This is a genomic window from Rhodococcus sp. NPDC049939, assembly GCF_040656415.1.
Taxonomy (GTDB): domain Bacteria; phylum Actinomycetota; class Actinomycetes; order Mycobacteriales; family Mycobacteriaceae; genus Rhodococcus_F.
The window spans coordinates 242678-299688 of the sequence record NZ_JBFAMC010000002.1; the positions used below are offsets into that span (position 1 = coordinate 242678).

56 protein-coding genes (1 of these 56 cut by a window edge) are annotated in these 57011 nt (G+C 63.6%); 31 read left to right on the forward strand and 25 right to left on the reverse strand.

The features are described from left to right. Window positions 1–352 carry the 5' portion of a GNAT family N-acetyltransferase gene (locus tag AB0I57_RS10475; RefSeq protein WP_358333948.1) on the reverse strand. The gene continues 206 nt to the left of window position 1, outside the view, so the window shows 352 of its 558 coding nt (coding positions 1–352); its start codon is at window positions 350–352; the stop codon falls past the left edge of the window. A gap of 131 nt (window positions 353–483) precedes the next feature. On the opposite strand from AB0I57_RS10475, the gene AB0I57_RS10480 reads away from it, so the two are divergent. After that, a complete protein-coding gene (locus tag AB0I57_RS10480) occupies window positions 484–1143 on the forward strand; it encodes a helix-turn-helix domain-containing protein (protein WP_358333951.1) in 660 nt (219 codons plus the stop codon). Then, window positions 1140–1802, forward strand: coding sequence for an enoyl-CoA hydratase-related protein (locus AB0I57_RS10485; protein WP_358333954.1), 663 nt, complete (start codon window positions 1140–1142; stop codon window positions 1800–1802). The genes AB0I57_RS10480 and AB0I57_RS10485 overlap by 4 nt, the downstream gene beginning before the upstream one ends. Before the next feature lie 9 nt (window positions 1803–1811). Here the strand turns inward: AB0I57_RS10485 and AB0I57_RS10490 are convergent, their stop codons facing one another. After that, complete coding sequence (locus AB0I57_RS10490) at window positions 1812–2834, reverse strand: LacI family DNA-binding transcriptional regulator (RefSeq protein ID WP_358333957.1); 1023 nt, start codon at window positions 2832–2834, stop codon at window positions 1812–1814. Window positions 2835–3044: 210 nt separating this feature from the next. Here AB0I57_RS10490 and AB0I57_RS10495 point away from each other — a divergent pair, with 210 nt between their 5' ends. The 3 genes from AB0I57_RS10495 to AB0I57_RS10505 all read left to right on the forward strand — a co-directional run bounded on the left by AB0I57_RS10495 (window position 3045) and on the right by AB0I57_RS10505 (window position 6521). Continuing rightward, window positions 3045–3983, forward strand: coding sequence for a dihydrodipicolinate synthase family protein (locus AB0I57_RS10495; RefSeq protein ID WP_358333960.1), 939 nt, complete (start codon window positions 3045–3047; stop codon window positions 3981–3983). 429 nt (window positions 3984–4412) lie between these two features. Next, complete coding sequence (locus AB0I57_RS10500) at window positions 4413–5588, forward strand: Nramp family divalent metal transporter (protein WP_358334874.1); 1176 nt, start codon at window positions 4413–4415, stop codon at window positions 5586–5588. Between the two features lie 273 nt (window positions 5589–5861). Next, window positions 5862–6521, forward strand: a complete 660-nt coding sequence (locus tag AB0I57_RS10505; protein ID WP_358333966.1) for a ScbR family autoregulator-binding transcription factor — start codon at window positions 5862–5864, stop codon at window positions 6519–6521. Between the two features lie 99 nt (window positions 6522–6620). Here the strand turns inward: AB0I57_RS10505 and AB0I57_RS10510 are convergent, their stop codons facing one another. Beyond that, window positions 6621–7049 (reverse strand): PPOX class F420-dependent oxidoreductase, encoded by a 429-nt coding sequence (locus AB0I57_RS10510; RefSeq protein WP_358333969.1) that lies wholly within the window; start codon window positions 7047–7049, stop codon window positions 6621–6623. A 165-nt stretch (window positions 7050–7214) separates the two neighbouring features. Between AB0I57_RS10510 and AB0I57_RS10515 the strand changes: the two genes are divergently transcribed. From AB0I57_RS10515 to AB0I57_RS10545, 7 genes are all read left to right on the forward strand, one after another. Then, a complete protein-coding gene (locus AB0I57_RS10515) occupies window positions 7215–8768 on the forward strand; it encodes a succinic semialdehyde dehydrogenase (protein ID WP_358333972.1) in 1554 nt (517 codons plus the stop codon). Between the two features lie 134 nt (window positions 8769–8902). Continuing rightward, the gene (locus AB0I57_RS10520; RefSeq protein ID WP_358333975.1) at window positions 8903–9703 is read left to right on the forward strand and encodes a crotonase/enoyl-CoA hydratase family protein; all 801 of its coding nucleotides are present in this window, start codon (window positions 8903–8905) and stop codon (window positions 9701–9703) included. Window positions 9704–9889: 186 nt separating this feature from the next. Further along, entirely contained in the window at window positions 9890–10507 is a 618-nt protein-coding gene (locus tag AB0I57_RS10525) for a TetR/AcrR family transcriptional regulator (RefSeq protein WP_358333977.1), read from the forward strand. A 121-nt stretch (window positions 10508–10628) separates the two neighbouring features. After that, on the forward strand, window positions 10629–11867 hold the full coding sequence (locus AB0I57_RS10530; RefSeq protein ID WP_358333980.1) for an acetyl-CoA acetyltransferase: 1239 nt from the start codon (window positions 10629–10631) through the stop codon (window positions 11865–11867). A 12-nt stretch (window positions 11868–11879) separates the two neighbouring features. Next, on the forward strand, window positions 11880–13397 hold the full coding sequence (locus AB0I57_RS10535) for a carotenoid oxygenase family protein (RefSeq protein ID WP_358333983.1): 1518 nt from the start codon (window positions 11880–11882) through the stop codon (window positions 13395–13397). Beyond that, window positions 13394–14410 (forward strand): winged helix-turn-helix transcriptional regulator, encoded by a 1017-nt coding sequence (locus AB0I57_RS10540; protein ID WP_358333986.1) that lies wholly within the window; start codon window positions 13394–13396, stop codon window positions 14408–14410. The genes AB0I57_RS10535 and AB0I57_RS10540 overlap by 4 nt, the downstream gene beginning before the upstream one ends. Before the next feature lie 337 nt (window positions 14411–14747). Further along, window positions 14748–15650, forward strand: coding sequence for an NADP-dependent oxidoreductase (locus AB0I57_RS10545; protein WP_358334877.1), 903 nt, complete (start codon window positions 14748–14750; stop codon window positions 15648–15650). Window positions 15651–15665: 15 nt separating this feature from the next. Here the strand turns inward: AB0I57_RS10545 and AB0I57_RS10550 are convergent, their stop codons facing one another. The 4 genes from AB0I57_RS10550 to AB0I57_RS10565 all read right to left on the reverse strand — a co-directional run bounded on the left by AB0I57_RS10550 (window position 15666) and on the right by AB0I57_RS10565 (window position 18731). Beyond that, the gene (locus AB0I57_RS10550; protein ID WP_358333989.1) at window positions 15666–16646 is read right to left on the reverse strand and encodes a CopD family protein; all 981 of its coding nucleotides are present in this window, start codon (window positions 16644–16646) and stop codon (window positions 15666–15668) included. Beyond that, entirely contained in the window at window positions 16610–17164 is a 555-nt protein-coding gene (locus tag AB0I57_RS10555) for a copper resistance CopC family protein (protein ID WP_358333992.1), read from the reverse strand. The genes AB0I57_RS10550 and AB0I57_RS10555 overlap by 37 nt, the downstream gene beginning before the upstream one ends. Window positions 17165–17546: 382 nt before the next feature. Further along, window positions 17547–18065, reverse strand: coding sequence for a hypothetical protein (locus tag AB0I57_RS10560; protein WP_358333995.1), 519 nt, complete (start codon window positions 18063–18065; stop codon window positions 17547–17549). A gap of 12 nt (window positions 18066–18077) precedes the next feature. Further along, entirely contained in the window at window positions 18078–18731 is a 654-nt protein-coding gene (locus AB0I57_RS10565; protein WP_358333998.1) for a DUF6474 family protein, read from the reverse strand. A gap of 162 nt (window positions 18732–18893) precedes the next feature. Here AB0I57_RS10565 and AB0I57_RS10570 point away from each other — a divergent pair, with 162 nt between their 5' ends. Together AB0I57_RS10570 and AB0I57_RS10575 are read left to right on the forward strand one after the other, a co-directional pair. Continuing rightward, entirely contained in the window at window positions 18894–20450 is a 1557-nt protein-coding gene (locus AB0I57_RS10570; protein ID WP_358334880.1) for a TM0106 family RecB-like putative nuclease, read from the forward strand. A 12-nt stretch (window positions 20451–20462) separates the two neighbouring features. Beyond that, window positions 20463–21215 carry a YoaK family protein gene (locus AB0I57_RS10575; protein WP_358334001.1) on the forward strand — a complete coding sequence of 251 codons (753 nt, stop codon included), beginning with the start codon at window positions 20463–20465 and terminating at the stop codon, window positions 21213–21215. Here the strand turns inward: AB0I57_RS10575 and AB0I57_RS10580 are convergent. From AB0I57_RS10580 to AB0I57_RS10595, 4 genes are all read right to left on the reverse strand, one after another. Then, a complete protein-coding gene (locus AB0I57_RS10580; protein WP_358334004.1) occupies window positions 21163–21792 on the reverse strand; it encodes a class I SAM-dependent methyltransferase in 630 nt (209 codons plus the stop codon). The genes AB0I57_RS10575 and AB0I57_RS10580 overlap by 53 nt on opposite strands. Before the next feature lie 84 nt (window positions 21793–21876). Further along, complete coding sequence (locus AB0I57_RS10585; protein ID WP_358334008.1) at window positions 21877–22644, reverse strand: SDR family NAD(P)-dependent oxidoreductase; 768 nt, start codon at window positions 22642–22644, stop codon at window positions 21877–21879. 118 nt (window positions 22645–22762) lie between these two features. Then, on the reverse strand, window positions 22763–23782 hold the full coding sequence (locus AB0I57_RS10590; RefSeq protein WP_358334011.1) for a hypothetical protein: 1020 nt from the start codon (window positions 23780–23782) through the stop codon (window positions 22763–22765). A 106-nt stretch (window positions 23783–23888) separates the two neighbouring features. Next, a complete protein-coding gene (locus AB0I57_RS10595; RefSeq protein ID WP_358334014.1) occupies window positions 23889–24470 on the reverse strand; it encodes a dihydrofolate reductase family protein in 582 nt (193 codons plus the stop codon). Window positions 24471–24542: 72 nt separating this feature from the next. On the opposite strand from AB0I57_RS10595, the gene AB0I57_RS10600 reads away from it, so the two are divergent. Together AB0I57_RS10600 and AB0I57_RS10605 are read left to right on the forward strand one after the other, a co-directional pair. Further along, window positions 24543–25115, forward strand: a complete 573-nt coding sequence (locus AB0I57_RS10600) for a TetR family transcriptional regulator (RefSeq protein ID WP_358334017.1) — start codon at window positions 24543–24545, stop codon at window positions 25113–25115. A gap of 265 nt (window positions 25116–25380) precedes the next feature. After that, a complete protein-coding gene (locus tag AB0I57_RS10605; RefSeq protein ID WP_358334020.1) occupies window positions 25381–26625 on the forward strand; it encodes an MFS transporter in 1245 nt (414 codons plus the stop codon). A 51-nt stretch (window positions 26626–26676) separates the two neighbouring features. Here AB0I57_RS10605 and AB0I57_RS10610 read toward each other — a convergent pair whose 3' ends face one another. Both AB0I57_RS10610 and AB0I57_RS10615 read right to left on the reverse strand, forming a co-directional pair. Continuing rightward, window positions 26677–28068 (reverse strand): aspartate aminotransferase family protein, encoded by a 1392-nt coding sequence (locus tag AB0I57_RS10610; RefSeq protein WP_358334023.1) that lies wholly within the window; start codon window positions 28066–28068, stop codon window positions 26677–26679. Window positions 28069–28087: 19 nt separating this feature from the next. Next, on the reverse strand, window positions 28088–29605 hold the full coding sequence (locus AB0I57_RS10615) for a CoA-acylating methylmalonate-semialdehyde dehydrogenase (RefSeq protein WP_358334026.1): 1518 nt from the start codon (window positions 29603–29605) through the stop codon (window positions 28088–28090). A 131-nt stretch (window positions 29606–29736) separates the two neighbouring features. Here AB0I57_RS10615 and AB0I57_RS10620 point away from each other — a divergent pair, with 131 nt between their 5' ends. After that, entirely contained in the window at window positions 29737–31353 is a 1617-nt protein-coding gene (locus tag AB0I57_RS10620; RefSeq protein WP_358334029.1) for a PucR family transcriptional regulator, read from the forward strand. A gap of 96 nt (window positions 31354–31449) precedes the next feature. Continuing rightward, window positions 31450–31797, forward strand: coding sequence for a hypothetical protein (locus AB0I57_RS10625; protein ID WP_358334032.1), 348 nt, complete (start codon window positions 31450–31452; stop codon window positions 31795–31797). 84 nt (window positions 31798–31881) lie between these two features. Here the strand turns inward: AB0I57_RS10625 and AB0I57_RS10630 are convergent, their stop codons facing one another. Then, window positions 31882–32586, reverse strand: a complete 705-nt coding sequence (locus AB0I57_RS10630) for a TMEM165/GDT1 family protein (RefSeq protein ID WP_358334035.1) — start codon at window positions 32584–32586, stop codon at window positions 31882–31884. Between the two features lie 281 nt (window positions 32587–32867). Next, entirely contained in the window at window positions 32868–33395 is a 528-nt protein-coding gene (locus AB0I57_RS10635) for a peptidase (protein WP_358334038.1), read from the reverse strand. Window positions 33396–33612: 217 nt separating this feature from the next. Here AB0I57_RS10635 and AB0I57_RS10640 point away from each other — a divergent pair, with 217 nt between their 5' ends. Next, the gene (locus AB0I57_RS10640) at window positions 33613–34959 is read left to right on the forward strand and encodes a hypothetical protein (protein WP_358334041.1); all 1347 of its coding nucleotides are present in this window, start codon (window positions 33613–33615) and stop codon (window positions 34957–34959) included. Between the two features lie 3 nt (window positions 34960–34962). Here AB0I57_RS10640 and AB0I57_RS10645 read toward each other — a convergent pair whose 3' ends face one another. From AB0I57_RS10645 to AB0I57_RS10655, 3 genes are all read right to left on the reverse strand, one after another. Then, window positions 34963–36399: an amidase gene (locus tag AB0I57_RS10645; RefSeq protein ID WP_358334044.1), complete on the reverse strand. Its 1437-nt coding sequence runs from the start codon at window positions 36397–36399 to the stop codon at window positions 34963–34965. Between the two features lie 119 nt (window positions 36400–36518). Continuing rightward, window positions 36519–37142, reverse strand: a complete 624-nt coding sequence (locus AB0I57_RS10650; RefSeq protein WP_358334047.1) for a superoxide dismutase — start codon at window positions 37140–37142, stop codon at window positions 36519–36521. 203 nt (window positions 37143–37345) lie between these two features. Continuing rightward, window positions 37346–37861: an SRPBCC family protein gene (locus AB0I57_RS10655; protein WP_358334050.1), complete on the reverse strand. Its 516-nt coding sequence runs from the start codon at window positions 37859–37861 to the stop codon at window positions 37346–37348. A gap of 86 nt (window positions 37862–37947) precedes the next feature. Here AB0I57_RS10655 and AB0I57_RS10660 point away from each other — a divergent pair, with 86 nt between their 5' ends. From AB0I57_RS10660 to AB0I57_RS10675, 4 genes are all read left to right on the forward strand, one after another. Then, window positions 37948–38733: a helix-turn-helix transcriptional regulator gene (locus AB0I57_RS10660; RefSeq protein WP_358334053.1), complete on the forward strand. Its 786-nt coding sequence runs from the start codon at window positions 37948–37950 to the stop codon at window positions 38731–38733. Window positions 38734–39109: 376 nt separating this feature from the next. Further along, a complete protein-coding gene (locus AB0I57_RS10665; RefSeq protein ID WP_358334056.1) occupies window positions 39110–40423 on the forward strand; it encodes an acyltransferase in 1314 nt (437 codons plus the stop codon). Then, entirely contained in the window at window positions 40383–41054 is a 672-nt protein-coding gene (gene msrA, locus AB0I57_RS10670) for a peptide-methionine (S)-S-oxide reductase MsrA (protein ID WP_358334059.1), read from the forward strand. Before AB0I57_RS10665 ends, msrA begins: the two co-directional genes overlap by 41 nt. A gap of 443 nt (window positions 41055–41497) precedes the next feature. Then, a complete protein-coding gene (locus AB0I57_RS10675) occupies window positions 41498–41992 on the forward strand; it encodes a hypothetical protein (protein ID WP_358334062.1) in 495 nt (164 codons plus the stop codon). A gap of 13 nt (window positions 41993–42005) precedes the next feature. Here AB0I57_RS10675 and AB0I57_RS10680 read toward each other — a convergent pair whose 3' ends face one another. Further along, a complete protein-coding gene (locus AB0I57_RS10680; protein ID WP_358334065.1) occupies window positions 42006–42932 on the reverse strand; it encodes an LLM class F420-dependent oxidoreductase in 927 nt (308 codons plus the stop codon). Window positions 42933–42973: 41 nt separating this feature from the next. Between AB0I57_RS10680 and AB0I57_RS10685 the strand changes: the two genes are divergently transcribed. Next, on the forward strand, window positions 42974–43840 hold the full coding sequence (locus AB0I57_RS10685; protein ID WP_358334068.1) for a S49 family peptidase: 867 nt from the start codon (window positions 42974–42976) through the stop codon (window positions 43838–43840). Here the strand turns inward: AB0I57_RS10685 and AB0I57_RS10690 are convergent, their stop codons facing one another. Beyond that, window positions 43841–45646, reverse strand: a complete 1806-nt coding sequence (locus tag AB0I57_RS10690) for a hypothetical protein (RefSeq protein ID WP_358334071.1) — start codon at window positions 45644–45646, stop codon at window positions 43841–43843. Between the two features lie 731 nt (window positions 45647–46377). On the opposite strand from AB0I57_RS10690, the gene AB0I57_RS10695 reads away from it, so the two are divergent. The 3 genes from AB0I57_RS10695 (at window position 46378) to AB0I57_RS10705 (ending at window position 48861) form a co-directional block, all read left to right on the forward strand. After that, window positions 46378–47034 carry a DUF4328 domain-containing protein gene (locus tag AB0I57_RS10695; protein ID WP_358334074.1) on the forward strand — a complete coding sequence of 219 codons (657 nt, stop codon included), beginning with the start codon at window positions 46378–46380 and terminating at the stop codon, window positions 47032–47034. Further along, a complete protein-coding gene (locus AB0I57_RS10700; RefSeq protein WP_358334077.1) occupies window positions 47031–47795 on the forward strand; it encodes a glycerophosphodiester phosphodiesterase family protein in 765 nt (254 codons plus the stop codon). Before AB0I57_RS10695 ends, AB0I57_RS10700 begins: the two co-directional genes overlap by 4 nt. 151 nt (window positions 47796–47946) lie before the next feature. Beyond that, entirely contained in the window at window positions 47947–48861 is a 915-nt protein-coding gene (locus AB0I57_RS10705; RefSeq protein ID WP_358334080.1) for a DUF5926 family protein, read from the forward strand. Window positions 48862–48917: 56 nt separating this feature from the next. On the opposite strand, the gene AB0I57_RS10710 is transcribed toward AB0I57_RS10705, so the two are convergent. Both AB0I57_RS10710 and AB0I57_RS10715 read right to left on the reverse strand, forming a co-directional pair. Continuing rightward, a complete protein-coding gene (locus AB0I57_RS10710; RefSeq protein WP_358334082.1) occupies window positions 48918–49463 on the reverse strand; it encodes a ferritin in 546 nt (181 codons plus the stop codon). A gap of 138 nt (window positions 49464–49601) precedes the next feature. Continuing rightward, window positions 49602–50417, reverse strand: a complete 816-nt coding sequence (locus tag AB0I57_RS10715) for a M15 family metallopeptidase (RefSeq protein WP_358334085.1) — start codon at window positions 50415–50417, stop codon at window positions 49602–49604. 633 nt (window positions 50418–51050) lie between these two features. Here AB0I57_RS10715 and AB0I57_RS10720 point away from each other — a divergent pair. Next, on the forward strand, window positions 51051–51428 hold the full coding sequence (locus AB0I57_RS10720) for a hypothetical protein (protein ID WP_358334087.1): 378 nt from the start codon (window positions 51051–51053) through the stop codon (window positions 51426–51428). Window positions 51429–51484: 56 nt separating this feature from the next. On the opposite strand, the gene AB0I57_RS10725 is transcribed toward AB0I57_RS10720, so the two are convergent. The 3 genes from AB0I57_RS10725 to AB0I57_RS10735 form a co-directional block, all read right to left on the reverse strand. After that, complete coding sequence (locus tag AB0I57_RS10725) at window positions 51485–52669, reverse strand: LCP family protein (RefSeq protein WP_358334883.1); 1185 nt, start codon at window positions 52667–52669, stop codon at window positions 51485–51487. 258 nt (window positions 52670–52927) lie between these two features. Then, window positions 52928–53743, reverse strand: coding sequence for a CPBP family intramembrane glutamic endopeptidase (locus tag AB0I57_RS10730; protein ID WP_358334090.1), 816 nt, complete (start codon window positions 53741–53743; stop codon window positions 52928–52930). Between the two features lie 10 nt (window positions 53744–53753). Next, window positions 53754–54539, reverse strand: coding sequence for a DUF2470 domain-containing protein (locus tag AB0I57_RS10735; protein WP_358334093.1), 786 nt, complete (start codon window positions 54537–54539; stop codon window positions 53754–53756). A gap of 92 nt (window positions 54540–54631) precedes the next feature. Here AB0I57_RS10735 and AB0I57_RS10740 point away from each other — a divergent pair, with 92 nt between their 5' ends. From AB0I57_RS10740 to AB0I57_RS10750, 3 genes are read left to right on the forward strand one after another with little or no spacing between them, the layout of a single operon-like run. After that, window positions 54632–55333: a hypothetical protein gene (locus AB0I57_RS10740; RefSeq protein WP_358334096.1), complete on the forward strand. Its 702-nt coding sequence runs from the start codon at window positions 54632–54634 to the stop codon at window positions 55331–55333. Between the two features lie 54 nt (window positions 55334–55387). Then, on the forward strand, window positions 55388–56305 hold the full coding sequence (gene pheA, locus AB0I57_RS10745; RefSeq protein WP_358334099.1) for a prephenate dehydratase: 918 nt from the start codon (window positions 55388–55390) through the stop codon (window positions 56303–56305). Next, window positions 56302–56973 (forward strand): histidine phosphatase family protein, encoded by a 672-nt coding sequence (locus AB0I57_RS10750; protein ID WP_358334102.1) that lies wholly within the window; start codon window positions 56302–56304, stop codon window positions 56971–56973. Before pheA ends, AB0I57_RS10750 begins: the two co-directional genes overlap by 4 nt. Window positions 56974–57011: the final 38 nt, after the last annotated feature.

Here is a 57011-nt window from a genome sequence, read left to right on the forward strand (position 1 = left end):
TCGCGGTGCCGAGACCCCGGCCGGTGTTTCGCCGGTCGCCCACGAAGTAGTCCATCGAGATGGACCCCGGCGGGATCTCGACGAGCTTCGTGAGGATCCCGAGATCCTCGGGATAGTCGGCGATCCGGTAGCGCTGAATGAATCCGAAGGGTGCTCCATGGCGCAGGACGAGAAAGTCCTCGCTGGGCTCGGTGCCATCGATGCTGCCACCGAAATCACGCTCGATGCTCGCGTCCGAGGTGTCGTGGTTCCAGAACCGCGCCACGTGTGGTTCGCGGAGCCATCGTTGCAGTTGAGGGAAGTGCTCGCGTGTTGTGCGTACGAACTCGAAGGAGGCTGCTTCGGCGCTCACGCTTGGAAAGTTAGCAGCAAAGCGTTCGGTGTGGTCCGACTCGACGACAAGAGTCCTCGGCTGGAGCACACATCGAGCCCTGTGAACTTACTCACGAGTAATAGAACGATTGATCTGCTATCGTTCGGTGCATGCCCAGACCACGCGTCCACGATCTCGACGACGCCCTCGATGCCGCCGAGAGGCTGGCTGTGGAGGGTGGACCGAGCGCGGTGACGCTGCGCGCGGTCGCCGGGGCAACCGCGATGTCCAACGGCGCCATCTATCACGCCTTCGGCTCGCGGGGCGGGTTGGTCGGGCGTGCCTGGTTACGGGCTGCGCACCGATTTCTCGACCTCCAACAGAAGTCGGTCGAGCAGGCGCTGGCCTGCCTTCCGGCGGATGGCAGGGCGGCCGCGGTGGATGCGGTCGTCGCAGCGGCCGACAGCCCGGCGGCCTTCGCCGAGCACTTCCCGCAGTCGTCACGATTTCTTCTCACCGTCCGCCGGGATGAACTACTTGGGGCGGATGTTCCAGATGAGGTTTCAGACAAGTTGTCGCGCCTCGATTCCGTTCTCACCGAACTGTTCACACGGTTGACCCTGGCTCTGTGGGGGCGCAAGGACGGTCGCGCAGTAGAAGTGATCGAATCCTGCGTCGTCGGGCTTCCCACCGGACTACTTCTCCACGGTCGGCGGAGCCCTGACACCGCCATGCGCCGACACCTGGAAGTGGCCGTCCGTGCCGTTCTCGACCTAGACCCCCCACCTATGGGGAAACGTCATGAAATCAACACGAAAGGCTCCTCATGACTGCCACACTCACCTACCGGGACAAGATCGCCGTTCTCGACCTCGGCAACGACGAGAACCGCTTCTCTCCCGAGTGGCTCGACTCAGTCAACGGGCTCCTGGACGACGTGCAAGAGCATGGGTCGCAGGCCCTCGTCACCACGTCGACCGGAAAGTTCTACTCCAACGGCCTCGACCTCGACTGGTTGATGGCCAACGGTGACCGCACGGATTGGTATGTCGGAAAGGTGCAGGCGCTGTTCAGCCGAATTCTGACATTCCCGCTGCCGACGGTGGCCGCGGTAGCAGGGCACGCGTTCGGAGCAGGCGCCATGTTCGGAATGGCTCACGACTACCGCGTGATGCGATCCGACCGTGGGTTCTATTGCTTCCCCGAGGTCGACATCCACATTCCGTTCACACCAGGGATGGCCGCGCTGATCCAGGCCAAGCTGACCCCGCAGACCGCGGTCAAGGCCATGACCACCGGCCATCGTTTCGGTGGAACCGAAGCGCACGCCAGCGGCCTTGTGGATGCGACCGCCCCGGAAGGCGCGGTCCTCGATGCAGCGATCGAACTCGTCGCTCCCATCGGCGCGAAGGACCCCGGCACTTTGGGCGCGATCAAGTCCACCATGTTCGCGCCGGCCATTGCTGCGCTCGTCTCTGACCAGTCATGACCCCAGGGCTCACCCGCGGCCGGTTCCGGCCGCGGGTGACGCCGATGATCGTCGGGGAATCAGGGTGGGCATGGCTCGCCGGATCGGGTCGTTGATCGGCTCCCGTGAGAGCATCAAATCGACAGCGGCAGCAGCGATTTGATCGAATGGTGTGCGAACCGAAGTCAAAGGGACCGGCAGCAGATTCGCCAGAGGAATGTCGTTGTATCCGACCAGCGCGAGGTCATCACCAACGGATAAGGACCGTTGATGCGCCGCCGCGGTGACGCCTAGAGCGAGATTGTCATTGGCGGCGAAGACGGCAGTGGGGCGATGGGATGACCTGAACAGCCGATGGCCCGCCTTTTCGCCGCTTTCGATTCCGAAACCCGTTTCGATGATCCAGTCAGGGTTGACTGTGATATCAGCTTCGCTGAGTGCCCGCATGCTCCCCGCGAGTCGACCGGTCGCGGTCGAGGTGAACAGTGGGCCGGGCAGAACCGCAATGTCTTTGTGCCCCAGGTCTATCAAGTGCCGGGTGGCAAGGTAGCCACCCGCTTCGTCATCACCGATCGAGGACGGGCTGATCCCGTCGGTGCGGAGCACCAGTGCGTGCGGAACGCGTTGATCACGCAGTTGTCGCGCCAGGGCGTCGTCTTGCCGGCTCGACGCGATGATCAATCCGTCGACGTTGCGCGACAGGAGCGTCTGGGCCGCCTTTTGTTCGTCCGCAGGATCGTCACCGGTCGTCGCGACCACGGTGAAATAGCCGAGCCGATCGGCCGCTCGTCCGATCGCCTCGAACATCAGCGCCATGACCGTATCGCTCAACCGGGGTACGAGCACACCGATCGTGGCCGTCTCGCCGCGGCGCAGGTTGGACGCGAACGTGTTGCGGCGATATCCGAGCGATTCGGCGGCCGCCCGAACGCGCTCTGCCGTCGCCGACCGTGAGGGAGGGACGCGGTCGTCGAGGATCCGGCTGACCGTGGAGGTGCTTACGCCGGCTGCTTTGGCGACTTCACGCAACGTGACGGGTGGGGTCTTGTCCATCACGGGCCGCGATACAAACCGCTTCGATTCCATTGCCTACCCAATCTATCGCTCCTGGCATGTCACCTCGCCCCGAGTAGCGCCCCAGCCGCGAAATCCGGGTCACAGTCCTTTGTCTAGGTGACTCTTGACATAGCTATGACTGTATCGCACGATGGGAACGTTCCCGGGAACGTTCCCATTCAGCACCGACAGTTAAGCGAGAAGATCGTGACCTCACTCGACCTCCGAGGACTTGTCCCAGCTCCCATCACCCCGTTCAATCGGGATGAATCACTCGACTTCGACGCAATCGGGCGTCTCGGGTCGTGGCTGGCCCACGTCGATGGCGTCAAGGGCCTCGTCGTGCTCGGCCATGCAGGTGAGGGCACCTTCCTCACCCAGTCCGAGCAGGCCGCCGTCATCTCGGCGTTCCGCGATGCCGTCGATGACCGGCTGCCGATCATCGCCGGAATCACGGGCGAAGGAACCGCGGTCGCCGCCGAAGAAGCCAAGCGGGCAGTGGCCGCCGGAGCTGCGGCGGGGCTCGTCTACCCATCCCACGGTTGGCTGCGATTCGGCTTCCAGAAGGGCGCCCCGCAGGATCGCTACCGGCAGATTCACGAGGAATCCGGGCTGCCGCTGATCCTGTTCCAGTACCCCGATGTCACCAAGGCAACCTACGACCTCGATACCCAGCTCGAGATTGCCGCGCAGCCAGGCGTCTTCGCCACCAAGAACGGTGTGCGCAACATGCGGCGATGGGACACGGAAATTCCTGTTCTTCGCTCGGAGAACCCCGACCTTCAGATCCTCACCTGCCACGACGAGTACCTGCTCCACACGATGTTCGATGTCGACGGCGCTCTGGTCGGATACGGAGGACTCGCCCCTGAGCCGCTCGTCGAACTCATCGCCGCCGGAAAGGCCAAGGACTACCCCGCTGCCCGCGCTATCCATGACCGCTTGCTGCCGGTGACCCGCAATGTCTATCACCGGGGCTCACACATGGAGGGCACCGTGGCGCTGAAGGAGGGCCTGGTGGCTCGGGGAATCCTCGAACACGCGACCGTCCGTTCGCCGCTTCTGCCGCTGGCCGAGGGAGCAGGCGCCGAGATCGCCGCCGCCCTGGCGTCTGCGGGCCTGGAGTCGGTGGTCGCCTACGCCTGAGTACGGGCAGTAAGACCTCCCTGCGGAGTCAAGGAGGCCTAGCGCCTCCGGTCGAAAGTGCTGTCCGCTGTGTGCAGCATCTACGAGTGCAGCCAATTTCGAGCACAGCTAATTGCGAGTACAGGTGGTGTCGGTCGGCCACCGGCAGTGGGCCGACCGACAACGCCGTCGCAAACGCAGGTTCCGCCACGGCTCGACTTGCGGGATGCCGCTTGCAATCGCACCCTCAGTGGCGGAGAACCGCCCGTCCACGCTCTCTCTTCTGCGGATCACTGACTGGGGTTCGAACAATAGAAAGAATGCTCATCGATGAGACAAGAATCTCGAGCGTCAACCGTTCCGCTCGAAGACGACGTAGTGATCACCCGCAATCCTGACCTGCGTAATCGCCGACCCCGATCACAACGGAGGTGGGTTCACACCCTGGCGATGGCCGGACCGGCGTTCGTCGTCGGCGCCTGGCAGTTCGGACCGGGCGCCCTCGCCAGCTCCATCCAGGCCGGCAGCCAATACAGCTACGCCCTGATCTGGGTGCTCGCGGGCTCGGCGATCTTCGCTCTCACGTACGCGGACATGAGCGTCCGCCTCGGCATCCGTACACCCGTGTCGGTCATCAGCTCGGTGAAAGACGCGTTCGGACGCGGCGTCGGTGTCGCTGCCGGCGGCGGCGTCTTCTGCATTGCCCTGTGCTTCTCGGTCGGCAACGCCGTCGGGGCGGGTCTGGGACTGTCGCTGGCCTTCGGTGGCTCGCCGGTGTTGTGGAGCGTGGTATGCACGGCCGCGGTCGGATTGATCTTGTTGTTCCGGAATGTCTACCGCACGGTCGAGCGCCTCCTGGTGATGGTCGTTGCGGTCATGGCAGCCACCTTCATCATCAGTGCCGTCATCGCCAAGCCGGATTGGTACGAGGCGATGAATGGCATAGTCCCCAGCATTCCGCCGGGTGGACAGCTGCTTGTCGTCTCCATCGTCGGAACCAACTTCTCTCTCAACGCAGCATTCTTTGCTTCTTACACAACTCACGAACGCAACCGCACAGAAGCCGAATATCGTGAGGCAACCATCGTCGGCACCATCCCAGGCATTATCGCGCCAGCCTTCATGTCAGCGCTCGTGATGATCGTTTCTGCCGCTGTGCTCGGGCGCGAGGGCGTCGAAGCGTCTTCCTTTGCCGGACTTGCCAAAATCTTCGAGCCGCTCGCCGGACCCGTTGGATCGACGATCTTTGCCATCGGCCTGTCCGGTGCGGCGTTCTCTTCGATGGTCGCGAACGCGACCGGTGGTGGCATCATGCTCTCCGACGCGCTCGGAAAGGGTCCGACATCGAGCAGCACCATTGCCAAGAGGACCAGCGCAGCAATCCTCGCCGTTGGCTTGTCTGTCACGCTCGTGGTGCAGACGAATCCGATCCAGCTCATCATCGGCGCTCAAGCGCTGACCGTGCTGGTTGCCCCGTTCCTCGGCTTCCTGTTGCTGGTCATGAGCAACAGATCGACATTGATGGGAAACCTCCGCAACAAGTGGTGGCAGAACGTTCTCGGCGGGTTTGGGTTTTGCGCGATCCTCAGCGTGTCCGGATTGTTCGTATACCAGTTGTTCGGCTGAGCTTGTCGCTGTGCAGAGACGGCAGGTCAGCAAGCGCCGCGCTCGGGGAAGTCGTCTTCGGTCCCGGGCGCGGGCCTTCAGGGTGGAATGAATCGGGAATCAGGACAACCCAACTCGGTGCCGCTCGCGCAGCAATAGGTAGTCGTAGGCCTACACGCCGCAGAGCACGTCAATCGAAGTTCGCTGGTAGCGTCGGCGGTTCGGACGATGTGGTACGTCGTGCGCGGCCGTAGTCGTCGTTACGTTCCTCATGCGGCATGGAAAGGTGTGAGCGTGGTTCAGCAGGCGCGCGCTGCAGCTACCAAACGGCAGATCGTCCGTGGGGCAGCAGCGATGTTCGAGAAGTCAGGTTTCGAAGGGGCCAGGCTCGGCAACATCGTCGAGTCTGCCGGGATTACGAAGGGGGCGTTGTACTTCCACTTCCGTTCCAAAGAGGATTTGGCGCGCTTCATTATCGGTGAGCAACACCGTATCTCCATCGCGTCCGTCGAGGCGATCGGCCGTGAGCAGGCCCCGGCGATCGAGCAGATCGTTATGCTCTGCCATGAGTTGGTCCGGCAGATCGCCAACGATCCAATTGTTCGCGCAGGCATCAGGATCACGCTCGAACTGAGCATTGACGACCAGGGGCCTGCCGATCCCTATCTCGACTGGATCGACAGTTGCGAGTTACTCACCGCCAAGGCTGTCGAGGAGGGCGACCTCCGTCGAGACATCGACCCGGCTAGATTCGCTCGCTTCGTCATCGGTGCCTTCACCGGTCTCGATACCGTCTCGCAGGTGTTGACCAAGCGCACCGACCTCGCGGAACGGGTCGATGACATGTGGGAGTTCGTGCTCCCCGGAATCATGCCCACGGGTAGGCATCAGAACATCGCGAGGATTCGGCGAGCGCGATGGACCCCCGTCGAGGACAACCAATCGGCTGTGTAGACCGTGCCGACGATCGGCGACCCAATGTGCAGTACGCCGGTTGGCCGGACAGTTGTGAACGACGAACATCCAAACTGGTGTGGCGGTGATGCCGAGGATTCAGTCGGCGAGGGCCTTGTGTGCGATCACCTTCTGAATCTGCAGGCGCACCAGAATTTCGCTGGCCACACCGTTGCGCTCACCGAACTCCTCCGCGCGCTCTTCCCCCATGTACCTGCCTCCGATCCGTGTGGCCCACCTCAACAGCTCGGCGGGATCCTCCGAGAGCTCGGCCCGGCCCTGAATGATCGCGTATGCGAACGGGGGGCGCTCGTCGTCGACGCATAGTGTGGCCCGAGCGTCACGTACGAGGTTGCGGCCCTTCACCGACGTCTTTCCTGTAGTGAAGACGAGATCGTCGCCGTCCAGAACGAACCAGACCGGCGCTACGTGCGGGCCGCCATCGGCGCGTACGGTCGACAACTTGCCGGTGCGAGTGCCTTCGGAAATGAACGCGCGCCACTCCTCATCGCGCATGCTCTTCGCCATGAAGACATCATCACACGGCCCGACCCTGTCACCGGGTGCAAGCGCTCTGCGGCCACATTGGTCCCGGTGTGAGATTCACATGTGACCTGGCACACGATGCGGGTAGATTTCGAGCGGGTAGATTACATGTAACCGAATTTAACTACTATTCAGTAGGGGTATGAAATGCCTGCTCCAACAGCCGCGACGTTTGCGCGGCTTGCCGACCTCATCGCTATCCCAGATGCGGCGGATCGCCCGACTCGCTCCGTCGTGGAGGCATTCACCGGTAAGGAATTGGCGACCGTCCCCGTCGGTACCGCCCAGGACGCCAAGGACGCGGTCGCCCGCGCGCGGGTGGCGCAGAAGGAATGGGCCAAGCGACCGGCTTCCGAACGCGCCGCTATCTTCCATCGCTACCGCGACCTGGTGCTCGAGAACCGAGACGCCCTGATGGACATGGCGCAGGCCGAGACCGGCAAGTCTCGGGCCAATGCACTGGAAGAAGTCCTCGACATTTCGCTCACCGCCCGCCACTACGCGCGCATCGCAGGCAAGCTGCTGCGCCCGCGGCGCGTTTCGGGCATGCTCCCGGGCATTACCAAGACCGTGGTGAGGCACCACGCGAAGGGTGTCGTGGGTGTCATCGCCCCCTGGAACTACCCGATGAATCTCGCCGTGTCGGATGCCATCGCCGCTCTGCTCGCGGGTAACGCCGTGGTCCTCAAGCCAGACAGCCAGACCCCGTATTGCGCCTTGGCCTGCGTCGACCTGCTGTACCAGGCCGGACTCCCGCGTGACCTGTTTGCCGTGGTCCCCGGCCAAGGCACCGTGGTTGGCACTGCTCTCGTCGAGAACACCGACTACGTGATGTTCACCGGGTCGTCGGCGACGGGCCAACTCCTCGCCGAGCAGTGCGGGAGGCGCCTGATCGGCTTCTCCGCGGAACTCGGCGGCAAGAACCCCATGATCGTCACCGCGGGTGCGAACCTTCGAGAGGTCACCGACGCCGCCGTTCGTGCCTGCTACGCGAACTCGGGCCAGCTGTGCATCTCGATCGAGCGGATCTACGTAGAGGAGTCCGTCGCCCCCGAGTTCACCCGGATGTTCGGCGAACGCGTCCGCAACATGAAGCTGGGCGCCAGCTACGACTTCGGTGTCGAAATGGGGAGCTTGATATCGGAGGCGCAGGTCAAGGTGGTGTCCAACCACGTCGACGATGCCGTCGTGAAGGGCGCCACCGTGGTCGCCGGCGGCAAGGCTCGACCCGACCTGGGTCCACTGTTCTACGAGCCGACGGTGTTGACCGGGGTTCCGGAGAGCGCCGAGTGCTACCGCGAGGAGACGTTCGGGCCGTTGGTGTCGATCTACCCGGTTGCAACCGTGGACGAGGCGATCAAGCGTGCGAACGACACCGAATACGGCCTCAATGCCAGCGTGTGGGCGGGAACCAAGGCAGAGGGCGAGGCCATCGCCGCTCAGGTCCACGCCGGAACGGTGAACGTCGACGAGGGATACGGCCCGGCATGGGGTAGCACCGGTGCTCCGATGGGCGGTATGGGTGTGTCCGGAGTCGGGCGTCGGCACGGGGACGACGGCCTCCTCAAGTACACCGAGCCGCAAACCGTCGCGACCACCCGCGTCCTCAACCTCGGTGGGCCGCGTGGGTTGCCGCCGAAGCTGTGGGCAAAGATCATGCCGCCTTTCGTGAAGGCGATGCAGTGGCTTCCCGGTCGCTGATTTCCTACCCTTTGGGGTACGGATCCTGATCCGCACTCTCGTTCGCGCGCGTCACACCTTGCACTCGGGTGTGGCGCGCGCGGAAGGTTCGCGGATTGCAAGTGTCAACTCATGGCGCATCGGAGGTTCCTGACGTGTCAACGCAGAGCGTGAACGCTGAGCCGGCCGCATTGTGGGAGCGTCGCGGGGGAGTCGGCATCATCACGCTCAACCGCCCGGCCGCACTCAATGCGGTGAACGGTGCATTGTCGACGGCTGTCGGCACCCTTCTGGAGCAGGCAGACGCTGACCCCGAAGTGCGAGTTGTGGTGATCACTGGTTCGGGCCGCGCCTTCTGCGCGGGAGCGGACTTGAAGGCGCTCGCAGCGGGTGAGAGCACGGGGGCGAAAGGGCACCCCGAGTGGGGCTTTGCCGGATACGCACAGCACTGGGTCAGCAAGCCGACGATCGCCGCTGTCAACGGTTTCGCGCTCGGCGGCGGAACGGAACTCGTCCTCGCCAGCGACCTTGCCGTCGTGGACGAGGAAGCCGAACTCGGGCTTCCCGAGGTCAAGCGAGGACTCTTCGCCGCCGCCGGAGGCGTCATCCGACTGCAGCAGCAGATTCCGAAAAAGGTTGCGCTGGAAATCGCGCTGACTGGTGAACCGATTACAGCGGCGCAGGCCAAAGAACTCGGACTGGTCAACCGTGTCGCCCCGGCAGGCACAGCCCTCGAGGTCGCGCTCGAACTCGCGGAACAGATCGCCGTCAATGCTCCGCTGTCGGTGCGTGAGTCGAAGGCCATGATTCATCGCACTGCGAGTGAGTCGGACTGGGGCGCGAAAGTGTGGGAAGCCAATATCGCTGCGATCGCGACCATCTTCGCCAGCGCGGACGCAGTCGAGGGGCCCAGGGCGTTCGCGGAGAAGCGGCCGCCGATCTGGCAGGGCCGCTGAAGTTTCCCACACTGCTCGAGTCGCGGTGTGGGTGAGCGGGTCTGAGCTTCGAACCGATTAACACCACGATGAGTCAGGCGCTTCCAAGAGCAATTCGGCCGCCGTTTGACTTGAATGGACGGCGGACCGAGAATGTGTGATGGCCGACACGTAGGGCGCCGGCCCAGCCGCGAGGAGGCATGTGCGGTGCGTGTTCACGAAAACGATCCGAATCGGTGTGTGCTGATAGAAACTGCGGGGCGGTGCTTCGCCCAACGCGGGTACGAACGCACCACCGAGGCGGTCATCGCCGACTGCGCGGGGATCTCTGAAGAGGAGTTCTCGGCGCATTTCTCTTCTCGGGACGAGGTCTTCCACGCCGTCTCCGCCGCGGTGTTCGACACGTTCATGGAGGCGCAGCGCATCCCGGTCCGGCCCGGTGCGGATCCTCGTACCGTCCTGGCCGAGGCGACCGCAGCGTTCATCGAGACGGTCTACCGATTCGGGCGTTTGTTCACGCTGATCGAGGCCCGCGCGGTCGTCGACCCTGTGGTCAAGGAGCAGATGGAGACGGCGCACGGCCGGATCCTTCGTCGGTATATCCGCTTCATCGAGGGTCTCGGTCAGGCCGGGATTGCGACCCCGTGCGCGGACCCCGCCGTACTCGCAAGGAAACTGTCCGAAGCCCAGTGGTCGGGTGCGGAGCGCCTGATAGATGCGCCGAAAGATGAACAACGACGGTTCATCGCGGATATCACGGCTGCGTCGGAACGCTTCATCGGATTCGGTGGCTCCATCGACCTGACGTCCCGTACGGCCAGCTGACCCGACCCATCACGCATTCCAGCAACAGTGTGTGAAACGGCCGCGGAGTCACTCTGTTAGATGTAGTGTAGTCGGTGACGAACATCACAACCCATCTGCAACCCCGAGCCGGAGAACCTCCATGCCGCAGAACACGATCCACGTCCTCGGTGGCTACCAGTCGGACTTTGCCATCAACTGGCACCGTGCCCAGTTGGGATTCGACTCCCTGTTCTCCGAGGCCATCAATGGCGCTCTCGAATCCTCGGGGATCGGCCTCGACGAGGTCGAGGTGATTCACGTAGGCAACGCCTTCGGGGAACTTTTCACGGGCCAGAGTCAGCTCGGAGGAATGCCTGCCACGGTGGCGCCTGAGCTGCAGGGAGTTCCGTCTTCCCGGCACGAAGCCGCGTGCGCGTCCGGCAGCATGGCGGTGCTGGGAGCGATGACGGATCTAGAGTCCGGCCGCTACGACATTGCCCTGGTCATAGGCGCCGAACTGGAGAAGACGGTGTCCGGCGACATCGGCGCCAGGACGCTCGGGGCGGCGGCCTGGGTCGGCCACGAGGCGGGTGACGTCGACTACGTGTGGCCTGCCATGTTCAGTACGTTGGCAGACGAATACGACCGTCGGTACGGTCTCGAGGATGTCCACCTGCGAGCTATCGGAGAGCTCAACTTCGACAACGCGCGCTCGAATCCACTGGCCCAGACCCGGGGCTGGTCACTGACCGAGGACAGCTTCACTGACGACGACCGGCACAACCCACCGGTGACCGGACGCTTGCGTCGACAAGACTGCAGCCAGATGACCGACGGGACGAGCGCCGTCGTACTCGTGTCCGAACGACTGCTCGAGCGCAGGCCGGACTTGCGAACACGGCCGATGGCCACCATCACGGGGTGGGGGCACCGTACTGCGGGCCTGCCGCTCGAACAGAAGCTGAAGGCGTCTGCCGACGACGTGTACGTGTTGCCGCACGTCCACCAGACCGTCGCGGATGCCTTGCGCCGCGCGGGCCTCGCCGGGATCGAGCAGATCGATGGAGCCGAGGTACACGATTGCTTCTCGATGACCGAATACATGATCATCGACCACCTCGGCATCACCCCGCCCGGTGAGAGCTGGAAGGCAATCGAGGCAGGCGACATCGAACGCGACGGTCGCATCCCGGTCAATCCGAGCGGTGGACTGATCGGAGTGGGTCACCCCGTGGGGGCGAGCGGGGTCCGGATGCTGTTCGACGGCTACAAGCAGGTCACCGAACAAGCAGGCAGCTACCAGGTTCCGGGTGCACGCCGCTTCGCCACCCTCAACATTGGCGGCAGTGCCACGACGGTGGCCAGCTTCGTCGTCGAATCAACCAACGCCCCAGACTGATTGGAAACCTCAATGGACATGGACGTAGTAGGCCGCGTTATCAGCACACTGCCGGCAGATGACGATCACCCGTATCGAACCGGCGCCTGGCGACCACAAACCACCGAGTGGGATGCACCCGATCTCGAGTTGGTGTCCGGCGAGATTCCTGTGGATCTGGACGGGGTGTATCTGCGAAACACCGAGAATCCGGTCCAATCCTCGATCGGCCGGTATCACCCGTTCGATGGCGACGGCATGGTGCATCTCGTCGGTTTCAGGGACGGTAAGGCCTTCTACCGCAACCGATTCGTGCGTACCGATGGGCTGCGCGCCGAGCAGGAAGCCGGGCACGCGCTGTGGGCGGGAATTTCCGAGCGCCCGTCGAAGTCGTTGCGGGAGGACGGCTGGGGTGCGCGAGGACGGATGAAGGACGCCTCCAGCACCGATGTGGTGGTGCATGCAGGCACCGCGATCACCAGTTTCTACCAGTGCGGTGACCTGTATCGGATGGATCCCCTCACGCTCGAAGACCAAGGCAAGGCCGACTGGCACGGGAAGTTCCCGAGCTCGGCCGGGGTGTCCGCGCACCCGAAGGTCGACGAGAACACCGGCGAGATGCTGTTTTTCAACTACGGCACCGATGCCCCATACATGCACTACGGCGTCGTCGACCCCGACAACCGCCTGGTGCACTACGTGGACATCGAGCTACCCGGGCCGAGATTGCCGCACGACATGTCGTTCACCGAGAACTACGCGATCCTCAATGACTTCCCCCTGTTCTGGGACGAGGACTTACTCCGAAAGGGCTTGTACGCCGCACGTTTGCACCCGAATCTGCCTACCCGGATCGGTGTGATTCCCCGCCGAGGAGCATCCGAAGAGATCCGTTGGTTCGAAGCCGCTCCGACGTACGTGCTGCATTGGGCGAACGCCTATGAGGACGGTGACGAGATCGTCCTCGACGGGTATTTCCAGGACAATCCCGAACCACAGGTCTCGGCGGACGCCAGTTACTACGAAAAACTTTCACGCTTCCTCTCCCTCGACAACATGCAGACATATCTGCATCGGTGGCGTCTGAACCTGCGCACCGGACAGGTGAGCGAGGAACGCCTCAGTGATCGGATCAGCGAGTTTCCGATGATCAACGGCACACACTCGGGACGTCGACACCGATACACGTACGCGGCCACCGGAACACCCGGATTCTTCCTGTTCGACGGGTTGGTGAAGCACGACACCGAGACCGGCAAAGAGGAGCGCTACCGCTTCGACGACGGGGTGTTCGGCAGTGAGACCGCTATGGCGCCCCGTGTCGGCTCCACAGCGGAGGATGACGGATACCTCATCACGCTGACCACGGATGTCGCCAACGACCGGTCCGAATGCCTGATCTTCGACGCCGCAAACGTCACTGTCGGCCCGATCGCGCGGCTGAGGCTTCCCGAACGCATCGCCAGCGGAACGCACAGCACGTGGGCAGCGGGCGCGAACATCCCGAACTGGCGTACGGCCGACACGATGACCTCGGCGCTGGGATTGTGAGCAACCGCCGGAAGGTCGAAGGATCCGACCAGCCGACGGAGTTGACGGCGGGTGGCCCGAACGCGATCGCGGTCACCCAGGGTCTGACCGGCGACGAGTGGAACCTGCGGATCGTGCGCTGCGCGATTGCAGTAACCACCCGCTATCAGGATTTCCTCGAGCGACTGCCGATCTCCAACTCCGTGCTCACCAGCCGACTCGGCATGCTCGTCGATCTCGGCGTGCTCCACAGGTCGGAGTACCAGCAGCGCCCGGCACGCTACGAGTACATCCTCACCCAGCGCGGACGGGATCTGTGGGCGTCGCTGGTGGCGATCTGGGGGTGGGAACTGGCGTGGGTTCCCGAACACACCCCACCAATCCCGCCCCTGCACCACCTGGCCTGTGGTCGCGACTTTCTACCTGAACTGACGTGTGCGTTCTGCTCAGAGGTGGTCAGGTCTCGGGACATAGCAGGCACGTTCGGCCCGGCGGGCGGCTGGGATCGCAGCGTCCCGAATGCGTTGACCCGTCGTAGGGTCCGCGGCGGTACGCCCGGTGACGATCTGGCGTTCCCGCAGACCTACGCCTTGCTCGGAAACCGTTGGTCTGCGGCCATGATCGGCGCAGCGTTCGCGGGCGCCCGCCAGTTCAAGGATTTCGAACGCGTCCTGTCGGCGCCGCCGACGGTCCTTACGGACCGGCTCAGGCACTTCTGCGAACTCGGCATCTTCGACCCCGTCCCGATGGGCGGACGGACGGACCGCCCCGTGTACCACCTCACCGACAAGGGCCGTGCGTTCTTTCCGGTGATCATGCTGATGGTCTCCTGGGGGCAGCGATGGTTCCACTCGCCAGAGGGTCCGGCGATGACCTTCGCGCACCGACCATCTGCTTCCGAACTCGAGCATCCCTTCGCGCCACGTCTCGCCTGTGGGTACTGCAGGCGTGAACTACACGGCACCGACATCGCCAACACCGACATCGCCGAACAGGCTCCGGCCCTTCTCACTCGAGGTAGTGAGAGAGTGTGACCCCAGCTCGATCTAGCGTAGGGTCCGATCGATGATCAGGGGAGTTGCGGCAGCCAACCCGAACTCAGGATGTGGCGCTGAGCTTGCGCCTCCATGACCTGACGGCGACAACTGTTGCTGCCCAACGCATCAAGGGCTCTGAAGCGGCCCGGTTCAGTGGTTCACGGCTGTCACATTTCGATCCGGGCGAGTAGACCGTTCGGATATTCGAACCCCGCGTCCGCCACCGTCGTCGACGGTTTCCGGGCTCGCGAACACTCACCAACCGCAAAGCGGTGACAAAACCTCGAGAAAAGACGAGATTGATGGTATGGCGAATTCGATTACGAACCAGACCATGAAGGCGATTTCGTACTCCGCCTACGGCGGTCCCGAGGTCCTCGAAACCGTCGACGTTCCGGTGCCTGAGCCGAGTGGCAACCAGGTGCGCATCGCCATCCGCGCAGCCGGGGTGAATCCGTTCGACTGGAAGGTGCGGTCGGGGTCGATGGCGGAAGTCATGAAGGTGAAGTTCCCGAAGATCCCCGGCAGTGAGGTCGCAGGTGTGGTCGATGCCGCCGGATCGGGAGTGTCAGGTGTGACGGTTGGGGACGAGATGTTCGGCTGGTCCGACACCGGCGGCTATGCGGAGTACGCGCTCGCCACCGTCGTGGTGCCGAAGCCGCGCCAATTGAGTTGGACGGACGCCGTCACGATTCCCGTCGCCGGTGAGGCGGCAGACCGCGCCCTGCGATTGCTCGGTGTCGAAGCCGGTGAGACCGTGCTGGTCAATGGTGCGTCGGGTGCAGTGGGAACAATGGCTGCGCAGTTGGCGCGCGAACGTGGGGCCACGGTGATCGGCACCGCGAGCGTGAGGCACCACGACGCTCTTCGGGAATTGGGAGTAACGCCCACGACCTACGGTGAGGGCATGGCAGATCGGGTGCGCGCACTCGCGCCGAACGGTATCGATGCGGTACTTGATGCCGGCCGCGGTGGCCTCGAGGCCGCGATGGACCTACGCGGGGGAGTCGAGCGCATTGTGACACTGTCGGATGCTGCGGCGTTCAGACTGGGAATTACCTTCTCATCCGGCACCGCCGACGACAGGAACACCGAGACACTGCGCAGATTGGGCGATCTCGCCGCCGCCGGAGAGCTTTCCCTACCGCCGGTCCGTACGTTCTCGTTGACCGATGCGGCGCAAGCGCAGCGCGCCGGCGAGGAGGGCGGCGGTCGCGGAAAGATCGTGCTGCGTTGACCAGTAGTGCCCGAGTCAGGCGGTGGTGGCCAGGACGGCGGCGAGCCCGAACACAACCGCCATCGCAACCACTTCGAGGGTGGCTCGGCGCAGCGAGGCTTCGGCAGTGACCCGGTGAGCTGCCGCCTGGCCGACCCAGGTTCGCCTCCACCACCAGCCGAGCCCGAGGAGCGCAGCCAGTAAAAGCGACTTGACGAGCACGATGCGGCCGTACCCGGTGTCGAACAGTGGAGTTACACCACCCAATTTCACTACCGCGTTGATGACGCCTGCCACGGTCAGCAGCACCACACACCAGACGGCGAGGTCCGAGAACTTCGGCAGCCACTTCGCCCAGTCCCCTCGGGAGCGGAGCATCAGCCCGAGTGCGGCGAGCACCCCTAGCCACAAGGCGGCGGCCAGCACGTGGACGACATCGAGTATCGAGCCGAGCGTCTGCTGCGACATGTGCCCGGTGATCGGTCGGGCCACAAGGGCGAGCGCAGCGAGCGCCAGCACTGGCACTGGTGACCGGGCATCCTTGCGACCGAATGCAATCGCGGACCATACCGTGGCGGCGGCCGTGCACGCGAGCACCGCAAGTCCGACACGCCCGGCGCTGGTCTCGGTCACATATTGTGCGAACCGCCCGGACGAGAGCTCGAGCAGAGGTTCGGCATTCACTGCGGACGCTGTCATCGCGAGTCGAACGCCCTCGGCGAGTGTCCAGGACGCGGCGACCAATGTCGTCAGCTGCCACAGCCGTGGATCCCTTGCGAAAGAACGAGAGTCCGTGCGGCTCCACCAGCCGAGCACCGCGAGCCCGAGGACGACCGAACCCAGCAGCAGGGATATAGCCCGGACCGCACTGGAGGAAGTGTGGTCTTCCGGCCGCGCCAGTGCCCATCCGAACGCAACTCCGACGAGGGAGGTGGGTACGGCGAACAGCAGCAACCACTGTCGCGCCGTACCCGCCTGCCTCAGCTCTTGACGCGAGGCTGGCGAAGTGCGAGCCATAGTCCACCTGCAAACACGACCACACCTGCAACGATGAATACCCACAAGGGAACTCCACCGTCCTCGGATTCACCTGGACCGCTCGCCAGAGTGCCTGCGCTACTGGCCGGTGCGCCCGGTGCGCCCGACTCCGGCTGGGTGAGGGTAAACGTTCTCGTGCCGCTCACGGGATGTCCGTCGGCGGAGGTGACGCGGTACGCGATGGTGTACTCACCGGGCGGTCCCAGCTGACCGACTTCGGCGCTGACCGTGTCTCCTACGACTGACGGGTCACTCTTGGTCCATAGGTTGCCGTCCGGTCCCACGACGGTCAACGACGCGAACTCTGCCTGCAGCGGCTCGTTGAACGTGACGCTTACTTGGTTCGGGCCAGTCGAGATCTGAGCACCGTTGTCCGGGTTTGAGCCGATCACGGCAGTATGGGCGGCAGCGGTGGTGACGCCGAGCATGCTTGCAATCACAGCCAGCAGTCCGACGGTGAGAACTTTCATCGAAGTGATCGAGGTGCGCGGGCTCATGAGAGACGGCTCCGGACTACGGCGCCGAGGTCGAGCGCGCCGAGAACAGGTCCGGCGCCACCCAGCCAACGGCCGGTGTCGCCGCTGTAGGTCTGCGTGGCAGGGAACAACACTTCGTCCTCCTCGGGTAGTGGTTCCCCCCGACAGTTCGAACTGCTGGAACTGGCCGGGTCCGACCCCGACGCCGGGGTCCACCGCCCACGGTACGGAATCAGCACACTGAATCGTTGGATCTTCGGTTACGACGGATGTTGATCCGGGCAGCGGCTCGGTGTGGGCAGATGCTGGTGCAGTGTCGGCCGCACTGCCCGTGAAGAGGGCATGGCTGAATAGGGGTGTCATCGATAGGTCCTTGCTGGTCTGAGCTTTGAGGTGATGAAGGTCAGACTCGGACCGGTGGGCCACGGCGTGAAATGCTTGCGCGAAGCATGGCATCCACGGGGTTCGTGCGATGTTGTGAGACGTGCGCTTGCGCCGCCGTCGGGATCGGATGTGGCTCGCCGCGCAGCACTACACGCCATACGTGGACGAGCGAGCCGTACAGTCGTTCGGCGCTGGCGATCAGCAGTGCGCATATCGCCGTGGCTACCGCGTGAGCGGCCAACATCGACGCGGCTGGACTCGCCGAATGCGGATGGGCGGTGAGAGTGAGAGCGGCGTGCGCGACGAACTGCCCGAGTCCGAGCGCGCCGACGAGAGCGAGCCTGCCGTGAAAGCGGGTGGGTAGATGTGTCGTCAGTGCGCCTGTAGCGATGCTGGTGACGAGCAGGAGGGCCAGTGCAGCGGATTCAGGATCGCCGCCACCGCCGATACCGTGCGCTGCGACAGCGAGGGCACCCGCCAGCGCCCCAACCGCCGAACCCCTGAAGGGGGCGGTTGGAGCGCGGCGGGAGAGGTACACCGAGCTGGTTGGTCAGCGCACGCCGAGGCGGGCGAGCAGATCGGCTTCGACGCCGTCGAGTTCGGACGCGATCGCTTGGTGGGCGGCCTTGCGGCGGGCATGGGGCATCTGCTCGGCAGCTCGGACGGCGGTGTTCAGATCGGTGAGACGGTCACGGATCGCGGCGGCGAACCTCTGCGTTTCCGCTTCGCCAGGCTTCTTCGCGAGGATCTCGGTGGTGGAGGTTTCGGCACCGGCGATGCGGGCACTGAGCTTGGCGCCGTGTCCGGTGAAGTTTGCGAGCTGGTCAATATCGACACCCATACGGTCGGCGCGGCGGGCATCGATTTGTGCACGCACGACTGTGGCCGCGCGGTAGGCGATGGGAAGCAGCACGGGTGTCAGTAGTCGTGCGATACCCAGGTATTTGCGTACGGTCGAGACCGTGAAGCCCTTCCGGGCCGCGGCCTTCTCCTGAGCCTTGAAGGCGGCGATCTGGGCCTTGTCCACCTTCTTCTGCGACTTCAATTCGGCAGCTTCGAGCTTGCGGCTGGCTTTGGCGGTCGCCTTGTCGCGCTTCCGCTCGTTTCGTGCGCTCAGTTTCGCCTCGACTCCAGCCTTGTGCTTCAGCGCCTTGGCTTCTGCCTTGCGGGTAGCTCGAGACTTACGTTTCTTGAACAACCCCATCGAAAAGACCCCTTTTCCTGGTGCTTCAGCGCAGCTCGCGCTACCGACTGCATCCGGTGATTCCAGGTAATCCTAGGGGAGCACATAATCTAGGTGATTGTGCGTTCCCATATCGGTCAGCGATCAGAACTCCGCGCTACGCCAGGGCAGGTGCCGGGGGCGGTGATCGATGCCGGTGCACTGACCCGGTGTCGTCACCGGGTTCACCTCGACGCGGCGTTTCCCGAACAACTCGCGGCTGCTCCCGAGGACCCGGGGGTCCGCCAGCGGCAGGACGCCGCGGCAGCGAAGCGTGAAGAGGTCCGACAGACGCTCGTCGGGAACGCCCCCGATCGCTGGGTGCAGATCGACCGCGACCAAAGCGCGCGCAGACGAGCTGAACAGACCATTGCGGCATGCGCCGCCGGCGCGGAGCGTATCTGGGGTGCGGTGCTACCACTCGACAGAGACGCGGGCAGAAAGGCGCACTGCGAGATCCTCCTTCGTGACACCGATCGTGGCGGGTACATCCCGGTGATCGTCGTAAATCACAAGGTCACGGATCCGGGTAGCGGCGCGATCACCTCGGGCCTGTTCGAGTGGGAACCGCGTGAAGACCCGACGAGGAAGCCCCGCGGTCAGATTCGCGACCAGATGCGTGTCGCTCAGGTATACCGGATGCTCGAGAAGCACGGGCTCGCCAGTCCGGCACTGGTGGCCGGTGCGATCGGTTACGCCGCCGATGTGATTTTCGTGCATGACCTCACGGCTGTCCTCGAAGACTATGACGAGCGATTTCTCGACCGAGTCGCCATCGCGCGCGGAGAATCGGCAACGGTGCCCTCGAAGGTCGGCGAATGCCGTTCGTGTCCGTGGTGGACGGGCTGTGAGGAGCAGTTGACCCAGACGCACGATGTGAGCTTGGTGGCCTCTGGGTCGCGGGCCGAGTTGTTGCGCGAGGTGGGGTGCCGCACCATCGACGACCTCGCGGCGTGGGATCGGGAACCTATCGAAGACTGGCCCCACGGCGCATTCGAGGACTCCGTCGTGACAGCCAGGGCATGGCTGGCGGGAGTGCCGTTGGTAAGAAGATTTCCGCAGATCCGGGTTACGCGCGCAGACATCGAGGTCGATGTCGACATGGAGAGCTATCAAGATCGTGGTGCCTATCTGTGGGGGACATTGCTCAACACGGACGGGGTCTCGGTGTACCGGCCGTTCGTAAGTTGGGATCCATTGCCCACGCAGGACGAGGCACGCTCGTTCGCCGAATTCTGGACATGGCTGATGGCGGAACGTGAAGCGGCGGCCTCGAGCGGAAAGACTTTCGCCGCATACTGCTATTCCCGTGCTGCCGAAGACAAGTGGTTGCTCGAATCAGCCCGACGGTTTGCGGGATCGCCGGGGGTTCCCACGGAGGCCGAGATCCGCGAATTCATCGACAGCCCGCAGTGGGTAGACATCTATCAGGCCGTCAGCGACCAATTCATATGCCCGGCAGGCAAGGGCCTCAAGAAGATTGCCCCTGTCGCGGGATTCCGGTGGCGTGATCCTGACGCGAGTGGAGAAGCGTCGATGAGTTGGTACCGCGAGGCCGTCGGCTACGACGGCGAACCCGATCTCACCCAGCGTGAGCGCCTCCTGCGGTACAACGAGGACGACGTGATCGCCACGAAGGTTCTGCGTGAGTGGATGTCGGACCGGGCAGTATCGGAGATCCCCCTGTCCTCGGATCTGTAGAGGAGATTCGTGGTGGCGACGGACACCTCCACCTCGTTACGGTTTGCGGTGCTGCTCACCGTCGCCAGCGGATTCCTCGACGCGTATACGTTCATCAGCCGAGGCGGCGTCTTTGCCAACGCTCAGACGGGAAACGTCATCCTCATGGGGATCAATTTCTCTGCGGGGAACGTCCGCGCCGCGCTGGAGCATGTGTGGCCGATATCAGCGTTCGTCGTTGGTGTAGCGATCGCTAATTCGTTGAAGAGTCCCCACGCGAAACGTGTGGTGAAGCATCCGATCCGGGCCGCCATGGTGGCGCAGGTCGTCGTGCTCGTTTCGGTCGGGTTCGTGCCGACGACCGTCCCCGATGCGCTGGTAACAATTCCGATCGCATTCGTCGCCGCCCTCCAGATCGGGCTCTTCCGGACGGTGCGTTCGCTGTCATACATTGCGATCGCCACTACCGGAAATCTCATGCGTTTGACCGAAACTGCCTACGCCGGCTTCCTCGGGAAAGACCCCGAAGCACGAAAGAACACGGGTGTGTACGCCGTGATCGTCGGTGGCTTCGCCGCCGGAGCCGTCATCGGCGCGGTGTGCACGAGAATCTTTGGACACGAGGCCGCGTGGCTTGCGGCCTCGCTCCTGTTCTGTGCGCTCGTGCTGTTCTTCATCGATGAGCAGGAAGACGGGCGAGATTCTGCGCGGCGCCGACGAGTCGCGGGATGGCTCAACCGTTCACAGGCGGTGAAGCCGCGTATCCGAGCGAGAAGGCGCCCATGACTTTGGGCGTGGATTTCTCGTAGAAGCGATCGAGTTCCTTGATTTCGAAGCCCGCTCCCGACAACAGTTCGGGTATGTCGCGGGTCAGGTGGCAACCACCGGCGATGGTCTTCTGGATCGGCTCCAGGCGGTGCTGCCAGCGCTGGACCTTGGGGTGGGGAGCCAGCCCATGCTCGACGAAGTGCAGAGTACCGCCGGGTTTCAGGACGCGACGTACCTCATGGAGAGCCGTTTCGACATCCGGGATCGTGCACATGGTCCAGGTCGACAGCGCGGTGTCGAAGCTGTTGTCGGGGAAGGGGAGTGACTCGCCGTCGAGACCGGACCGTTCGACTGGGACCGACGACTCCGCCAACCGCTTTCTCGCAAGCTTCCAGCCGAGGTCGGCCGGTTCGACCGCGCTGACGGAATCTACGGCAGATGGATAGAACGGAACGTTGAGGCCTGAGCCGAATCCGATCTCGACCACGCGTCCCTGCAGTCCTGAGCAGGCCCGTCGACGCTCCTTCTCTGTGACCTTCATTCCGCAAGTCATGTCGATAAACCGCGGCAGAATCCGATCCGCGTAAAAACCCATGTCAACCCTCCCCGAAGTCGGCGCTACGCGCCGAGTTGCTTGTTGGGCGGGCCTGCTCGATCACGTACAGGCCCGCCGTGCTGCTTACCTTGGTGCCATGCGCAGAGCACCGTCCATACGAATAGTCTCACCGTTGAGGTAGTCGTGTTCGACGATCATCTGAGCGAGTTGCGCGTACTCGCTCGGCAGCCCGAGGCGTGACGGGAACGGAACGCCCGCTTCGAGGCCCTTGCGGTACTCGTCGGTGACACCCGCGAGCATCGGAGTGTCGATGATGCCAGGGGCGATGGTGTTGACCCGGATGCCGAACTGTGCGAGGTCGCGAGCTGCAGGGACGGTCATTCCCTGTACACCGCCTTTGGATGCGGAGTAGGCGATCTGGCCGATTTGGCCTTCGAACGCGGCAACGGATGCGGTGTTGATGATGACGCCACGCTGCCCGGACCCGTCGACGGTATCCGTCTTCGCGATGGCGTCGGCGGCTAGGCGCATGACGTTGAACGTGCCGAGCAGGTTGACGGTGATCACGGTGCGGAACAGCTCGAGATCGTGCGGGCCCTTCTTCGACAGGATGCGACCGGCCCAGCCGACCCCGGCGCAGTTGACGACGATACGCAGCGGCACCAGCGAACCAATAACCTGTTGGATGGCCGCCTGCACCTCCTCATCGCTGGTCACGTCCGTGGCAATGAGGGTCACGCTGTCCGGGACGTTTTCGCCGGCGCGCTCGATGGACTGCTGCAGATCGAGCCCGAATACGGTGGCTCCAGCGTCTGCGAGGCGCTTGGCGGTGGCGGCGCCGAGTCCCGAGGCCGCTCCGGTGACCAGTGCGGCGGTTCCCTGAATTTCCACAGCTGTAATCCCTACTCTTCCGTCGACCTCCGTTGGCCAACCCTGGTGATTTGCACCATAACGCGAAGGGATCGTCGGCCGTCATCCGGTTGCCGGCAAGGCGAGGGGGACAGCGCCGTCATCGACCGGTGTTGCCGAACGGGTCTGCGGGACGCCGTCTTTGCAGGCGCTCGAACTTTGCGGCCTTCTCCCGCGCCTGTTGTACGGAAATGGGCCATGGTCGATCGATTTCGCGTCCTGCTCGCAGTCTGTCGATCAGTGGCGGCGGCGTCAGCAGCTTGGGGGAGTCCTGTTCGGCAAGGAGATCGCGGGCTTCCGAATTTCCCCTCATGTACTCCAACAGTGAACGCAATGCGTTCGGCTCAGCGACCAGTTTGTGCACATATATCGTGGTTTCTTCGTGATCCGAATTGTTGGATGAGGCGTCGGCTTCATTCTTGGTGGTGATTTTCAGTAGTGGATTGTAAAAACTCACTGAGCTGTGCGTGTAAATCCACGTATCAGGCGTGATGCACGCGATGTTCTCCCATTCGAAGAATCTGTCATCGGTCGTGGCTGCAAAGAATCGGTGTCGACGGGTGGTGTATTGAATCCCGGAAGGGTAGACGAGAAGGGTGGATGTAGCTCTGAACCCGAGGATGACGATGATGCACAAGAGTGACCCCGAACCGTAGGCGCCCATGAAGTACGCACCTTCGCGAGTGTCCAGTCCATTCGGTAGCAGGGTTTCACCAATCCCAGTGAACGCCATGACGGCAGCTGTGGACGCGGGAATCCCGATGAGTCCAAGTAGGAAGACAAACATATGGATCGAACGCGAGTCGGGTATTGATACTCCATTGCCGTGCCCAGTCGAGCGCGGGCTAATTCGTCTCGACACACCGATCCAGGATATTCCCGCAGTTCTAGGCACCATCACCGTGAAGCAGATGAACAGGATGAGGAATACTGTGAAAATGCCGACTTCTCCTGTCGAACCCTCTCGAACGGCCTCGGTGAGGTTCAAAATCCCAATGACACTCACGCCGAGTATGAGTATCGAGAAGAGCAGCCACCAGTAGCTCAATTTTTGAGGCCAATACACCATTTGTGGAATCGGATTGGCAGAGGAAGAGTCAAGGACGAGTTCTGATTGCATGTTCTCCCATGAATGCCTTGTGGTTTGGGCGGGAGGCGTTATCGGTGGTCAGAGACGTGTCCTTCCGGTCGCGCCTGCCCGTCAGCCCAGCTGCTGATCGTCGAGGTCAGTGTTCCTCGGTCCGACTGAAACTCGTGATCGTGGTGCCATCGTCGAGTGAGGTGCTGTCGGTTCGTGTGAAGGCGGTCGGCCTGAACTCGCCGTCGAACACCGGCCGTCCGGAACCGGCGACCACCGGATAGCTCTTGACGATCAACTCGTCGATCTCCGGGAGGAGCGAGGCCGCCAGCTTCCCACCGCCGGCCAGCCAGATGTCGAGGCCGTCTTCGGACTTGAGCTTGCGCACTGCGGTCAGGGGATCGTCCGCGATCGATTCGATCGCCGGGTCCTGGCTGGTTCCCAGGGTCGTGGACACCACGAGTTGCCGAAGGTGGGCGTACGGGCTCGTGACACCGATCTCGAGGGCCGGTTCGTACGTCCCGCGGCCCATCACGACCGTGTCGAACGATCGGTTGGGGGTCTCGGTCAGTCCCAAGGTCGGTCGCATGTGCGTCGGGATGGTCTCGGGGTAGCGGTTGATGATCCAGGCCGCCATCGTGTCGGAGAATGGGAAGAAGTCGGTCTCATCGCCGGGCCCGGCGATGCAGCCGTCCAAGGTGACGCCGACGTAGTACACGAGCTTTCGCATATGACCACTCCGTCTGTAGTACTTTGGATGAAGTGGTCTGGAATCTAGCGTTGCAGATGGAGTGATGTCAAGGTGCGACGGAATGCCGAGCGGCGGGCGGCGCTCGTCGATGGCGCGATCGAGGTGCTCGCTCGTGATGGGGCGCGTGGGCTGACGTTCCGGGCTGTCGATGCCGAGGCGGGAGTACCTGCAGGGACCGCGTCGAACTACTTCACCAATCGCGACGATCTGTTGACCCAGGCGGGTCTGAGTGTCTACGAGCGGCTGCGGCCGGACGATGCGAGTTTGGACCTCAGCCTGACCGGAGCACATGACCGCGAGCATCTCACCGCGCTCATGCGCGAAGTTGTCGGTCGAGTCGCCGCGTTTCGTACCGGATTCCTCGCACTGCTCGAACTCCGGCTCGAGGCGACCCGACGCCCTGAACTGCGTGCCGTCCTCACAGAACGAGTGCGGCAGGACCTGGACTTCAACATCTCCGTCCACGCCGAGGCACAGATGCCAGGGGACGCGACGGCTGTGACCCTGCTCTACATGACGCTGAATTGGCTGATCGTAGATCGCCTGACGTTGCCGGAATTGTTCTCCGACGAGGAGATCGACGAACTCGTCGAAATGGCGGTCGACCGTGTCTTGCCGAGGTGACTCGAGGCGCGGACAGTTAGATCCGTCGTCATTGCTGACGCTCTAGTGGTGCGAACCTGGTTGATCTGGCGTATCGACCGAGGGCGAGGTGTGGAGTTGGACGACGCAGACAACATGGCTTTCGTCGTCAGGAGCTAGCACCGAAATGATGTCCTCTGTTGGTCAGGCTGGCAATGAAACGTTTCCTGGTCGCGATGACGACTCTGGTACCGGCCGCACCAGGCGAGAACATTCCAGTAGGCCGACGGCACTTCAGAAGCGTGTATTGGCTGGTGGCAGTGTCGGGCACTTCGTCGAGTTCTACGACTTCACGCTGTATGGGCTGACAGCGGTCGTCATCTCCCAGACGTTCTTCCCCAGCGAGAGCGCCGCGCTTTCGCTGCTTTCTACATTCGCAGCCTTCGGTGTCGCGTTCATGATTCGACCGCTCGGTGGCTTGTACTTCGGTTCGCTGGGTGACAGGGTCGGTCGGCGCCGAGTCCTACTCATCACATTGGCGGCGATGGGCGGCGCGACAACCGTCATGGGACTACTTCCCGGGTACGACGAGATCGGGCCTCTCGCGCCAGTCCTGGTGGTCCTGTGCCGGCTTGTGCAAGGTTTCTGTACCGGAGGCGAATCCGCCGGCACCCCGTCCTTCGTCTTCGAACACGCACCAATCGAGAAACGCGGATATTGGATCAACGTCACGATCGCGGCGACCGCCTTGCCCTCTGTGGCTGCCGGAATCTTGATTCTGCTTCTCAGTCGATCGATGTCTGACCAGAGTTTCACATCGTGGGGTTGGCGCATCCCTTTCCTCTTGGCACTCCCGCTGGCACTGGTTGGTCTGTATATCCGAAGCAGGACCGAGGAGAGTGACGCCTTCCGGGTAGCCGAAGCCGAGCGGCCCAAGGAGTTCAGCCCGATACGTGAAGCCTTCTACGAAAACAAGCTTCGCATGCTTCAGGTTGTATTCGTCGTGGGTCTGTCGGCAATGGGTTTCTCCTTCCTGGCCGGGTACTTCGTGTCATACCTTCAGACTTCCGGGAATCTGACCCGTGATACGGCTCTCGAGGTCAGCATCGGTGCACTCGCGCTGTATGCGGTGTTGATACCGCTAGCGGGGCGAGTAGGTGATCGTCTCGGGCGCAAACCAATGCTCATTGCCGGGTCGGCGATGCTCGCAGTCGTCTCGATCCCAGCCTTCATGCTGGTCACGAGCGGTAGCGTTCCGCTCGCGTTGTCGGGGCAGTTCCTCTTCGTGGTGGCCCTCTGTGTCTACGGCGGTGGGTGCTACACGTTCTTCGTTGAAATCTTCATCACAAGAACCCGTTTCACCAGTGCTGCCGTCGGGTACAACGTCGCCTACGCCGCTTTCGCTGGTACCGCTCCCTTCGTCGGTACCGCGCTCATCGGAATCACAGACGTGCCCTCGGCGCCGGGCTACTACATGGCGGCAGCCGGCGCGATCGTCCTAATCCTCGTCACAGCGACGAATGTTCCGGAAACCCGGGGACGCGTCGATTAACGGATTTCTGTCGCACGCTTGGCGAGAGGTGTCCACGGGCTCGGATCGGCCTCAAGAGTTGGTGTGGCGGTCTGCGACGTCGAGCGCCCCATCGAGGATCTCGAGCCCCCGGCGGGCCTCGGCGTCGGTGATGGTGCACGGTGGCACGGCGTGGATGCGGTTGAAGTTCGCGAACGGTAGCAGTCCACCTGCCTTGCAGGCGGCGATGACGTCGTTCATTGCCGGACTGGTGGTCCCGTAGGGGGCGAGGGGCTCCTTCGTGGTTCGATCGGCGACGAGTTCGATCGCCCAGAACACGCCGAGGCCGCGCACTTCACCGACCGACGGGTGCCGCTCGGCGAGCTCGCGCAGTCCGGGGCCGAGGATCTCGGTCCCGATCCGGGCGGCGTTCTCCACGATCCCTTCTTCTTCCATCGCGGTGATCGTTGCGACGGCCGCGGCGGTCGCGAGCGGATGACCCGAGTACGTCAACCCGCCGGGGTAGGGGGAGTCCGCGAATGTTGCGGCGATCTTGCCGCTGATCGCGACACCGCCGAGAGGGACGTACCCGGAGTTGACACCCTTGGCGAAGGTGATCAGGTCGGGAACGACATCGAAATGGTCGATGGCGAACCATTTTCCGGTCCGTCCGAATCCGGCCATCACCTCGTCGGCGATGAATACGATGCCATAGCGGTCGCACAGTTCCCGGACTCCTGCCATGTATCCGGGTGGAGGGACCATGATTCCGGACGTGCCGGGAACCGACTCGAGCACGATCGCCGCGATCGATTTCGGCCCCTCGAACTGGATCAACTGGTCCAGGTGTGCCAGCGCGCGCTCGGTTTCCTGCTGCTCGTCGGCCGAATGGAACTGCGAGCGGTAGAGGAACGGGCCGAAGAAGTGCACGATCCCGCTGTTGCCGTAGTCGTTGGGCCAACGGCGAGGATCTCCGGTGAGGTTGACCGCGGTGTCGGTGCCACCGTGGTACGACCGGTATCGGGAGAGCACCTTGTACCGCCCGGTGTGCAAGCGGGCCATACGAACCGCGTGTTCGTTGGCGTCGGCGCCACCGTTGGTGAAGAACACCTTGTTCAAATCGCCGGGGGTGCGTTCGGCGATCAACCGCGCCGCCTCGGAGCGGGCGGCATTGACGAACTGCGGCGCGACGGTACACAGCTTCGCGGCCTGCTTCGCGATGGCGGCAACCACTTTCGGATGCTGATGCCCGATATTGGTGTAGACGAGTTGGGAGGAGAAGTCCAGCAGCGGGGTGCCTTCGCCGTCCCACACGTAGGAGCCCTCGGAGGCGAGCACCGTCATCGGGGTGATCTGCTCTTGCGCTGACCACGAGTGGAACACGTGCGCACGATCGAGTTCGTAGGCTCGTGCACCTTCGGCGCGGGCCTCGTCCAGATGCTGTCCCGTGGGCAAGGTGGACTGCTCGCGAGCTGTAGCCGTCATGGTCAGATGTCCTTCCAGCTCAGTTGTTCTGGGGAAAACCGAGGTTGATGCCGCCGTGGCTGGGGTCGAGCCACCGACTCGTGACGACCTTGCCGCGGGTGAAGAAGTGCACACCCTCGGTTCCGTGGGCGTGCGTGTCGCCGAACAGTGAGTTCTTCCACCCACCGAACGAGTAGTAGGCGGTCGGAACCGGAATGGGGACGTTGATGCCGACCATCCCGACCTCGACCTCGTTCTGGAACCGACGCGCCGCGCCGCCGTCGTTGGTGAAGATGGCGGTGCCGTTGCCGAACGGGCCGGAGTTGATGAGGTCCAATGCCTCCTCGTACGTGTCGACGCGCACGACGGACAGCACCGGTCCGAAGATCTCATCGGTGTACACGGACATGTCGGTCTTGACGTTGTCGATCAGCGTCGGGCCGAGCCAGAACCCGTCCGCGTCACCATCCGCGTCGACGTCACGTCCGTCGACCACAATCGTCGCGCCCTCGGATTCACCGGCGTCGATGTAGGACGCGACTTTGTCGCGATGCACCTTGGTCACCAACGGACCCATGTCCGAGTCGCGTGTACCGTCGCCGATCTTCAAGGTCTTGGTGCGGTCGGCGATCTTCGACACCAACTCGTCGGCGATGTCTCCGACCGCGACGAGGGCGCTGATGGCCATGCACCGTTCACCTGCAGATCCGAAACCGGCGTTGACCATGGCGTCGGCTGCGAGATCGAGGTCTGCATCGGGCAGGACGATGGCGTGGTTCTTCGCGCCACCGAGCGCCTGGACACGCTTGCCGTGTGCGGTGCCGGTCGCGTACACGTACTCGGCGATGGGGGTAGATCCCACGAATGAGATCGCCTTGACCGCCCGATTCGTGAGTAGTTCGTCGACGGCGGTCTTGTCGCCCTGCAGAACGTTGAAGACGCCGGCGGGCAGTCCCGCTTCGGCCCAGAGCTCGGCCATCCAGATCGCGGCACTCGGGTCCTTCTCGGACGGTTTGAGGACCACCGTGTTGCCGGCCGCGATGGCGACGGGAAAGAACCACATGGGGACCATGGCGGGGAAGTTGAACGGCGAGATTATGCCTACCACACCGACGGGTTGCCGGATCGAATGCACGTCGACACCGGTGGAGGCGTTCTCGGTCATACCGCCCTTGAGTAGATGCGATATGCCGCAGGCAAATTCGACGACTTCCTGGCCACGGGACACTTCGCCGAGGGCATCTGAGACGACCTTGCCGTGCTCGGAGGTGATGATCTCGGCTAGTTCGTTCTTGCGCTCGTTGAGCAGTTCGCGGAATTTGAAGATGATCGCGGTCCGCTTGGCGAGTGAGGTGTCGCGCCAGGCCGGAAAAGCGGTCACGGCGGCGTTGATGACGGCGCGGGCGTCGTCGACGCTCGCCAACGAGACCTGACCGGTGACCGCACCGGTCGCCGGGTTCGTCACCGGAGCGGTGTTCTCAGCGGTGCCGGTGAAGGTTTTGTTGTCGGACCAGTGCGCGATCGTCCGGACCTGGCCTGTGCCGTTCGTGCGTGACATGAAGTTCGCTGTCCTTGCCTGGGAAATGGGTTGGCATGGGGATGTGCTGTTGCCAATACCCTCATCCGAAACACCGTTCACGGACCATTACGTACTGTAATTACTTCCGTCTTCTTTCTTACACTGTGTAAATGCAGCCGACCATTGCCCAGATCCTCACCCTCCCCGTCATGCGGGCAGGTTTGCCGGAGGTGCTCGGCGGGGGGAATCTCGAGCGGCCGGTGCGGTGGGTGCACATCTCCGATGTAGCTGACCTCACCGACCTCCTGCAGGGCGGGGAACTCGTCCTCACCACAGGTCAGCCGCTCGCTGACGAGAACACCAGGGCCCGGTATCTCGCCGGGTTGGCCGAGGCGCGGGCTGCGGGCCTGGTCGTCGAGTTGGGCACCCATCTCGTTTCCGTGCCGCCCGAACTGGCGGCAAAGGCCGTCGAACTGGAACTTCCGGTAGTCGCATTGCACCGTCAGATCAGGTTTGTCGAGGTCACTGAGGAAGTACACCGATCGATCGTCGCCGAGCAGTATGAAGAGGTTGCGTTCGCACGACACGTGCACGAGGTCTTTACCGACCTGAGTATGAAACGGGCTGCGCTGAGCGAGATCGTCGATTCGGTGTCGGAGATCGTCGGCGCGCCCATCGTGCTCGAAGACCTCAACCGACAGGTCCTCGCGTTCGCGGCTCACGGACATCCGACGTCCGACCTCTTGGCCAACTGGGAACGCCGCTCTCGTCTGACGCCCGTGTCCTCCTACACCGACATAGTCGGCCCCGAATCGTGGTTGACCACACCGGTCGGGCCCCACCGGCAGGAGTGGGGGCGCCTCGTCGTTCCACGTGCGCCGGACTCCGCAACGCGCGCGGGCACGGCCCTCGAGCGCGCTGCACAGGCCCTCGCCCTGCACCGGATGGTCGAGCAGGATCGGACGGGACTGGAACAACGTGCCCAAAGCGGACTGGTCGACGAACTGTGCCGCGGCCGCATCCCGGATGAAGCCGAAGCCACCGCACGTGCGCATGCGCTGGGCCTTCAACCAGCGCTGAAGTATGTGCCTATCACGGTTCGGGTCAGCGAAACCATCAGCGCAGACCAGGTTCTGGCTCAGCGCCGCCAGGTCGGCATGCTCGATGCTGTGCGGCACGCGGTGCGATCGGCACTCCAGACCGCTCTGACTGCGAACCGGCGACCCGGCCAGATCGACCTCCTACTGTCCGGGCCGCACGTCGGTTCACTGGAGGATTCGGTCACTGATGTGTGTGTCGGGATCCGGGCCGCCTTGACGAGACTCGACAGTGTCTCGCACTGCGCGATCGGAGTCGGGTCGGAGTCGACCCGACTGCTCGACGCGGCGAGTGGGCTGGGTGACTCCGAGCACATTGCCGAGGTCGCCCTGTCGCTGCCTCAGGGGGACCAACCCTTCTATCGCGCAACGGACATCCGACTTCGCGGCCTGCTAGCCCTGATCAGGAACGATCCCCGGGTTCAGGCGTTCGCCGAAACCGAGCTGCGTGGGTTGCTCGAACACCGCACCCGCTACGGTGACGACGCGTTCGACCTCTTGCGTGCGTTCCTCGAAGTGGGCGGGAACAAGACCGAACTCGCCAAAAGGCTTCACCTCTCCCGGCCCACGCTGTACGCGAAATTGGCGGCGATCCAGCGCATCCTCGGCGTCGACCTCGACGACGCCGAGTCCCGCACCTCACTGCACACGGCCATGCTGATCCTGGACACAACCAAACGCAGCGTTTGAACCGGTGCTCGCGTGAGGAGCGCGTATGCCGTTCTTGGTAGGTTGTCTGCCCACACGCAACAGGGGACGCGCGGACGGCGACGGCGAGGGGGACCGATGACCGAGGATCGGCTGGAAGTTGACCGCGAGGCGTTGGTGCGGTGCATCGCGGCCTGCGACAGATTGGCCGCTGAAATGCGGGATCTCGGACAGCAGGCGCGCCGCGACCTCGCGCCCGATTCTTTCGGCCTCGGCGAAACTCATTTGCAGTCGGCGGCGGAACTGGCCGCGAGGTTCCGGGCGGCGGCGATCGGCGGTCCGGGGGTTGCGGACGAGAACACCGCGGTGGGAATCTTCGCCGCGCACGAGCGCTACGCCCTGGATCAGCGTGCGATTTTCGAGGCCGCTCTCGCCCGCTACGACGAGCAGGACGCGACGACCGCGGATCGGATCGCGGGGTTATAGGCCGACCCCTGCCCAGTGCGCAGTTCTGCAGAACAAAGCCGAGTGCACTGCTGCAGATCTGCGCATTCGTTCGCCGACCGCGCGTCAGCCCTGGTACTGCATCTCGTCGACGTTCGTCGTCACCTCGCGGTGGCGACGCGACCGCACGGAACGTACCGCCACGACGGTGAGTGCCAGCGCGACGAAGACGCCGCTGGCGATCGTGCCTGCCCCGCTTCCGGGGAACAAGCCGTCGAGCAGCAACCAGATGCCGAATGTGAAGAACAGGATCGCGGCTCCCACGCGGATGAAGACTTGGGGCAGGTGCTTGCCGAGCAGGGCTCCGACGACGATGGCGAGGCCATCAGCCGCCACCATGCCGACGGTCGACCCGAACCACACGCCGACTGTGTCGTGATCGGTGGCGAGCGTGACGGTGGCCAGCATGGTCTTGTCGCCCAGTTCGGCGAGCAGAAAGGCGGACGTGACGGCCAGGAAGGCCGACCGCGTGGCCCGTCCGGCTTTTTGCTGCTCGTTTTCACTCAGGCTGTCGCCGCGCAGTGTCCACGCGCCGAAGATCAGGTACGCCACGCCGGCGATGATGCTGATCAGCCCTGTCGGGATGGCCACACCGAGGTAGTGCCCGACGGCGACGGACATCAAGTGGACGACGGCGGTTGCGACGGTGATGGCCGAGATCACGACCCACCAGCGGTAGCGCAGGGCGAATGTCATCGCCATGAGTTGAGACTTGTCGCCCAGTTCGGCGACGAAAATGACAGCGAAGCTCAGCAAAACAGCGGCCAGCACAGGCATCCTCCTTCGGTGGTCGGTCGGAGGATGACAGGCAGAGTCCTCCGGCCTGGCAGACGCGGGCGCGTCTGTTAGGCCGAAGGTCTCGCCCACCGGCACAGCTGATGCGGCGTCGGTTCGCCAGGCCGGGTTCGGTGCGGTCGAGCACCGAGCCAGTATGTCGACACAGGCGATTGGGGGCTACTCCCCTTCGATGCCAACAACGTTAGTGCGTTATCAATGAAATCGCAAAGGCGACAACAAGTTTGGGAGTCCCTGTAGTGAAGATTCGGACTGCCTCACGAGGCCAGCAGCATGGCCAAAACGGCGGTGTCGGGGTCGCTGATGGGATCGATGCCGACTCGGCTGACCATAGACGTCACGGTCCCGTCCGCTTCTGCCTCGACCCAGGCGGCGCGGTGTTCGAGCCCTAGATGTGGGAGGCCGGGCAGCAGCACACAACCCGACGCGGCGCCCACGCATTCCGGCAGTGACGGCGTGGTCTCCGACGGCGGGTGCAGCATTATCAGCGCTGGCGGTTGGTGCTCGGCGAACTGGCCCGGTTCGAGTGCGGACTCGCCGATAACAGGTCCCTCCGCGACCACGAGACCGACCGTCTCGGGCGCGGGTTCCTCAGGTAGGTCCTCGTGTGCTCCGAAGACGGTGGTGGTGTGCAGCAGTCCCGGAACCGAAGCCACTCGAACTGCGAGAGCCAGAAGCTGCGCCCATTCCTTGGTGGTGTCGGGCCAACGCCCGGAAATGACGAATCCCCGCAGAGTACCCTCGGCCTGGAAGGGCGAGATGCCGATGTAGCCGTCCTTGTTCATCTCTACCTCCTCCTCGGTGCGTGGAAGCGATCTCAGGCATGCCTCACTCCGCACCTCGTTGGGTACTTGAAGGATGCGCCTGATTGGGCCTGGCACACAAGAGCATGTGAGTGCCAATTTCGGACAACAAAGCATTGTGAGCGGCCGATGGGACGTCACAGAGAAATCTCAGAGTAGCCACAATATCCGGCTACCCGATACCCCTATCGTGGGCGCAATGATCTTTGACCGCGCACGGAAATCCGCGAATCATGCCCAAACCGAGCCGACGCGAAAGGTCTTGAAGTCGCCGCGGGTCGCCGTGGCCGCGTTGTCTGGCCTGGTCGTGGCTTCCGCAGCAGGCCTCGGGTACGTGTTCCTGGGGGGAGGCAAGATTGACAGCCGGACCGTTGCGATCGTGAATACCGACGCGGGTGCGACAGTGGACGGAGAATCGGTGCGCGCCGGTGACAAGTTGATCGAGCAACTCGAAGCAGATGACTCCTTCGACTGGAAGGTAGTCGACGCGAGCGCGGCGTCGGATGACACGTACTTCGCCACTGTGACCGTGCCGGAGGACTTCAGCGAAGCGGTTTCCTCCGTCCTGGGCACGAATCCGCGGCAGGCCACCCTCGACGTTGATGTCGAGGGCTCCGATCCTGCTGCATCCGACGAACTTTCCGGACTGGTGTCATCCCGGATCAGTGCGGACGGTATCGCCGATCTGCTGGCAGACATGTCCTCATCCAGGTCGACATTCCAAAGGGCGAGCTTCGCCGCGGGATTCCTCGCCGCCGGAACGTCCGCGGCCGACTCTGCTGTGCAGCAGCTCACCGAGGGCGCCGACTCCTTGATCCCGTATCTCGAGACAGCACGCTCCGGCGCAGTGGAACTGCAGGGTGTGGCTGATCAGATCGAGGGGGTGGTAGGTGAGACGTCGGGCACCGTGGACGACCTGGCAGGCAGACTGAGCGGATTGGGACTGACGTTGGGGCAAGCGACTGACAGCACCACCCAAATGCGGACGAGCGTCGACGGTGCCATCGGTCTCCTGAATGCGACTCCCCTTGCGCCGACCGTCGTCCCGTCTCTACAGCAGGTCAGTGACGATCTCGGACTGCTCTCGTCCCAGCTGGATTCGGTGCCCGGACTGCTCGGCGACGAGGTCGGCCCCGGGACAGACCTCGGTGAACTGGTACGAGTCGCAATGGGACAGCTGACCGAGGCCAGTGATCAGCTCAGCAGCGCGGCACAGCAATTGAACGACGGCATCGTTCCGATCGCCGATCAGGCGTCGGGACTGCTCGACGGCGCCACATCACAGATCGTGGACGGCTTCGAGGCGCTGAAATCGCTTTCCGAGCAGGTGTCGACCGATATCGACGACGGTGTTGCGGCGATGCCGGCCCGCTCGTCCGCCCAGCAGACCCAGTTGGCGACGGTGTTGGCCGAACCGGTCGCGGTGACGCGCACTTTCTCCGCGTCCACCCCGACTCTCACGGCCGAACACCTCGCCATCGGATTCGCGATCACGACGGTTCTGCTGGGCGGTGTTGTGGCCTGGATGAGCAGGCGCACAGTCTGACCTCTAGCGAGCGTCCTGGATCCGCCGCCATGGTGTCGCCTGCTCGAGTTCGAATGCCAACTCGAGCAGGGTCCGCTCGTCCCCGTGGTCTGCCGAGAAGTGGGACCCCAAAGGCAGACCCCGCGACGTCTCATGCATCGGCAGGGAGATGGCCGGACCACCCGCCGCGTTGTTCAGCGGTGTGAACCCCGTGAACGCGATGATCTTTTCGAACAACTCCTCGAAACTTTGTGTCGGCGACAGATATCCGAGTTCGGGTGTTGTGTGGGAAAGGGTCGGCGACAGGACCACGTCATACTTCTGGAAGATCTTCGCGTATTCGCGGTGAGTGCGCTGCAGTCGGTACAGCACACCGGGCGTCTTCGCAATGTTCTTGCGGTACAGCTTGGCCAGACCCTGTGTCAGATTGTCCGTGGCCTCACGGTCGAAGTCCGGCCCGAATATCCGCTTGCCTCCGTTGGAGATAGCGAACGCCAGGAACCCCCAGTAGACGGCGAAGTCGTCCTCGAATGAGGGCTTGATCGGCATGGGGCACTCCTCGACGTGGTGCCCGAGCTGAGCCAACAAGTCCGCGGTGGCTTGAACTGATTTTCGGGTCTCGTCGTCGGTGGGGGTGGCCGTCACGGAATCGACGACCACACCGATCTTCAGCCGGGTGCTGCTCGGTCCTTCGACCAACCGGGTTGGAGGCAGCGCCGGGTTGCGGTAGTAGCGTTCGGCGGCGGCCAACCAGCGGGCAGTGTCGCGCACCGAGCGGGTGACGGCGCCCTGCCCGACGATCCGGATCGGCATCGTCGTGTCCATAGCGTCGTTGACAGTGCGTCCGCGGGTCGGCTTCAGGCCGACGAGTCCACATGCGGCAGCAGGAATGCGGATGGATCCACCGCCGTCGTTGGCATGAGCGATCGGTACCACGCCCGACGCCACGAGTGCAGCCGAACCGCCTGAAGACGCCCCGGGAGAGAACGCGAGATTCCACGGATTGTGGACGGGTTCGGCGTTCATGAACTCGGTTGCCGGGCTGAACCCGAATTCCGGCAGGCGGCTCTTTCCGAGCGGGATTGCCCCGGTGGACAGGTACTGCTTGACGAAGTCCCCGTCCGTTCGGGCAGGCTTCCCCTTGAAGGCAACGCTTCCGTGCTGAGTGGGGAGGCCCGCTACGTCGACGTTGTCCTTGACGGCGGTCGGGACCCCGGCGAACATGCCCTGGTGCGGGCGGTCGGCCTTGATCAGCGCGCGATCGAAGTCGGTGCAGACGAATGCGTTCAGAGAGGATTCAACGGATTCGGCACGAGCGATCGCGGCCTCGGTCACCTCGCGGATCGACACTTCACGAGAGGCGATTCGTTCTGCGACCCCGGTGGCGTCGAGGTCGCCGAGAGCGTCGTCTCGGAAGGCGTGGACGAGTTTTTCGTCTCGGGCATCTATAGAGTCGGTCACGTCCGAAGTTTATTGGACGTCCGGTCGAATCAAAACAGCACTGTTCGCCAAAAAATGGCACGAGCGCACAGAAACACCGAAGTCGGCGTGCTGTGCGCTCGTGCGAACTGGGGGATTACCTACCCGATGAGGCCGGCACCCTGGGTGCGCGCGCGGTCGAAGCGTTCCGCTGCGTCCGCCCAGTTAACGACGTTCCACCAAGCCTTGACGTAGTCCGGCTTCACGTTCTGGTAGTCGAGGTAGAAGGCGTGCTCCCACATGTCGAGCATGACGACGGGGATGATCGCGGCGGTGATGTTGCCGTGCTGATCGGTCATTTGCTCGATGACCAGACGTTGACCGATCGTGTCGTAGCCCAGCAGTGCCCAACCGGAACCCTGGATGGTGGTCGCGACACCGGTGAAGTGGGCCTGGAACTTTTCGAACGACCCGAATTGGTCATCGATGGCGGCAGCCAGGTCGCCCGTCGGCTTGTCGCCGCCGTTCGGGGACATGTTCTTCCAGAAGATGGAGTGGTTGGTGTGGCCGCCGAGGTTGAAGGCGAGGTTGCGCGAGAAAAGGAGCGCCTTGTCCGCGATCGTGCCGTCCTCGCGGGCCTCAGCCATCTTCTCGAGCGCTGTGTTCGCACCCTTCACGTAGGCGGCGTGATGCTTGTCGTGGTGCAACTCCATGATCTTGCCGGAGATGTGCGGCTCGAGGGCGGCATAGTCGTAGGGGAGATCCGGCAGCGTGTATTCAGACACGAGCATCCCTTCTTTGCGGGCGTGCAAGCCCTGGTTTCTCGGGTGCGAGCGGACGTCGGACACCCGTCTTCCTTGATCCTCTTCGGGTTCTACCCAATCTCATTGGTACACCCTGCGCAATCAGGGAGCGGATGAGGGCGCTGCTCGGAAAGGAAAGTTCGGTCGTCCGAAAAGCGGTGTCGGTGCGGCGATGCCGTCTCGCGTCAGGCGCAGTGCTTGTCGGCGGCCCGGTCGAGTTGGGCCCGCTTGCGTGGCGACGGCGCCCCGTGTTCCACGTAGTGCGCCAGGTCCTCGAGCACCTGCCGACCAGCGCGCCGAAGCAACATCGCCATCCACCACCCTGCCAGCAGACCGAACACACCGCGGGTGGTGAACTCGGCGTCGTAACTGACCAGACTGCGCCGCTGGTCCACAGGGGTGACAGTCCAGCGGTTGCGTGCGACGGACAGGAAGCCCGGCTTCTCATGGGCCTCGTACGTAAGGCTTTTCGTGGAGTCGTCGTAGTCGATGATCGCTTCGGTCACGGAGGGGGCTACCCGGATGCCGGTTTGGCAGACTCGGCCCGCGACTGGCGCCTCACCGACGGTCGGCGAACCCGGGACTGCGGTTGAGGCGGGGACGACGGTGGCCCACTCGCCGATCTTGTCGAACCGACGGCCAATGACGTCCCAGACTGCGTCGGCGGACGCTACGATCTCTCTATCATTGGACAGTTTCATGCCTTTGAGCATGGTCTCACGTCGGTGGTGAGTCGATTCCCCGATAGGGAATCGGCGCCTGAGTATGTTTCTGGAACACCGACGTCGTGACAGGTGGCACGTCGGCGACCACGAGCCCCTTCGGTGCCCTGCTGCGGCGTTGGAGAGGGAGTCGAGGACTCAGCCAACTTGCGCTGGCGGCGGCGGTAGGGTCCACGTCGCGTCATGTGTCGTTTCTGGAGACGGGTCGGTCACGTCCCAGCGAACAGATGGTGTTGCGCCTGGGTGAGACGCTCGGAATTCCGTTGCGCGAACAGAACCGGATGCTCGAGGCCGCCGGGCTGCCGTCCGCCTACCCCGAGGCGGCGTTCGATGATGCCGATCTCGCGCCGTATCGCGCCGCAATCGATCAGCTGCTGACGGCGCACATGCCGTATCCGGGCGTCGTCGTCGATGAACATTGGAACGTGTTGCTCGCCAATCGAGCGTGCGCAGCATTGTTCGGCGATGCGCTGGTCGGTAGCAACCTTGTGCATCGTTACTTCGCCGACCCGGCCACCGCCGAGGCGATCGTCAACTGGCCGCAGGTTGCCTGGGCCGGCATGGACCGACTACGCCACCAGCTTGCACTGAGACCGTTCGATGACACTCTGCGTGAGCTTGCAATGCTCGCCGAGCGGTCCGTCGTGGGGTTGCCTCGTCCGGCCCCGTCGGCACAGGAAGTGGTGGTGTGCCCATGGTTTCGGATAGGTGGTCAGGTCATTCGGACGGTTGGGATGGCCGCCCGGTTCGACACCACGGTCGCAGTGACCCTGGAAGAGCTTCGGGTCGAGTTGCTATATCCCCTCGACAGCGAAGCGGAGCACTTCTTCCGAGAGGCACTGAGGTCTTAGCTGGTAAGTGGTATCAACCCTTGAACCATTACAAACAACACCGATCAGTTGTCAGCACTGCTCTCGAAGCGAACTACATGACAATCCGGTGGCCCCGCCCGGGAACCCTGCCCGATACCCGGTCCCGGCCCTCGGGTACGTTGGCGCCGTAGGACACGGCATGCATTCCCACCGTCAATTCGGACAATTCGTGCAGTGCACGAAGTAAGCTTGTCCACCTGAGTGGTACTCCTCCATTCGGATGATTCGGTGTCCTCCGATTGGGTGACAATGCGCCTCGGGTGATCGGCATTCTCCCAGGTAGGGTGACCACTCTCGATTTCCGGTGCGCGGAGCCGGTTCGATTGTCGTGAAGGCCCCAGGTTAAGCTGTGGCGATGCCTTCGCTGATTCCTGTTGCGAATTCGCATGCGGCCGCGCCGCGTGTGGATCTTTCAGGTGCGAATTTGCTCCGATTCGTGGCAGTTCTGGCCGTCATCTACTCACACATCTCGTTCTATCTGGTCGACGATCGCGGCACCGAATGGTGGCTCCTCGATGTCGTCCATCGGTCACTCGTCGAAATAGGTGGCCTCAACAAGCATCTGTCCTTTTTCGGCGTGGGCATCTTCATGATGATGACCGGTCTGTTGATCACCAGATCGGCTATTCGTCACGGGTCCGGGCACTTTCTGCTCAACCGGCTGGGGCGCATTCTGCCCGCGTTCTGGGTAGCGATCTTCGCGGCGATCATCCTCGTGCGTCTCGGCATCAACGGCATGTTCAGCGGGCAGGACGGGATCTCCAACGTCGAGGCGGCCCTCAGTTTCGTGCTCGGCGGCTTCTTCCTCAAACCCGAGGTGGCGGTTCTCGGTGTCACCTGGACGCTCGCCGTGCAGGTTCTGTTCTACTTCTCCTGCGTCGCGGGACGTCCCCTACTGCGAACGATGCCGATCGCGATGCCGTTGGCGGGGGCTGCCGTATGTTCTTTGATCCTGCTCTACAACCTGTACGTTCCACAGCCGTACACAGTGCCGATGCTGTCGAAGATCGCCGCGACGATGCCGGCGCTCTTCCTCGGCCAGATTCTGTATCTTGCCTGGTCTCGACTCGCGAACGGCTGGTGGATCGTTGCCGCCCTGATCGCGCAGGTCGAGGTCATTCGGTTGGCCACGGACTTCCGGGTCTACTGGGCCGGCGACCGCTACCTGTGGACGTTCTTCGTTGTGACCGCGTGCGTCGTGCTGATCGGCAAGTACGACGGGCCGATGAATCGCTGGGCTGTCGTTCGGTGGACAGCCCAGCGCAGCTATGCGATCTACCTGGTGCACACGCTGGTTCTCTACCAGGTATTCAACCGCACGGTCGACTACCTCGGCTCGACCGGAGCGGTCATTGCGTTCCTCATTGTGTGCGCCCTGGTCTCCGAGGCTCTGTACCGATGGGTGGAGGTCCCAGGGACGCGGTGGGTGTCGGCGCGAGCCGAACGGATGCGCGAACGGTCGAAGCTCGCGAAGGAGGGCTCGTCGGCGCGTGCGAAGGAGGCCGTCCCGGCGCGTACCAAGGAGGGCACCCCTGCGCGTGCGAAGGAAGGCGTCTCAGCGCCCGTGAAGGACGGCGCCCCGGCGCTCGCGAAGGAGGGCGCCCCAGCGCCGCGGGTAGCATCGAATCATGTCTTGGTACGACGACCTTCTGGGTCGAGCCTCCGCTGAATCCGTAATGGTCACCGCCGAGGATGCGCTCCCCGGAAGTGATCGGCCGATACCGGTTGCGGCGACGCACTTCGTGAACGGTCACCCACTCGAGCCCCCGTTTCCCGACGGCATGGAGTGTGCGGTGCTGGGCATGGGATGTTTCTGGGGTGCCGAAAAGGAGTACTGGCAACTCGAAGGCGTCTACACCACCGCAGTCGGGTACTCCGGTGGCTACACCCCCAACCCCACCTACGAGGAGGCGTGTTCGGGTCGCACAGGGCACACCGAGGTGGTACTGGTCGTGTTCGATCCGAAGATCATTTCGTATGCCGAGATCCTGGCGCACTTCTGGGAGAACCATGACCCGACGCAGGGCATGCGGCAGGGCAATGACAGGGGAACGCAATATCGTTCGGCCATCTACACATACGACGAGCAACAGGTCGAGATTGCCGAAGCAACGGCTGAAGCATTCGAGAAGCGGCTCGCGGCCGCCGGTTACGGGGCGATCACCACAGAGATCGCGCCACTGACGCAGTTCTACTATGCCGAGGACTATCACCAGCAGTACCTGGCAAAGAATCCTGGCGGATATTGCCCGGTGCACGCCACGGGAGTCAGCTGCCCCGTCGGGTTGCTCGAGCAGTAAGAGGTTCCGGCGCAGACGGATATTCTGCAGCCCTGGCAGCACCGATGTCGGACCAGTTGAGCGCTGCCCGACTTACTTCTCGAGTTGATGGCCGATAGTCGGTTTCACAGATTCGGGAATTGTCTCCCGGATCGGGAGCTGCTCTGCGACCACGTTCTCGCGCAGGTAGGCCGGCTGACTGTCGCACGTACCGTTGCGGCGTACGCTTGGTGGCGCGACAGATTCGTGGGAGGGCGAGCCATAAGAGGGCCCCCAGTGCCCGAGAGCGCGCCCTGTCGAATTGATTCTGAGTGCTTGCGTATGGCCCTGAGTCGTCGGGGGTTGTGGGCGAGGGGACGGGGTTCAGAATGTGGAACAATTCTCATCCATGGGGAGGACGCAAGCGTTATTCCCGTCGAAACAATCCTCTTCGGAGACGCTCGGATCGGATCGAGAGCCGAGCCATGACCTTGCTGGTGGTGCTTGCATTCGTGATGCTGCCGCTAGCCGTCGTTGCGGGCGCCCATACCGGCGACAATCAGTTGGCCCTGGCGCGGCAGCAGGCCGCGGAGTACAGCACAGTTACCGCCACCACGCTCGCTGACGCGTCCAACGCGTCCATGAACCTACGTTTCGCCTCGTCCGAGGCGTATGCTGCGCCCGCCGAGTGGACGTGGGGTACCGACACCCGAAAGGGCAACATCGCCGTTTACCCCGGAACACCTTCCGGCACACACGAGAAGATCTGGGTCGATTCAGGTGGGAACCTCGTCGCCAAACCGATTACGCCGACTTCCGCGCGCGTGGCCGGTGTGACCGCAGGGGTCTTCACCTGGTTCGCAGTCATGACTGTCGGATTGTCCGGCTTCCTGCTCACCCGGACCTTCCTGAACCGAGGACGTTACGCCCAATGGGACCGCGACATCCGAAAGTTCCTGGACTCGACCACAAGACACTGAGTTCGGTCGGGTTCTACAACTGGGGTACAACCTCGCTCGCGACCAGTTCGAGGTGGTCGAGGTCGCTCAGGTCCAAGGTCTGTAGGTAGATCCGCTGCGTCCCGGCATCGACGTAGCGTCCGATCTTGTCGACCAGTTCGGCGGGCGACCCGGCGAGTCCGTTCTCCCGCAGTTCGCCTACCTCGCGCCCGATGGCCGCGGCACGCCGCGTGACCTCTTCTTCGTTACGGCCGCAGCAGAGGACGAACGTGCTCGAGCACACCAACTCGGTCGGGTCACGGTCGATCGCCTCGCACGCGAGACGAACCCGCGCGAATGCTTCTCGCGCCGCGTCGAGTGGATGGAAGGGCGCATTGAATTCGTCTGCGTACTTCGCCGCGAGCGCTGGAGTCTTCTTCTTGCCGCCGCCGCCGATGACGATGGGCGGACCCTGTGGCTGCCGCGGCTTGGGAAGGGCGGGCGAATCCTTGACGGCCAGGTGTGTCCCGTCGTAAGAGAAGGTTTCGCCGACGGGAGTGCGCCACAGTCCGGTGATAACGGCGAGTGACTCGTCGAGTAGTTCGAACCGTTCCTTCAGTGAAGGGAACGGAATCCCGTACGCCTGGTGCTCCTCTTCGTACCATCCGGCACCGATGCCGAAATCGACTCGGCCACCGCTCATCTGGTCCACCTGCGCCACCGAGATGGCGAGGGGTCCGGCGCGGCGGAACGTCGCGGACGTGACGAGCGTGCCCAGTCGGATCTTGGACGTCTCTCGGGCCAGTCCAGCCAGGGTGATCCACGCGTCCGTCGGCCCAGGCAGCCCTTCGACGTTCATCGGGAGAAAGTGGTCCGACCGGAAGAACGCGTCGAATCCACACCTTTCGGTGGCCAGCGCGACGGCCAAGAGGTCGTCGTAGGTGGCGCCTTGCTGAGGTTCGGTGAAAATTCGCAACTCCATGGGTGTCACTGTGCCTGATCTCGCCTCGGTACGCTTGGTTCATGCCGAAGAAGCCGATTACCCTGCCGAAACCTCTGGTCGACAAGCTGCCGGATCGGTTCGGAGGTTCCGGTGAGGGAGTGGTCCCAGTGGTGCGCCTACATGGAATGATCGCTTCTGGTGGTGCAGGGTTCTCCCGTGTGCTGAGCGCGGAATCCGTCGAGGAACCCCTTCGGCGAGCGTTCACCACTCACGACGCGAAGGCAGTCGCGCTCCTGATCAACAGTCCCGGTGGATCACCGACTCAGAGTGAATACATCGCCTCTCGTATTCGGCAACTCGCCACCGAACACGAATTGCCCGTGATCGCATTCTGTGAGGACGTCGTGGCGTCCGGTGGATACTGGCTGGCCTGCGCAGCCGACGAGATTTACGCGTCCGCCACCTCCGTCGTCGGCTCCATTGGTGTCATTTCGGCCGGTTTCGGCTTCTCCGAATTGATCGAGCGCCTCGGTATCGAACGGCGACTTCACTCGGCGGGGGAAGCGAAAGCCCGCCTGGACCCGTTCTTCGTGGAGAAGTCCGAGGACGTCGAATGGTTGAACACGATCCAGGAAGGCATCCACAACGAGTTCCGCGATTGGGTGGTCGGACGGCGCGGCGAGAAGTTGAAGGAAACTGAGGCAAATCTGTTCGACGGCGACGTCTGGCTGGGGCGTCGCGCCGCAGAGCTCGGCATCGTGGACGGCATCGGAACGCTGCGTGAGGTGGTCGAGGCCAGGTTCCCAGGCGCGAGACTCGAAGTGACGGAGGCTCGGCGCTCGCTCTTCGCAAAGCTGGGACTCCCTGCTGCCGGCTGGGATTCGGCTGCGGCCGCGATCGTGAGTGCGGCCAGTGCCCGCGTCGCCTGGTCGCGGTACGGCAGGTAGCTACTTCGGCACCACGACCCCCACAGGTCCGACGCCGATGCAGACGGCCAGATCGGGAGTAAGGGTGCTCACCCTCAGGTTTTCACCGCCGCCGACGAGTCGCACGAATACCGAGCCCAGGCCACGCTGCACCGGAACCCGTACCGGGTCGCCGTCCTCCATTGCGACCGAAATCTCCCCATCGGCGTCGGCCATGTAGTTGAGTTCTACCGTCCATCCCCAGCCGATCAGCGGACCGTCGAGGGGAAGCGGCACGAAGCTCCGCTGATCTACGAGGTGCCCGCAGTCCTCGACCGGGCCGGGCTCGATCGCGCGCACCCACGTGACCTGGGCGTCGATGACTGAACCGTCGTCGTTGATCATCCGCAGGTCGGGGGTGCTGTCTGAGAACTCCGGGCGGTCACGCAGTGGGCCGAGGAGCCGGCTCACCATGTTGTATGGGTAGGCGACCGGTAGCAGTACCCAGATGGACGTGGGGTGGTCGAGGATCGGCGCGTCATCGTGTTCCGCGAGCGACGCACGCGCGGTCGCGAGGTAGTCGGTAGTCGGGTTCTCGTCCCAGCTCCGGGTGAAGGTGTACGTCGACCACAGGCTGCTGGCGACGAACGCCGTTACGGCGGTGACCGCAACGAGCGGACGCACGTTCAGTGGCGTGACTCTCCTACGCGGGGCGCGCGCGATCAAGGCGAGGGCGATCGCCAAGACCACGGCGGTATCGGTGAAGTAGCGCAGGGTCTGCGCGAGTTCATACGCGGTGTTGTCGCTTGACCGGGTAGCGATCATCGCGGCCACGGACAGGAGAAAGTATGCAGCCGTCAGGATCCACACCGCGACGACGCGGCGTTTGTACAGCAGGGTGCCGACCACCGCCACGATGAGGGCGACCCAGCCGGCCGCTACCAGAATCGTCGGGGGAGTGGCCCACGATGGGCTCGGGATCCAACGCGCCCATGCCCATGGGCCGCCGATGAGAGTCGGGAGAAGTCCCTGCGAGGTGGCGTGGCTGAACAGTTGGATGGCGGCTACCACGTCCGGTCGCACCAACCGGGACTCGACCGAGGAGAGGTAGATCGCTGCCCAAACAGCGAGCACCAATGCCGAAGCGATCCACAGCGGTGCGCCGCGGCGCAGTGTCAAGAGTGCGCATTGGCGCAGTGTGGACTCGACGGGCTTCTCACGACCGTCGATATGTGCGAGCAGAGCTACCGTCGCGAAAGCGACGAACGGCACCAGAACCGACTTCTCGAAGAACAGCAGCGACATGATCAGTACGAGTGCGCCCGAGATCGCGTACCGCCGACGTCCCGTCCTGTAGAGGTCCAACGCATCCCCTGCCACCCAGGCCAGCGCGATTTGCAGCGGCAACGCATTGAGTGCGGCAGCCCACCACGCGAACGCCGGCAGGGTCAGGGGAGCAAAAAGGTACAGCGCCAGCGGGATCAGTAGCGCAGGGCGCGGACCGAGGATCTTTCGCAACAACCGGAAGACCGCATACGACGCGATCGCTTGCAGCGCGATCATTGTCAACGCCGGCAGGATCCATTGATATGGCGCGATCCGCGTCGTGATTCCTGCGACCAGGAAGGCGCCCGGCATCAGGTGACCGTCGTGGTCATAGAGAAGAAGATCACTCGAGAACAAGGGCACGCTCGAGCTGCGCCCGACCAGGATCAGGTCGTCCCAGTAGTAGCCGCCGTTGGCGGCAACCCAGGTCCGTACAAGTAGTTGTGCAGCAATGAGACCTGCTGCCAGTTGAAGAACTCGGGTTGGCCCGAGGTGCAACCGTGACCCGACTTCTTCCATCATCGGTCCCCGAGGTTACAGGGCCATGGCGGCTACAGATTTCCTGGAACCAGATTGCGCCGGGCTGCGTCAGTACAAATGTCGGGGAGATCTCGCCCCGATGGGGGGGAAGACGACGGTCGGTCCGGAGTTCTCGGGTTGCTTCGCGGGCATCCCGAATCAGAGGGGTAATTCCGGGCCGGACGTCGTTCGCCGTTGTCCGACAATTCCGAAATGTGCGGTTTCAGGCTGTCCACGGTTGTGGACGGCCCGCTTCAATCTGTCAACAGCCACCCTTCCGAATGAGCTCTGACCTGTGCATCAGTGCCACTCACAACGGCCACAACTGTGTATGAATCTGTGGAAACTGTGGATAACTCGAGGAATTCTGTGGCTTGGCTCACATATTTGGTTCACGAGAGGTGGATTTGGCAGTCGTCCGCCCCCATACACAGGTCGTGAAACAATTGCGATGTGAAGTGGGTGCTGAGCGCATGAGCGTCTTTCAGGTGTGCGCACGATGCGCGAGCAGATGGTCGGTGGTCGGCGCTCCGATGCAGTGGTGCCCCCGCTGCCATGGAGTGCTGCTCGAGCCGGTTCGGACAGACCAGCATCTCCCCCCTGATCGACGAGGCTTCCGCTGGATCGCCCGGGTGCCGCTGGAGCGGGCCGGCGTGGCGCCGCGTCCGTCGGTACCGAGCCCCACGCCGCGGTACACAGAAGTCCCTCGGTGGGGGTTGCAAGATCGGGTCGAGATGCCGGTTTCACGCCGCAACTGGCCGAAACTGTTCGCCGACAGGGTTGCACTCTTCCTTGCCTTGACCGCCATCTTCTTCGGACTGGCTGTTCTGGCCGAACTGGCACGTTACGGAATTCTGGTCTACAACCGAACCCGGCTGATCGATCCGGCGGTGCTTGCGCTGTCAGACTCCGCAGTGTTCTTCAGCCAGGTCGGCGGGACGCTATTCGCGCTGCTGTCCGGAATCAGCGCGGTGTGTTGGCTGTTGCGGATTCGTCGTCGCGCCTTCACCAACTCCAAGCAATCGGACCCGCGGTCGACTGGCGAGGTGATCGTCGGGTGTGCCGTGCCTGGCCTGAACCTTGTGATGCCGGGCGTTTTCCTGCTCGAGGTGATCCGCCGGGATCCGCGTGCAGTCACATTGGTCCGCGCTTGGTGGTCCCTCTGGGTATTCGGGGCCGTGCTCGTCCTATTCAACTGGTTCTGGCGCTCGCGTCCCGGCCTGCAGGCCATGGCCGACGGCGTGCTGCTGTCTGCGTTCACAGCACTGGTCGCGTCCGCGACCGCGGTGGCGACATTGATGGTCGTCCGCAGACTCGAAGGCCGGACTCTGAGGGGATCGAAGGCGGTTACCCGCTGGGTGATCGCCGACCGGGAAGCTCTCACCTCGTGAGCCCCGACCGGCCTGTCCCACGGGTGGTTGCGCATCGTGGCGCGTCCGCGGCTCGGCCCGAACACACACTCGCCGCGTACGAACTTGCACTCGAAGAGGGTGCGGACGGTCTCGAGTGTGACGTGCGACTTACCCGGGACGGCCACCTGGTGTGTATCCACGATCGCACCGTGGACAGGACGTCCACCGGCACCGGCATCGTCAGTGAGATGACGCGCGACGAGTTGGCCGATTTCAATTACGGCACGCAGGATGAACCGGCTGAACTCCTCGACCTGAGGACCCTGATCGAGCTGACGCTGGACTGGTCGGCGCGCCCGGTGAAGCTGTTCATCGAAACCAAGCACCCCGTGCGATTCGGCAGCCTCGTCGAGAGCAAGGTCCTCGCCGAGCTGCAGCGCTTCGGCATCGGGGCGCCACCGTCTGCCGACCATGCGCGCGCCGTCGTGATGTCGTTCTCCGCCAGTGCGGTATGGCGGATCCGACGGTCGGCGCCGCTGCTCCCGACGGTCCTGCTCGGCGAGTCTGCCCGTGTTCTCGGTGGCGGAGCGGCAACGACAGTCGGGGCCACTGCGGTCGGACCATCTGTGAAGACCCTGCACGAGCACCCTGACATCGTCGACAGGGCTGCGGCGGCGGGACGTGCCACCTACTGCTGGACCGTGGACACCCGTAGCGACGTCGAGCTGTGCCGCGAACTCGGCGTCGGTTGGGTGGCCACCAACTACCCCGGCCGTACCAGGGACTGGCTCGCATCCTGATCCGACCTGCGTCGAGGTTCGGATGTCCTCGACGGTGAGCAATTGCGCGTGGTCTCGAATCTCGAGTGCTGGCAGGCCTCGAACGCCAAGCATCTCCGGCTATCCCTCGGCTGCTTTGGCACGTCTCCCGAACGGTGTAGGTTTTGGGTTCGTGGGAAAGAAGAGCAAGAGGAACAGCGGTCCGAAGCCAGGCAACGCTCGTGCCGAGAAGATCGCGCGGCGACAGGCGGAACGGGAAAGCGCCGCGGCGGCAGTGACCCGGCCTTTCGAAGGGCTCGCAGCCGAGTGTGATCTCGTAGCGCTGCGTGAGTTCGTGCCCTCGGCGACAGCCCCGCTCCCCGTTAAGGATTCGCCACGCGCGCTGACGCTCGCGACCGTGCTGCCGGGTGCAGTCGCGGCACTGGTCCGCGAGGAAGGGGACGATGCCACCGGTTTCGTCGGGGTGCAGGTCCAAGCGCATTCGGCCGATCTCGGTGCGGATCTGGCCGCATCCGTCGTCTGGGCTCGCGATGCCGATCCCGGTGAGTCGCTCACGTTCGCCGACCCCGATTCCGAGACCCCGGCCCTGGCCGATCTGATCGACGCGGACGCGCTGCTGGACATCACGGTGCACCAGGACTTCAACTGGTGGATCCCCGAGGGTGTGGAACCGGCGCCCGACGTTGCGAGCACCGTGCAGCACGCGAATGCGGCAATCATGCCTTCCGCTCGGGTAGAGGCCGACGGCATCGTCGCGGCGTGGTGGGTAGATGCCGGAGAGAGGGCGCACCTTCGCTGGGTGCGGCCGGAGAACGAAGACGATCTGATGCTCGCCCTCGCGCGCGTGCACGCCACGGGCGGTCTGCACGTCGGTGAGGGTTCGCGGTATGCCGGGTCCTTCCGAACGCACGGCCTACTGGTCCCGGTGTTCGATCTCGATCGGGAGAAACACCCGAATGAATGGGCAGCGGGGACGATCGAACTCGGTGCGCGACTAGCGCAGGCTCTCGCGGTCGACGCGCCGTTGACTACCGAGGAACGACGCGCCCGCGACGGCCTGCGGGGCCGCCAGGTAACCCTGAGATAGTCGCCCGCCTGTGCGTGGTCGGCGAGAGCACGGACTCGCCCCCACGCACAGGCCGGTCAGATGGAACCGCCGGCCGCCCTGGGTGCTCGGGAAGTGTCTGTGACTGTGCCCATTTCGCGTGCCACGAAGTTCTCGAGGTCGAACAGGTTGCTGCCCGCTCGATCGGCGATGGTCAACAGGGTCGTCATGCTCGCGACCTCCTCGACCTGTTCTTCGAGGAACCACTGCATGAACTGCTCACCGAGGTAGTCGCCCTCCTCGCGGGCGGTGCTGGCAAGATGCACGACCTGGTCAGTGACCGTCTTTTCTTGGCTCACCGCGAGGGCGATTGCTTCACGCGCAGAATCGAACTGCCCCTTGGCCGGGTCCACACCGGGCAGTTCCACGTTGATCCCACGATCCAAGAAGTACTGAATGATCATCATCGCGTGGTTGCGTTCTTCGACGGCCTGCTTGTAAAAGTGCTTGGCCAACTGCGGCAGATCCGCATTGTCGAAGTACACGGCTGTTGCGACGTACTGGTGGGACGCGTTGAACTCATTTCTGATCTGATCGTGAAGCAGACCTAGAAATTTCGTTTGGTGCACGTCGGTAGGAGCCATGGCGCAACAATAGCGCTGGTCAGAGCTCTTGTCATGCAAGTTTTGCCTAATTATGGCAAGGGTTCCCAAAGTAATTCATACCTAATAACTGGGATCTTCCTAGGTGTAGTGAGAGATCGGATCCCGTTGAGGGCTCGGTCAGTTGAGTGAGTCTCGGTCGATGGGAAAGTCGAAGTAGGTGTCGGGATACGGCTCTGGTTGATAGGTGAAATGCCACCACTCGTAGGGCAAATTGACGAAGCCTTGCTTTTCCAGGCCGTCCTTCAGCAGTAGCCGGTTCTTCAGCTGTTCGCCCTGGATCCGCGGATCGAGCGTGTGGGCAAGAGTGTCGAAACAGTCGAACCCGGTTCCCATATCGATGGAGTTGTCAGGAAAGCGTTCTTCACGCGGTGCCGCACAATCCGTCAGCGGCTCCCCGGGAACGTAGGGTCGAGTCGGCTTGGCAGGGAGTTTCACCAGCGTCAAGTCGGCGGTGCTCCCGCGGCTGTGTCCAGAGCGCTCGTCGATGTAGCCGTCGCGGAACAGGTTTGCCTTGTCGACACGGGGATAGAATTCGGCCTTCATCCGCTGATCTGACAGATCCTTGGCCCACGCGACGAAGTTGTCTACCGCGCGCTGTGGGCGGTAGCAGTCGTACACCTTGAGCGAGTATCCCTGCTCGAGAAACTCCCGTTGCGCGCGCTTCAGCGCCTCTGCCGCCTCACGCGTGAGGATGCACATGGGTGCCCAGTAGCCGTCGATGGGGGCACCGGTGAAATTGTGCGGTGTGTAGTAGCGGATCTCTTGCAGGATCGTCGGATCGACGTCTCGCAATGACACGAAGTCCGCGGGTGCCGTGGGCTCTGGCCGCGCGCTCGCGGAGAGTAGAAGAGCGGCGGCGACGACAAGCGCCGTCGCTACCGTCAGGACACTCAGCTGAGCGCGACCTTCACGTGAAATCCTTGATATGACCACAGCTTTCTCACCTGTCCGTCTGACGGCCATCTGGTCGGTGGTGTCATCAACGCATTCTCCACTTAGACGCGAGAAACCTCATTTTTCCGTACGTCGGGGACAGGTGCTTACAAGTTCGGCGCGCATGTCTCCGCAGCCGGGGATTCTTGTCGCATCATCAAACCGCTGCCATGAATTGCAGCCGGTGAGATGCCCAGGATCTGGTGACCTGCCTCGCGGAGGTCGGCTCTTGCCTCGGGGCGAGAACGTCATGGCGTAACAGCTGGGGGATGGCCGCAGGTTGGTCGTGGATCCTGGGACTTCGCCCAGCTGCTTGCTCAGGGTTGCCGGGTCCGATCGGGGGATCCGGCGATGGTCGGTCGTTGGTCCGATCGGGGGACACCCGGATAGGGCGACAATGGGTCTGTTCGGGGGACGGACGCGGCACGTATTCGCGGAGATACTCGTAAGGGACGTACTCGTCCGAGTACTCCCGGATTTCCTCCGGCTGCCGCAACGGCAGATGACCAACGCAAGCATTGTTTGGTGCCGACATCAATTCGTGCCGGACAGGATAGTGAGACTCTGCGTGCCGCTGGCCATTTCGGGGCAGCAGGACTTTCTCGAATCAGACGTCCTCCTGGAGAAATCCGTATGAAAGCAGTACCGGTTCGTGCGCCGTTCATCGTTGGCGCTGCTGCGGTCGTCGTAGCTGCGTTGGTCGGTGGCGGGGTCAAGTCGGTCACGCCGCGACCCGAAAACTCCACCGCAGCACAAATACAGCTTGTGGGGATGGCCGACGACTTGTTCCCTCGGTCTGGCCAGGTCGTTGCGGAAGCCAACATGATCGGTGGCCCACAAATGGCCGCCTGCATCCAACTCGAGGGGTTGAGGGTGCACGAACCGGTGGAGGTGAGGCTGGTTGCTGGGGACGCCGCAACCGACCCGATTGCGAAGACCGGGCGAATACGTCCGCGACTGGCAATCGGGGATCGTTGGTCGGGCTCCCCATACGTCGGCCACACATTCTGATCTGCCCCGTACTTGCGCGTCGACGCCCAGCATCGCCTGGGTGTACTCCCTGCAGGTCACAGACCGGTAGTGACCAAATCGGCTGGAAGCTGGCGGTCGTTCGCCAGTGCGTCGAAGAACTGCAAAGCCCGATCCCGATCCCAGAGCAACACGTTTCCAGACCCTGGAACATCCTCGAAACCACCGATCGGAACGGTGGTGGTGACGACGTCGCCACGAATGGCCAAGGCCAGGGCCGCAAGATTCCAGATGTGGGCGCTCTCGTCGATGCTCAGCGATTCGGCGGTATCGGTGACGAGTTGCCAGACCCGGAACGGGTTGAGCCAGGTTGAAGGGCTTGCCACCTTCTCCATCAGCGCCGACATGAACATCCGCTGGTTGTTCATCCGGTCGATGTCGGCGAGCGCCGTGGCGCGACTGCGGACGAAGCCGAGGGCTTCTGCGCCCGACAGTTCCTGGCAGCCGGGCGCGAGATTGATCCCGGCGAGGGGGTCGTCGATGGGGTTGTCGAGGCACATCTCGACACCGCCGATCGCGTCGACGATGCCGGCGAATCCGCCGAATCCGATCTCCGCGTAGTGGTCCATGTGCAGGCCGGTGGCCCCTTCGACGGTCTGCACCAGAAGTTGCGGACCGCCGAGAGCGAACGATGCGTTGATCTTGTCGCGGCCGTACCCGGGAATCGGCACGTAGGAATCGCGCGGAATGCTCACCATCGTTGCCGGGCCGCCGCTGCTCGGAACGTGCACGATCATGATGGTGTCGGTGCGACCGCCTCCGGTATCGCCGCCGGTCGATAGTTCCTGTTCCTGTTCGGGGGTCAGCCCGATTCGACTGTCTGAGCCGACCAGCAACCAGTTGGTGCCGGGGGTGTCGGCGATCCGGCCGGGGTAGTCGGCCAGTGCGTCTATCCGGTCCAGTGTCGTGTCCAGGTAGTACGTCGTGCCCACCAACGCCAGGATCAACAGCAGGAGCAAGGCGCCGATTCGTCGACCCCAGTGCCGCTTTCGTCTCGGTCGACTCTGCTGTGACGGCTCTGCGGAACGGCCCGGTGTGGGCGTTGGGGGTGGTGCCTGACGGCCGGGCGCACCTGGCGGTGGTGCCGGCGTATCCCGATAAGGTTGGGGTGTCTTAGTGGGAGCATGGCCTCGCGGCGGCGCCGAACGAACCTGCTGAGGTTGCGGGGCCTGCGACCAGGCCTGCGGAGGCGGCGGCGCACCGCGTCCGGCTCGACGGATCACCTGGGTGCCCTCTTCAGGCGGCACTTGTGAGCCACGGCGGCCACCGCCGCCACGGGCATGGGGAGGTCCCGGTCGCGCGGGGGCAGGCGGTGGTACCCGTCCGGTTTGTGGAGGGACACCCTGGCCAGGGGGTGGAAGTCGCCGATCGGATGGCGACCGCGACGGCTGTCCGCCCCTCGACCGCCGGGGCGGACGAGGTGGTAGCGGGGGATGGGGAGCGTCGCCGGTCATCGGAATGACTCTACTGGTCCAACAGACTCAGGGGATCCAGCCGACGTGCCCACGCAGGGCGGTATAACCGACGAACGCGACCGAGTCGATGGTGGCGTGGGCGATCACGAGAGGCCACAACCGTCGAGTCTTCTGCCAATACCGACCGAACACCAGTCCCATCACCACATTGCCCACACCGCCACCGAACCCCTGATAGAGGTGGTAGCTACCACGAAGGACCGCTGAGGCGAGTAGCGAAGAATTCTCACCCCACCCCAGCTGCCGCAGTCTGGTGATGAGGTACGCGACGACGAGCACTTCCTCCGCGCCGGAGTTTGCGATGGCCCAGAGGATCAGAGCGGGCAGTCGCCACCAGTGATCCTCGATAGTGCTCGGGACGACGGTGAGATTGGCGCCGAATGCGCGCGCCAACAGGTAGAAGCCAAGTCCAGGGAGTCCGATGAGAGCGGCGAGTCCTACACCCTGTGTCGCGTCGGGACGCCAGCGGAATCGGCCCAGACCGATGCTGCTCGGGCCGAAACCGCTGCGCCACAGGAGATACAGCCCCAAGCCGGACCAAGCGAGCAGTTGGACCACGCCAAGCAGTTGCCGGGCGGCATCGATGAAGGCGTTCTCCGCGCGGGGGACGTTGAGGGCCACCGACTGATCTGCCAGAGGGGCAGGGATGAGCAGCGATTCGGATAGTGACAGTATCCCGGAAAGCCCGCTTGCGCCGAAGGTGACGAGCAGGACGATCGTGATCTCGATCCACAGTCCACGTCGCTCGCGGTCGTCGATCGGCTTTGCCGGTTCGGGTGATGCCGGCCGTAGCCACGAGTCGAGCGTCGCACGCGAGATCACATGACTTACGCTAGCGTGCGCCGAAACCGAATATCGTGCTACTGCGCGCACGGAGCCCATTCATGAACGGGCAGCCCGCAAGGACTCGGATTGCCCTGCTCAGCCCAGCGGCGTCGTCCACTGGCGCCCCGAACGGCATTCGGATGTCGCGGTCACCGTGGTCGCCTTCGGTGCGCAACCGCAATCCGTAGCGGTCGATGCCGAGCGGCCGGACGCGCCCCTGCCGCATGTGGGGAGGTAGTTTCCAGGCCAGCAGTTCGATGATGTTCTGGTGATCTTCTTCGAGATATCGAAGCCATGCGGATTCCGTCTCCCAGAAGGGGTCGGGCCGAGCGGCGAGCAGATCGTCCATATCGACGGATTCGGCGCCACTGGAGTCGGCGACCACTGCGGATTCGAGCCGTAGCTGCAGTAGCGCGGCATCATGTCCGACATCGAGGAGACCGGGGTGCGGGAATTCGGATGCCACCTCGTCGGCGATTGATCGGGTATGGGATTCGCAAAGTGCATGGAGGTTGCCGCGCAACCAGACCAGGGATCGCACGGGTTCACGAAGCGCGAGCGGCGAGTAGTCGGTCAGCTCCAGAACGGCGGGGACCGCTCCGGAGAGCCTGGGCAACATGGCTGCGGGCGAGTCGTTCGGTACCGCGACGACTACGTCGCCTCGTGACCGCAGATGGTGCACGGACGTAATGGTGGGAGCGCTTCCTTCGACTGCCAGTACTGCGTTCTTGGTCCGTGCAACGGAGCTACGCAAACGTTCGGCGGTAGACGGTCCGGTGGTCTCGGCAGGCATTGGGTCTCCTGGGTCGCGCAACAATAAGGTAACCCTAACCTAAGTGACGAGGGTGTTGAAGGCAAGGCTCTGCTCGGCGCTACGGTTGAACGGTGGCAATACCTCTCTCGCTCGGCGTACCGCGCCGTCGCGGACCGCAATCGCTACTCGAGGGACTGCTCAGTGCGTGCGTGGATGCAACCAGTCGCTCAGACCTGTCCGTGGGCGACTCGTTCGGTCCGCCGGTGGTCGCGGCCTCGAAGCTTCTCGACTCAGCGGGAACCGAAGCAGGCAGAGTTATCGTCGACCTCGACGTCGACCCCGCCGAATTGCAGACCCACGAGCAGGCGTCCTACGAGGCCGTTCGGTTCCACCTCGACTGTTCTGTCGACCAACTCACCGTGGCCCTGGCCCTCCGATTGTCAGCTCCGCTAGCGATATTCGTCGCCTCTACCGGTGACGACCGGGGGCTCGGCGATACTGTTCTGCAAATAGTGGAGGCCGGATGCGTTCCGGGGCTTTCCAGCGGGCATTCCATCGGCGCGGTAGCCGACTTTCTGGCGGTTCTCGCGCACGCCGACATCGGATATGTCGCGAGAGCGAAGGACACGGCCGAAGTGCTCTCGCTTCTGTCGGGCACGGTCGCCTCGCTTTGCGGCGAGGACACACGCCGGGCTCTGGCGAATCCCGAACCCGCGAAACTGACCGTCCTGAATGCCGCGGCGGCGGAGGCCGTCCGCGAGGTCTTGCTCGGGGTCGAAGTGTCCGACCCATCGCTCGTCGAGCGCGAACTCGCCGCTCTCGGATTGCAGTAACTATTCATCTCCAATGCGGCGGAAGGTCACCGCTCGGTGCGTAATCTCGTAGGCGTGCCAAAAATTGCGTATTTCGGACCCTCGGGAACATTCACCGAGATGGCGCTTGCCCAACTCGAGGCGGCGGGCACCTTCGACGGACCCGCCGAGAGGCTTCCCGCTTCCAGTCCGGCGGCCACGCTCGAGGTGGTCCGGGACGGACTTGCCGACGCCGCCGTCGTCCCCATCGAGAGCACCGTCGAGGGAGGGGTCGTGCCCACACTCGATGCGCTCGCGCTCGGTGACCGGTTGCAGATCATCGCCGAAACGGAGTTGGATGTGCAGTTCACGATCCTGGGCGCAACCGGGATCGGGAGCTTGGAGCAGGTCCGCAGCATTCGCGCGTATCCCGTCGCGGCAGGACAGGTGAGGTTGTGGCTGCAGGAGCACTGCCCGGGTGCCGAACTGCAGTCTGCGTCGTCCAACGCAGGCGCAGCCGAAGACGTGGCGAACGGCCTCGCAGATGCGGCGGTCTCAACCGCGTTGGCCGGTAGACGGCTGGGTCTGAGTACCCTCGCCGACGGGGTCGCGGACGTGCAAGGAGCGCGCACGAGGTTCGTACTCGTCACGGCGCCCACCCGAGTGCCGGAGCGAACCGGGGGAGACCGCACTTCCGCCGTGCTCGAGCCCAAGAACGCGCCGGGATCCCTCGTCGGGGTTCTGTCCGAGTTCGCAACCCGCGGAATCGATCTGATCCGGATCGAGTCGCGACCCATCCGCACCGACCCGGGAACCTATCGCTTCTTCGTGGACTGCATCGGGCACATCGACGATCCGCTGGTGGCCGAGGCGTTCCGGGCGCTGCACCGCAAGTCGAAGCTGCGGTTCCTGGGGTCATGGCCCGCCGCCAACCCGAGTGGGCCACCCCCGCCTCCCGAGGGTGACGCAGCGGACTGGATCGAGCGACTTCGGCAGGGAGACAGGGAATTGTGACCGGAAACCTGATCTTGGTCCGACACGGGCAAAGCGAGGCCAACGTCGAACGCAGGCTCGACACTCGTCTGCCCGGCGCCAGACTGACACCCGAAGGTCTCTCGCAGGCCGAACAGCTCGGCATCGATCTCGCGGCGGCGGCGAGGACGGCCGCGTTGGTGTCTTCGCAGGCATTGCGGGCCCGGCAGACTGCCCAGCGTATTCAAATCGCGCTGGGAATCACCGTCGAGGTGCGGGAGGGTCTGCACGAGGCCCAGGTGGGTCAGCTCGAGGACCGCAGCGATGAGGAGTCGCACAAGCTCTGGATAAAGACGTTTCATTTGTGGCACAACGGTGACCTGGATGCACGTGCGCCCGGGGGCGAATCAGCCCACGAAATCCTCGAACGGTACGTCCCGGTGGTGGAGTCCCTTCGGGAGCAATACCTGTCTGGCCCGACAGAACCTGGCGATGTGGTGCTCGTCAGTCACGGCGCTGCGATTCGACTCGTCGCCGCTCAGTTGGCGGAGGTCCCCGGACCCTTCGCTGCGGGCACTGGCTTGGCCAACACGCAGTCGGTCGAGTTGGCTCCGCTCCCGGGTGGGGGCTGGGAATGCGTGCGCTGGGGGACCGTCGTTCCGCCTTTCGACAAACGAGCGAACACCGAAGCCCACATCCCCATGGGGTGATCGCCGTCGTGCGTGCTCCGGGGTAGCGTGAGGATGCA

What these genes read in the sequence shown, in the direction of transcription:
- AB0I57_RS10480 (WP_358333951.1), top strand. Translation starts at nt 484, where the DNA reads ATGCCCAGACCACGCGTCCACGATCTCGACGACGCCCTCGATGCCGCC.
- AB0I57_RS10485 (WP_358333954.1), top strand. Translation starts at nt 1,140, where the DNA reads ATGACTGCCACACTCACCTACCGGGACAAGATCGCCGTTCTCGACCTC.
- AB0I57_RS10490 (WP_358333957.1), bottom strand. Translation starts at nt 2,834, where the DNA reads ATGGACAAGACCCCACCCGTCACGTTGCGTGAAGTCGCCAAAGCAGCC.
- AB0I57_RS10500 (WP_358334874.1), top strand. Translation starts at nt 4,413, where the DNA reads ATGGCCGGACCGGCGTTCGTCGTCGGCGCCTGGCAGTTCGGACCGGGC.
- AB0I57_RS10510 (WP_358333969.1), bottom strand. Translation starts at nt 7,049, where the DNA reads ATGGCGAAGAGCATGCGCGATGAGGAGTGGCGCGCGTTCATTTCCGAA.
- AB0I57_RS10515 (WP_358333972.1), top strand. Translation starts at nt 7,215, where the DNA reads ATGCCTGCTCCAACAGCCGCGACGTTTGCGCGGCTTGCCGACCTCATC.
- AB0I57_RS10530 (WP_358333980.1), top strand. Translation starts at nt 10,629, where the DNA reads ATGCCGCAGAACACGATCCACGTCCTCGGTGGCTACCAGTCGGACTTT.
- AB0I57_RS10535 (WP_358333983.1), top strand. Translation starts at nt 11,880, where the DNA reads ATGGACATGGACGTAGTAGGCCGCGTTATCAGCACACTGCCGGCAGAT.
- AB0I57_RS10545 (WP_358334877.1), top strand. Translation starts at nt 14,748, where the DNA reads ATGAAGGCGATTTCGTACTCCGCCTACGGCGGTCCCGAGGTCCTCGAA.
- AB0I57_RS10550 (WP_358333989.1), bottom strand. Translation starts at nt 16,646, where the DNA reads ATGGCTCGCACTTCGCCAGCCTCGCGTCAAGAGCTGAGGCAGGCGGGT.
- AB0I57_RS10555 (WP_358333992.1), bottom strand. Translation starts at nt 17,164, where the DNA reads ATGAGCCCGCGCACCTCGATCACTTCGATGAAAGTTCTCACCGTCGGA.
- AB0I57_RS10565 (WP_358333998.1), bottom strand. Translation starts at nt 18,731, where the DNA reads ATGGGGTTGTTCAAGAAACGTAAGTCTCGAGCTACCCGCAAGGCAGAA.
- AB0I57_RS10580 (WP_358334004.1), bottom strand. Translation starts at nt 21,792, where the DNA reads ATGGGTTTTTACGCGGATCGGATTCTGCCGCGGTTTATCGACATGACT.
- AB0I57_RS10590 (WP_358334011.1), bottom strand. Translation starts at nt 23,782, where the DNA reads ATGCAATCAGAACTCGTCCTTGACTCTTCCTCTGCCAATCCGATTCCA.
- AB0I57_RS10595 (WP_358334014.1), bottom strand. Translation starts at nt 24,470, where the DNA reads ATGCGAAAGCTCGTGTACTACGTCGGCGTCACCTTGGACGGCTGCATC.
- AB0I57_RS10610 (WP_358334023.1), bottom strand. Translation starts at nt 28,068, where the DNA reads ATGACGGCTACAGCTCGCGAGCAGTCCACCTTGCCCACGGGACAGCAT.
- AB0I57_RS10615 (WP_358334026.1), bottom strand. Translation starts at nt 29,605, where the DNA reads ATGTCACGCACGAACGGCACAGGCCAGGTCCGGACGATCGCGCACTGG.
- AB0I57_RS10620 (WP_358334029.1), top strand. Translation starts at nt 29,737, where the DNA reads ATGCAGCCGACCATTGCCCAGATCCTCACCCTCCCCGTCATGCGGGCA.
- AB0I57_RS10625 (WP_358334032.1), top strand. Translation starts at nt 31,450, where the DNA reads ATGACCGAGGATCGGCTGGAAGTTGACCGCGAGGCGTTGGTGCGGTGC.
- AB0I57_RS10635 (WP_358334038.1), bottom strand. Translation starts at nt 33,395, where the DNA reads ATGAACAAGGACGGCTACATCGGCATCTCGCCCTTCCAGGCCGAGGGT.
- AB0I57_RS10640 (WP_358334041.1), top strand. Translation starts at nt 33,613, where the DNA reads ATGATCTTTGACCGCGCACGGAAATCCGCGAATCATGCCCAAACCGAG.
- AB0I57_RS10655 (WP_358334050.1), bottom strand. Translation starts at nt 37,861, where the DNA reads ATGAAACTGTCCAATGATAGAGAGATCGTAGCGTCCGCCGACGCAGTC.
- AB0I57_RS10665 (WP_358334056.1), top strand. Translation starts at nt 39,110, where the DNA reads ATGCCTTCGCTGATTCCTGTTGCGAATTCGCATGCGGCCGCGCCGCGT.
- msrA (WP_358334059.1), top strand. Translation starts at nt 40,383, where the DNA reads ATGTCTTGGTACGACGACCTTCTGGGTCGAGCCTCCGCTGAATCCGTA.
- AB0I57_RS10675 (WP_358334062.1), top strand. Translation starts at nt 41,498, where the DNA reads ATGACCTTGCTGGTGGTGCTTGCATTCGTGATGCTGCCGCTAGCCGTC.
- AB0I57_RS10680 (WP_358334065.1), bottom strand. Translation starts at nt 42,932, where the DNA reads ATGGAGTTGCGAATTTTCACCGAACCTCAGCAAGGCGCCACCTACGAC.
- AB0I57_RS10685 (WP_358334068.1), top strand. Translation starts at nt 42,974, where the DNA reads ATGCCGAAGAAGCCGATTACCCTGCCGAAACCTCTGGTCGACAAGCTG.
- AB0I57_RS10690 (WP_358334071.1), bottom strand. Translation starts at nt 45,646, where the DNA reads ATGATGGAAGAAGTCGGGTCACGGTTGCACCTCGGGCCAACCCGAGTT.
- AB0I57_RS10695 (WP_358334074.1), top strand. Translation starts at nt 46,378, where the DNA reads ATGCCGGTTTCACGCCGCAACTGGCCGAAACTGTTCGCCGACAGGGTT.
- AB0I57_RS10710 (WP_358334082.1), bottom strand. Translation starts at nt 49,463, where the DNA reads ATGGCTCCTACCGACGTGCACCAAACGAAATTTCTAGGTCTGCTTCAC.
- AB0I57_RS10720 (WP_358334087.1), top strand. Translation starts at nt 51,051, where the DNA reads ATGAAAGCAGTACCGGTTCGTGCGCCGTTCATCGTTGGCGCTGCTGCG.
- AB0I57_RS10735 (WP_358334093.1), bottom strand. Translation starts at nt 54,539, where the DNA reads ATGCCTGCCGAGACCACCGGACCGTCTACCGCCGAACGTTTGCGTAGC.